This window comes from Thermostichus sp. MS-CIW-30, assembly GCF_054058015.1.
The window spans coordinates 17501-75171 of record NZ_JBSRZW010000003.1 but is presented as its reverse complement, the minus strand read 5'-3'; the positions used below and the strand labels follow the sequence as shown (position 1 = coordinate 75171).

General features: G+C 59.9%; 44 protein-coding genes (2 of these 44 running past the window's edge). 25 read left to right on the top strand and 19 right to left on the bottom strand.

Annotation, left to right across the window (positions count from 1 at the left end; genetic code table 11):
- Both ACVWXW_RS02160 and ACVWXW_RS02155 read right to left on the bottom strand, forming a co-directional pair.
- Positions 1-4099, bottom strand: partial view of an NINE protein gene (locus ACVWXW_RS02160; protein WP_457402537.1) — the 5' portion only. The gene continues 521 nt to the left of window position 1, outside the view; only the first 4099 of its 4620 coding nucleotides appear in the window; it begins with the start codon at positions 4097-4099; its stop codon lies off the left edge, out of view.
- Between the two features lie 131 nt (positions 4100-4230).
- Positions 4231-5754: an ABC transporter ATP-binding protein gene (locus ACVWXW_RS02155; protein ID WP_457402535.1), complete on the bottom strand. Its 1524-nt coding sequence runs from the start codon at positions 5752-5754 to the stop codon at positions 4231-4233.
- A 133-nt stretch (positions 5755-5887) separates the two neighbouring features.
- Here ACVWXW_RS02155 and ACVWXW_RS02150 point away from each other — a divergent pair, with 133 nt between their 5' ends.
- The 3 genes from ACVWXW_RS02150 to ACVWXW_RS02140 all read left to right on the top strand — a co-directional run bounded on the left by ACVWXW_RS02150 (position 5888) and on the right by ACVWXW_RS02140 (position 11120).
- The gene (locus ACVWXW_RS02150) at positions 5888-6886 is read left to right on the top strand and encodes a ribose-phosphate pyrophosphokinase (RefSeq protein ID WP_011433256.1); all 999 of its coding nucleotides are present in this window, start codon (positions 5888-5890) and stop codon (positions 6884-6886) included.
- Between the two features lie 158 nt (positions 6887-7044).
- Positions 7045-10113, top strand: coding sequence for a PAS domain S-box protein (locus tag ACVWXW_RS02145; RefSeq protein WP_457402533.1), 3069 nt, complete (start codon positions 7045-7047; stop codon positions 10111-10113).
- Complete coding sequence (locus tag ACVWXW_RS02140; protein ID WP_414350654.1) at positions 10110-11120, top strand: response regulator; 1011 nt, start codon at positions 10110-10112, stop codon at positions 11118-11120. The genes ACVWXW_RS02145 and ACVWXW_RS02140 overlap by 4 nt, the downstream gene beginning before the upstream one ends.
- On the opposite strand, the gene ACVWXW_RS02135 is transcribed toward ACVWXW_RS02140, so the two are convergent.
- Entirely contained in the window at positions 11121-12299 is a 1179-nt protein-coding gene (locus ACVWXW_RS02135; RefSeq protein WP_457402531.1) for a septal ring lytic transglycosylase RlpA family protein, read from the bottom strand.
- 144 nt (positions 12300-12443) lie between these two features.
- Here ACVWXW_RS02135 and purM point away from each other — a divergent pair, with 144 nt between their 5' ends.
- From purM to ACVWXW_RS02110, 5 genes are all read left to right on the top strand, one after another.
- A complete protein-coding gene (gene purM / locus ACVWXW_RS02130) occupies positions 12444-13508 on the top strand; it encodes a phosphoribosylformylglycinamidine cyclo-ligase (protein WP_457402529.1) in 1065 nt (354 codons plus the stop codon).
- Between the two features lie 215 nt (positions 13509-13723).
- A complete protein-coding gene (locus ACVWXW_RS02125; protein WP_457402528.1) occupies positions 13724-14758 on the top strand; it encodes an ABC transporter ATP-binding protein in 1035 nt (344 codons plus the stop codon).
- Positions 14759-14998: 240 nt separating this feature from the next.
- Positions 14999-15784, top strand: a complete 786-nt coding sequence (locus tag ACVWXW_RS02120; protein ID WP_011433262.1) for an ABC transporter permease — start codon at positions 14999-15001, stop codon at positions 15782-15784.
- Between the two features lie 47 nt (positions 15785-15831).
- Positions 15832-17391: a GldG family protein gene (locus ACVWXW_RS02115; RefSeq protein ID WP_457402526.1), complete on the top strand. Its 1560-nt coding sequence runs from the start codon at positions 15832-15834 to the stop codon at positions 17389-17391.
- A gap of 18 nt (positions 17392-17409) precedes the next feature.
- Positions 17410-18885: a DUF4340 domain-containing protein gene (locus ACVWXW_RS02110; protein WP_457402524.1), complete on the top strand. Its 1476-nt coding sequence runs from the start codon at positions 17410-17412 to the stop codon at positions 18883-18885.
- Positions 18886-18898: 13 nt separating this feature from the next.
- On the opposite strand, the gene ACVWXW_RS02105 is transcribed toward ACVWXW_RS02110, so the two are convergent.
- From ACVWXW_RS02105 to rpsF, 4 genes are all read right to left on the bottom strand, one after another.
- Positions 18899-19432, bottom strand: a complete 534-nt coding sequence (locus ACVWXW_RS02105; RefSeq protein ID WP_457402522.1) for a universal stress protein — start codon at positions 19430-19432, stop codon at positions 18899-18901.
- 209 nt (positions 19433-19641) lie between these two features.
- Positions 19642-20346: a M14 family zinc carboxypeptidase gene (locus ACVWXW_RS02100; protein WP_457402521.1), complete on the bottom strand. Its 705-nt coding sequence runs from the start codon at positions 20344-20346 to the stop codon at positions 19642-19644.
- 27 nt (positions 20347-20373) lie between these two features.
- On the bottom strand, positions 20374-20772 hold the full coding sequence (locus tag ACVWXW_RS02095; protein ID WP_414399054.1) for a single-stranded DNA-binding protein: 399 nt from the start codon (positions 20770-20772) through the stop codon (positions 20374-20376).
- Positions 20773-20845: 73 nt separating this feature from the next.
- Positions 20846-21136: a 30S ribosomal protein S6 gene (gene rpsF, locus ACVWXW_RS02090; RefSeq protein WP_011433268.1), complete on the bottom strand. Its 291-nt coding sequence runs from the start codon at positions 21134-21136 to the stop codon at positions 20846-20848.
- Between the two features lie 231 nt (positions 21137-21367).
- Between rpsF and ACVWXW_RS02085 the strand changes: the two genes are divergently transcribed.
- The 4 genes from ACVWXW_RS02085 to ACVWXW_RS02070 all read left to right on the top strand — a co-directional run bounded on the left by ACVWXW_RS02085 (position 21368) and on the right by ACVWXW_RS02070 (position 24104).
- Positions 21368-21613: an acyl carrier protein gene (locus ACVWXW_RS02085; RefSeq protein ID WP_041436540.1), complete on the top strand. Its 246-nt coding sequence runs from the start codon at positions 21368-21370 to the stop codon at positions 21611-21613.
- 45 nt (positions 21614-21658) lie between these two features.
- Positions 21659-22939: a beta-ketoacyl-ACP synthase II gene (gene fabF / locus ACVWXW_RS02080; RefSeq protein WP_414419164.1), complete on the top strand. Its 1281-nt coding sequence runs from the start codon at positions 21659-21661 to the stop codon at positions 22937-22939.
- A gap of 12 nt (positions 22940-22951) precedes the next feature.
- Positions 22952-23221, top strand: coding sequence for a hypothetical protein (locus tag ACVWXW_RS02075; protein WP_414350639.1), 270 nt, complete (start codon positions 22952-22954; stop codon positions 23219-23221).
- A 61-nt stretch (positions 23222-23282) separates the two neighbouring features.
- Positions 23283-24104 carry an HAD family hydrolase gene (locus tag ACVWXW_RS02070; RefSeq protein ID WP_457402519.1) on the top strand — a complete coding sequence of 274 codons (822 nt, stop codon included), beginning with the start codon at positions 23283-23285 and terminating at the stop codon, positions 24102-24104.
- On the opposite strand, the gene queA is transcribed toward ACVWXW_RS02070, so the two are convergent.
- From queA to ACVWXW_RS02050, 4 genes are all read right to left on the bottom strand, one after another.
- Positions 24101-25264, bottom strand: a complete 1164-nt coding sequence (queA, locus tag ACVWXW_RS02065) for a tRNA preQ1(34) S-adenosylmethionine ribosyltransferase-isomerase QueA (protein ID WP_457402517.1) — start codon at positions 25262-25264, stop codon at positions 24101-24103. The genes ACVWXW_RS02070 and queA overlap by 4 nt on opposite strands.
- Positions 25265-25347: 83 nt before the next feature.
- Positions 25348-25929, bottom strand: coding sequence for a dCTP deaminase (gene dcd, locus ACVWXW_RS02060; protein ID WP_011433274.1), 582 nt, complete (start codon positions 25927-25929; stop codon positions 25348-25350).
- A 123-nt stretch (positions 25930-26052) separates the two neighbouring features.
- On the bottom strand, positions 26053-26760 hold the full coding sequence (locus tag ACVWXW_RS02055) for a cob(I)yrinic acid a,c-diamide adenosyltransferase (RefSeq protein WP_457402515.1): 708 nt from the start codon (positions 26758-26760) through the stop codon (positions 26053-26055).
- Positions 26761-27834: 1074 nt separating this feature from the next.
- Positions 27835-29046: a phosphodiester glycosidase family protein gene (locus ACVWXW_RS02050; RefSeq protein WP_457402513.1), complete on the bottom strand. Its 1212-nt coding sequence runs from the start codon at positions 29044-29046 to the stop codon at positions 27835-27837.
- A 336-nt stretch (positions 29047-29382) separates the two neighbouring features.
- Here ACVWXW_RS02050 and ACVWXW_RS02045 point away from each other — a divergent pair, with 336 nt between their 5' ends.
- Positions 29383-30309: a D-isomer specific 2-hydroxyacid dehydrogenase family protein gene (locus ACVWXW_RS02045; RefSeq protein WP_457402511.1), complete on the top strand. Its 927-nt coding sequence runs from the start codon at positions 29383-29385 to the stop codon at positions 30307-30309.
- A 56-nt stretch (positions 30310-30365) separates the two neighbouring features.
- Here the strand turns inward: ACVWXW_RS02045 and ACVWXW_RS02040 are convergent, their stop codons facing one another.
- The 3 genes from ACVWXW_RS02040 to gltX all read right to left on the bottom strand — a co-directional run bounded on the left by ACVWXW_RS02040 (position 30366) and on the right by gltX (position 36392).
- The gene (locus ACVWXW_RS02040) at positions 30366-31448 is read right to left on the bottom strand and encodes an isocitrate/isopropylmalate dehydrogenase family protein (protein WP_457402509.1); all 1083 of its coding nucleotides are present in this window, start codon (positions 31446-31448) and stop codon (positions 30366-30368) included.
- A 167-nt stretch (positions 31449-31615) separates the two neighbouring features.
- Entirely contained in the window at positions 31616-34873 is a 3258-nt protein-coding gene (locus ACVWXW_RS02035) for a GAF domain-containing sensor histidine kinase (RefSeq protein WP_457402507.1), read from the bottom strand.
- Between the two features lie 79 nt (positions 34874-34952).
- Entirely contained in the window at positions 34953-36392 is a 1440-nt protein-coding gene (gene gltX / locus ACVWXW_RS02030) for a glutamate--tRNA ligase (protein WP_457402505.1), read from the bottom strand.
- A 234-nt stretch (positions 36393-36626) separates the two neighbouring features.
- On the opposite strand from gltX, the gene ACVWXW_RS02025 reads away from it, so the two are divergent.
- Positions 36627-36977: a hypothetical protein gene (locus tag ACVWXW_RS02025; RefSeq protein ID WP_011433285.1), complete on the top strand. Its 351-nt coding sequence runs from the start codon at positions 36627-36629 to the stop codon at positions 36975-36977.
- A 286-nt stretch (positions 36978-37263) separates the two neighbouring features.
- On the opposite strand, the gene miaB is transcribed toward ACVWXW_RS02025, so the two are convergent.
- Complete coding sequence (gene miaB, locus ACVWXW_RS02020) at positions 37264-38598, bottom strand: tRNA (N6-isopentenyl adenosine(37)-C2)-methylthiotransferase MiaB (RefSeq protein WP_457402502.1); 1335 nt, start codon at positions 38596-38598, stop codon at positions 37264-37266.
- A gap of 121 nt (positions 38599-38719) precedes the next feature.
- Between miaB and ACVWXW_RS02015 the strand changes: the two genes are divergently transcribed.
- Genes ACVWXW_RS02015 through argB form a run of 3 tightly spaced genes read left to right on the top strand, consistent with a single transcriptional unit; the run spans position 38720 to position 41030 of the window.
- On the top strand, positions 38720-39154 hold the full coding sequence (locus ACVWXW_RS02015) for a BlaI/MecI/CopY family transcriptional regulator (RefSeq protein WP_414423600.1): 435 nt from the start codon (positions 38720-38722) through the stop codon (positions 39152-39154).
- Entirely contained in the window at positions 39151-40032 is an 882-nt protein-coding gene (locus tag ACVWXW_RS02010; protein ID WP_457402500.1) for a M56 family metallopeptidase, read from the top strand. Before ACVWXW_RS02015 ends, ACVWXW_RS02010 begins: the two co-directional genes overlap by 4 nt.
- 59 nt (positions 40033-40091) lie before the next feature.
- Positions 40092-41030 (top strand): acetylglutamate kinase, encoded by a 939-nt coding sequence (gene argB, locus ACVWXW_RS02005; protein ID WP_457402498.1) that lies wholly within the window; start codon positions 40092-40094, stop codon positions 41028-41030.
- Here argB and ACVWXW_RS02000 read toward each other — a convergent pair.
- Positions 41027-41836 carry a hypothetical protein gene (locus ACVWXW_RS02000; protein ID WP_457402496.1) on the bottom strand — a complete coding sequence of 270 codons (810 nt, stop codon included), beginning with the start codon at positions 41834-41836 and terminating at the stop codon, positions 41027-41029. The genes argB and ACVWXW_RS02000 overlap by 4 nt on opposite strands.
- A 262-nt stretch (positions 41837-42098) precedes the next feature.
- On the opposite strand from ACVWXW_RS02000, the gene ACVWXW_RS01995 reads away from it, so the two are divergent.
- Together ACVWXW_RS01995 and ACVWXW_RS01990 are read left to right on the top strand one after the other, a co-directional pair.
- A complete protein-coding gene (locus tag ACVWXW_RS01995; protein ID WP_457402494.1) occupies positions 42099-43334 on the top strand; it encodes an RNA-guided endonuclease InsQ/TnpB family protein in 1236 nt (411 codons plus the stop codon).
- A gap of 30 nt (positions 43335-43364) precedes the next feature.
- Positions 43365-45233 (top strand): ABC transporter ATP-binding protein, encoded by a 1869-nt coding sequence (locus tag ACVWXW_RS01990; RefSeq protein WP_457402492.1) that lies wholly within the window; start codon positions 43365-43367, stop codon positions 45231-45233.
- 21 nt (positions 45234-45254) lie between these two features.
- On the opposite strand, the gene ACVWXW_RS01985 is transcribed toward ACVWXW_RS01990, so the two are convergent.
- Entirely contained in the window at positions 45255-45461 is a 207-nt protein-coding gene (locus ACVWXW_RS01985) for a hypothetical protein (RefSeq protein ID WP_041436551.1), read from the bottom strand.
- A gap of 178 nt (positions 45462-45639) precedes the next feature.
- On the opposite strand from ACVWXW_RS01985, the gene ACVWXW_RS01980 reads away from it, so the two are divergent.
- The 3 genes from ACVWXW_RS01980 to ACVWXW_RS01970 all read left to right on the top strand — a co-directional run bounded on the left by ACVWXW_RS01980 (position 45640) and on the right by ACVWXW_RS01970 (position 48196).
- Positions 45640-46011, top strand: a complete 372-nt coding sequence (locus ACVWXW_RS01980; protein ID WP_041436554.1) for a hypothetical protein — start codon at positions 45640-45642, stop codon at positions 46009-46011.
- 198 nt (positions 46012-46209) lie between these two features.
- On the top strand, positions 46210-47721 hold the full coding sequence (gene ycf46, locus ACVWXW_RS01975; protein ID WP_457402490.1) for a stress-responsive protein Ycf46: 1512 nt from the start codon (positions 46210-46212) through the stop codon (positions 47719-47721).
- Between the two features lie 124 nt (positions 47722-47845).
- Positions 47846-48196, top strand: coding sequence for a DUF1257 domain-containing protein (locus tag ACVWXW_RS01970; RefSeq protein ID WP_414355711.1), 351 nt, complete (start codon positions 47846-47848; stop codon positions 48194-48196).
- 123 nt (positions 48197-48319) lie between these two features.
- Here ACVWXW_RS01970 and ACVWXW_RS01965 read toward each other — a convergent pair whose 3' ends face one another.
- A complete protein-coding gene (locus ACVWXW_RS01965) occupies positions 48320-49558 on the bottom strand; it encodes a phosphoglycerate kinase (RefSeq protein WP_457402488.1) in 1239 nt (412 codons plus the stop codon).
- 209 nt (positions 49559-49767) lie between these two features.
- Here ACVWXW_RS01965 and pds point away from each other — a divergent pair, with 209 nt between their 5' ends.
- From pds to ACVWXW_RS01950, 3 genes are all read left to right on the top strand, one after another.
- A complete protein-coding gene (pds, locus tag ACVWXW_RS01960) occupies positions 49768-51186 on the top strand; it encodes a 15-cis-phytoene desaturase (protein WP_457402486.1) in 1419 nt (472 codons plus the stop codon).
- 156 nt (positions 51187-51342) lie between these two features.
- Positions 51343-52230 (top strand): phytoene synthase, encoded by an 888-nt coding sequence (locus tag ACVWXW_RS01955; protein ID WP_414388869.1) that lies wholly within the window; start codon positions 51343-51345, stop codon positions 52228-52230.
- Positions 52231-52305: 75 nt separating this feature from the next.
- Positions 52306-53121 (top strand): ABC transporter permease, encoded by an 816-nt coding sequence (locus ACVWXW_RS01950; protein WP_457402485.1) that lies wholly within the window; start codon positions 52306-52308, stop codon positions 53119-53121.
- Here ACVWXW_RS01950 and ACVWXW_RS01945 read toward each other — a convergent pair.
- Positions 53118-57671, bottom strand: the 3' portion of a protein-coding gene (locus tag ACVWXW_RS01945) for a DEAD/DEAH box helicase (RefSeq protein WP_457402484.1). 498 nt of this gene lie beyond the right edge of the window; the window shows 4554 of its 5052 coding nt (coding positions 499-5052); its start codon lies beyond the right edge, outside the window — the gene reads right to left on this strand; it ends in the stop codon at positions 53118-53120. The two genes, ACVWXW_RS01950 and ACVWXW_RS01945, sit on opposite strands and share 4 nt — an antisense overlap.

Genomic DNA, 57671 nt, shown 5'->3' with positions numbered 1-57671 from the left:
GGGATCTCCAGATAGCCAGCAGGGCATAGTAGGTTGCCCCCAGCAGCAGATTAAGGGTGTTATTTCCTCCCGCGGTTACCGGAAAAGCGGCCAGGGGCAGCACCAAGGCTGTATTCTGCCAAGGAGCCGCCGGCCAGCCCCACCGTCGCCAGGGCAAGCCATGGTAAACCAGCCCCAGCCCACAGAGCAGGGATCCGGCCCACCGCGCTATGGATAGCTGCGGCAGCCCCAGGAACACACCGCCCAGCAGAACCCCAGCCCCCTGCCATGCGCTGAGGTAACCCCAGACCGTTGGCGCCCAATTTCGCTCTGTTGGAGATTCTAGAGTTGAGGTTCTCCCCTGTCCGGCGGCATAGGCCACCAGGCCGGATCCCGTCAGCACCCAGAGCCACTTCCCCCAAGGGCTGAGACCGAGATCCCAAAAGGCGAACAGAAGGAGTAGGCTGGCCAAGCCCCAGTTGCCGGCGCCTATCCGCTGCAGCCAGGCCGCTTTCAGCCGCAGGGTCGCCACCAGCCAAGGGGGACAAAAGCCGTAGCCCCAGGCCAAGCTCAGCCCTAACAGAGCGATCAACACCAACCCATTTGCCAGGGATCCCCCAGTTCGCTGGCTGAGGAAGTAAACCCAGCTCTCGTAGGCGGCCACAGACACGCCCCAAGCGCCCAGGAGCCCTTTCCAGTTGGCAGGACGGAGGTCTTCCCGGCCTTGCTCTTGCGCCCGTTGGACCGCCTGTCGACGCCCCAGGCCCAGCAGCACGATGGAGAGACCTAAGCTGCCCAAGCCCGTTACCTCACTCCACTGGGCATGGGATCCCAGCCAGCCCAACCCTGCATAGATCAAAGGCCCCGTCCGCCAGAAGCTCAGGGCCCTGACCTGTTGCAGGAGCTGCCCCCCCAAAGACTTTGTCCCGCCAGCGCGAGCGGCCCCCTCAAGCAAGAGTTTTTCCGGCCCAATCCAAAAGAGGATCCCCAGGCTCAGATTGATGACGGCAAGCAGAGGGGCAACAGGACGGGATCCCTGTACAGCCCACAACACGCCGCTTGCCGCCAGTAGCTCCAAAGCCCAGCCCAGCCCGTACAACAACCCATCCATCTGACCCTTGATCTGGCCAGATGAAAGGGCTTGGGCAATTTCAGGGGCATCCCCTGTCGGAGAGGACTCCGTCCCGCTAGCGCTAGGGGGGAGGGTCGGAGAGGATCCCGTCTCGGCAATGGGAGCAGAGAAGACCGGAGCAACCTCTACCCAAAGTCGGAGACCAATGGCCAGCCAGGTAACCCCAGAGGCCAGCGGTATGGCTGCCGAGAAAGCAGGGGGCGAGGAAGGGGTGAAGAGGGCCGCCGCGGTGGGCAACGTTAGGGAGAGCAAGAGCACCAACCCCAAGGGTATACCCCAGCCATCCAGGGCTGGCCGGTAAGCGGCTTGCAGGCGAGAAGAGAGGTGCCGGATGCCGTAGCGACAGCCGCTCAAGAGCAACAGCAGCGCTGCCAAGACCAGCAGCCATTCCGCTTCCGTAAGTGTCGGCAAGAGCCGGCTGATCCCCACCAGGCCGAACCCTGAGCCGAAGGCCACCGCCAGCAGGGCTTCCCCCTCTGCTCCAGGAGTAGGGGAACTTGGCAAGGGACAAGCCCATAGCCACACCTGGGTAGCTAGCAGCAGCAACCCCAGCCCTAGCCCGAGCAGATCCGGGCCCGGCCTGCCCAAGGTGAGCAACTGCGCCATCACCAGCGAGAGCACGGCCCAAAGACGCAGGGATCCCCGCACTGGGATCCCCTGCTGCCAGGAAAGGGATCCCAATCCCCCTTGCTCTGGGATCTGCAGCCAGCGGGGCATGAACTCCAGGGGGGGCAGGGCCAATACCTGAGCTGCCGTTAAAGCAAGAGGCACCAGCAGCCACAGCCAGCCCATGGATTGTTCACCAGTCGCAGACGAATCAAGGAACCGTTGCAGCAAAAACGCCAAGTAGCTGGATCCCACCAGCACCAGCCCTATGCCATCTGCACTTCGCTGCCACAGCTCCGCAGGCACTCCCCAAAAAAAGCGCTCTGACCCACCCAGAGCTACCCGCCCTGCCCATTGCAATAGGCCCACCAGCAGCAGAACCACTCCCCAACTGGACAGGCTAGTGCTCCGCACCGCTGGCGCGAACAAGTCGGGCAAAAGCCAGCGGATCCCGGCTAGCAGTGCCCCCACTCCGTAGGCGTGGGTCAGGAGTACCCAAAGAAAGTTGGGAGTTTCTCCTGATCTGGACTTTTGTTGTAGCCACCAGGCCAGGATCCCGGCGCTCAAAAGCAAGTGCCAAAAGCGAATGGCCGGATAGGGAAGGCTCAAGAGCAGCAGGGATCCCCCTAGCCCCAAAACCAAGCGCTCTGTTGGTTCCACCAGCCCAGAAAAGTCTGTCTCGCCGGCTTCTGGAGTGCTCCTCTGCCAGCGGGCCGCCAACCCCAACCACAGCACCTCGTAGGGCAGTAGCACCAACCCCAGCAAGCCCCAAGGGGAATCAAGGGGCTGAAACCAGTTGGTTACTGTAGCTACAACCTCTTGCCGCCAGCTTGCTGGCCACACCTGCCAAAAAGCCCAGCAAGTTTCCAGGCCCAGCAAGAACAGCAACGTCAAATGCACCCTAAGGACTTCGTCCCGCTGGGGCGACTGGGTGTGTCGGCGCAGACGCCCGGTTAGAACATGGATCCCCAGCAGGCTAATGCCCGGCAACTGCCAGCCGCTGAAACGGCTCTCCGCCAAGCCAATGGCGGCCAGCAGCCAGCCCACCACCAACAGCACCCAGCTTCCATCCCACCAGCGGGAGAGCATCCCCTCCTGAGCGCCTTCTGCTACGATGTACGGGGATCCCTGGGGCCATTCCGCTGCTAGCCAACCCAACAGGGCCACCGCCAACCCCAACTGCGGCACTTGGACATGCCCAGACAGCAGCCCCCGTAGGATTAACAGGGATCCGGCAGCCCCGATTAGCCAGATCTTGGAGCCCCGTAATTCCCGAGACCGGCGGCTCCAGGTGTAAATCACGGTGCTGAGGATCCCCAGATACAGGATCCCCAGGACAAAAGCAGGGCGAAGCTCCTGCGGCCCCAAGCTCCAGAAAGCGTGCAAGCCAGAGAGGGCCAAAAAGTTCACCAAGGTTCCGTAAAAGGCATTGGAAAAGGCATTGGGCTCCACACCGCTGTCGCGAAAGCCGGCACCTGAACCCAGCGAGCGCACCCGACCCTCAGCCGTCAACGGGATCCCCAGCAGCAAGCCCAGCGCCAGGATGCGGATCCCCCAAGGGATCCCCAGCCCATCCAGGGCCCACACGTTCACCGGCACCAGCAGCAGGGCAATAGCCTCCAAGGTTTGACCGGTTAGACGCAGCCCTTCCTGCCGTTGGATCCATCCAGCACCTACCCCAAAAGCCGCCGTATAGGCCAAGAGCACCCCATACTGAGCAGTTGGAGAAAATTGCTCCCAGTGGCTGGCCGCCAGCACCCCCGAGGACACCACCACCAAAAACAGGCCCAGCAGCAACAGCCAAGCCACGCTCAGCTCTGACAGCAAGTTCCGCAGCAAAACAGCCAGCGCCGGGGTAGGGGGGGGCAAGGACTCCGTCCGAGTAGCGCGAGTGGATTGAGGGGCAGCTTGGGGCTCTTCTCCCGCCTCAACTCCAGATCCAGCCAGGCGAGCATTTCTTTCTCGCACCATCCCCGGGATCCAAATCAAATCCAGGAGCTGACCGATCCCCAGCAGCCCAAAGGTCAACAGCCAGAGCAAACCCGTCCGCCAGCGGCCCAGATAAAAACGGTGCAGGCCACAGATGCCAAACAAACCCAAAATCCAGAGCACGTAGGCCGAGCCAAGACGAGCCGGGATCTCGTCGCTGGGGGAAACTGCCGCTGACCTTGGTTCCTCCCCCTCTAGCCGATACTGCTCCACCAGCAAGCGAAAGTGCTCTGGAGTCAGCAAGCTCAGCTCCAGCCAGGCCCGCAAACCCTGCAAGACTTGCTGCCGGGATCCCCGAACGGTGAGCTGCAAAAGGACGTCGTCCGAGGAGCGCGAACGGTCAGATTGCGGCTCCTCTGTTCCTGAGGGCGGAGCGCGATCCTGGGATCCCATGGCCAGATTCCTTGAGCAAAAGGCTTGGGGCTACTGCTACTCTAAGCCTTGCTCTGTCCGGTTGCCATGCTGTTCTCAAATCCTTCTCCTGCTGCGGCAGAGTGTCAGTTCCTGCTGATGCGACCAGCCCTCTAAACCTCAGTCGGGATCCCTGGGATCTCGCTGCTGTGAGTGCTGCGCAAGACGGGAAGTGTCATCATCTGCCCCAGCCGCGAAACGGTGAGCTCCGCCGCCGGAATGGGTTCCGAGACCTGTCCGCCGCTGAACACCATCACCCGGTCGCTGTACTGCAGGATCTCGTCCAAATCCGCCGAGGCAAAAAGAATAGCCGTACCCGCTTGGGTGCGTTCCAGCAATTGCCCCCAGACCCACAGCGCCGACTCGATGTCCAACCCTCGCGTTGGGTGCTCCATCAGCAAAAGACTCAGGGGTGTGGGCAAGAGAGCCAACTGACTGCGCTGTTGGTTGCCCCCCGAGAGTTGCTCCACCCGGCTGTAGGGGTGACCCCGAATGCTGAAGTGTTCGATGGCCGCTTGGGTCTGCTGACGGGCCAGAGCCCAGTTGATCCAGGGATCCTGCTGCTGGAGGGCAAAATGCTCCTGCAAGGTTAAGCCGGGGATCAGCCCTTCCCGCAGCCGATCCGCCGGAGAAAACCCCACCCCACAGCGCAGATAGTCGCCGTAAGGACGGCCTGTCATCTCCTGCCCCCCCAACAGAATCCGGCCACGCCTGGGCGGCAACAACCCTGCACAGGTGAGCAGGAAAGAGCGTTGCCCACTGCCTTCCAAACCGGCCAACCCAATCACTTCCCCCGGCTGCACCGCCAGATCTGGCAAAGCCAAGGCAAACGGCTCATGCCGCACCACCAGAGAGCGCAACTCCAACAGGGGATCCGCCCTCCTTTGCGGAGAATGGGGCCGAGCCGGGGGTGCCAACTCCCGCCCGAACATCCAATCGATCAACCGCTGTTCCAGCAGGGCAATGTCCTCACCTCTAACAGGCAGCTCCCCCACCACCTCCCCCTGCCGCATCACCGTCACCCGATCGCAAAGGCACTCCACATCGGCCAGCTTGTGGGAGACGAAGATCACCGATTTGCCCTGCTCCGCCAACCTTCTCAGAGCCGCGAACAGAAGATCTTTTTGCGCTGCAGAAATGCCCGTCGTTGGCTCATCCAAAATCAAGGTGTTGATCCCCAGGGAAAGCAACCGCAGCATTTCCAGTTGTTGCCGTTCCCCCACCGTCAAACTGCCGATGGCTCCATCGGGGTTGAGATTAAAACCAAACTCTTCACAGGCTTTCTCGAGACGTCTTCGGCTTTCCCGCAGCCCCAAGCCCAAGCGCCCTCGTTGCCCGGCAATAAAGTTTTCTAGTACCGTCAGAGAAGGAAAATCCAAGGGATCCTGGTGCAACATGCCAATGCCCAGGCGAATGGCTGCTGCAGGGCTGTCGATGCGAACCGGTTGCCCATCGATCCAAATCTCCCCCTGATCGCAGCGCAGAAAGCCGCTCAGGATCTTAACTAAGGTACTTTTGCCGGCCCCATTCTCCCCAAGCAGGCCGTGGATTGTGCCCGCCTCCACCCGCAAGGACACATCGCGGTTCGCCTGTACCGCCCCAAAACGCTTGTGGATGTGCAGCAGCTCGACCTTCATCTTGACTATGGTAACTTGCTCCCCCCAAACTCAAAATCCGGAAGAATACACTTGCTGAGGTTGCAAGCGCCAGTGCTACGATAGCGGCAGCTCGCCGTTAGGCGTTGGCTACGGACGAGTTCAGCATCGATCTGTGGTTCGCCCTGCACCCCTTCTTCGCCCTTCTCCCCTGCCACCCATCTCGGATAGCAACCGCCTCAAAATCTTCTCAGGCAGCGCCAACCCGGCTCTGGCTCAGGAGGTGGCGCGTTACTTGGGCATGGATCTGGGCCCGATGTTGCGCAAGCGCTTTGCCGATGGCGAGCTGTACATCCAAATCCAAGAGTCGATCCGGGGTGCTGATGTCTACTTGGTGCAGCCCACTTGCCGCCCCGTCAACGACCACCTGATGGAACTGCTGGTGATCATCGATGCCTGTCGCCGCGCCTCTGCCCGGCAGATCACCGCTGTCTTGCCCTACTACGGCTACGCTCGCGCCGACCGCAAAACGGCAGGCCGAGAAGCGATCACCGCCAAGCTGGTGGCCAACATGATTACCCAGGCGGGAGCTCACCGCGTGCTGGCTATGGATCTGCACTCGGCCCAGATTCAAGGCTACTTCGACATTCCCCTCGACCACGTCTACGCCCAGCCGGTATTACAGGCTTACCTCAAGGAAAAGGGCTTGCTCGACGAAGACATTGTGGTCGTCTCTCCCGATGTGGGGGGTGTGGCTCGTGCCCGTGCCTTTGCCAAAAAGCTCAAGGAAGCCCCTCTGGCAATCATCGACAAGCGCCGTCAAGCCCACAACGATGTGGAAGTCATGAATCTGATTGGGGATGTGCGGGGGAAAACTGCCATCCTTGTGGATGACATGATCGATACCGCAGGCACCATCTCGGAAGGGGCAAAATTGCTGCGCAAGCTGGGAGCCAAAGCGGTTTATGCCTGCGCCATTCATCCTGTTTTTTCTGAGCCGGCCATTCAACGCCTGCGGGGTGGTCTATTTGAAGAGGTGATCGTCACCAACACCATCCCTATCCCTCCAGAGCAGCACTTTCCCGAGTTAACCGTTCTCTCGGTAGCCAATGTGCTGGGGGAAGCGATCTGGCGCATCCATGAAGATAGCTCCGTCAGCAGCATGTTTCACTAAAGTAAGTTTCAAAGTAAGTTTCTCCAGAGTATCGCTAGAGTAGAGTGGGTGCAGAATGGGTGCGCCTGCTCCTTTTCCCTGTGGAGATCAGCCCAACCAGGCACCCCCGATCTGTCGTGATGGACTGGGTTGAGCCAGCTCCTCGGCCAGGTTTTCCCATGTCACCTCCCATTTCTCGCTCGCCAAGATCCGTTGTGCACGGTTTTGCTTTCCCGCGGACTGCTCCCAGGGAAGGGCAGTCCCTTCAAACCGAACTGGGTACAGCGCTGTACCCGCTGTTGCAATTACTGGGTCAACTGCTGAAAGTGCCCTTGGTCTATCTGGAACTGGATCAGCCGGGATCGGATCCCCACTCGTCTTCAAAAGGGATCCTCTACCGGGATCCGCAAGGGATCCCAGCCGGCGAACCCTTCAACCTCAATGCCAGTCCTGGGGCTGAGCAATGGCCTTTTCATGAATCCTTCCTCTTGCAGACTGAGCAGGGGATCCGGTTGGCCGATCTGCACCTGCTTGACTGCCATCCTCGCCAACTGAGTTCCTTTGAACGGGAACAGATTGACCTCGTTGCCCTCAGCCTGAAGCACATTCTTCTCCAAGCCCAGGAGCATCGGCAAACCCTCGAGCAGCTCCAATCCCAACTGCAGGACAGCCGCAGCACTGCTGCCCGCTACCAGCAGATCTTCGAGAACGCCGTCGAAGGCATTTTTCAAACCACCCTAGAGGGCAAATATCTGGTTGCCAACCCGGCCTTGGCCCATATTTTCGGCTACGAATCCCCTGAGGATTTGATGCACAACGTCTCCGATATCGGCACCCAAATCTATAGCGATCCGGAGCAGCGAGCCGAATTCATTCAGCGCATGCTAAAAGAAGGTCAAGTTGTGGATTTTGAGCACCAAGTTTGCCGCAAAGATGGCAGACTGATTTGGATTTCTTTAAATGCCCGCACCATCTACAACGACCAAGGGGATCCCCTCTATTTTGAAGGATTTGTTACCGACATCACAGCATCCCGTCAACTGAAAGAACGACAACAACAATTGGAAGAGGCCCGCCGAGAGAGCGAGCATCGTTTTCTGCAACTGGCAGAGAATACGCAGCAACTGTTTTGGATCACAACACTCTACAGCAAAGAGCTGATCTACGTCAGCCCAGCCTGCGAAGCCCTTTGGGGCCTTTCCGCCGAAGAGGCTTACGCCAACCCCCAAGCCTGGATGCGCCAAATCCACCCCGACGATCGCTGGTTGTTCCCCACCATCCTCAAAGCCCAATCGGAGGGCAAATCCACCGATGTCGTCTTCCGCATTTATCGCACCGATGGCCGCCTGATTTGGTTGCGGGAACGCACTTTTCCCATCGCCGACAAAGAGGGCAAAATCTATCGGGTAGCAGGGATCGTCGAAGACATCACCGAGTCCAAGCAACTGGAGGCCGAACGGCGTCGTATAGAGCAAGCCTGGCAACAAAGCGCCAACCATTTTCGGCAGATTTTTGAGCTGGCCCCCAATGGAATTGCCCTTGTGGACTTGCAGGGGCGATTTATCCAGGTCAACGATGCCTTTGCCCAGATTGTCGGCTACACCCCCGAAGAATTGAAGCATCGGCAACAACTGGACATTCTCCACCCCGAAGATGTCAACCCACTGCTGGGGGCCAATGAGGCTTTGCTGGCAGGGAAGGTCTCTGTCAGCCAGCGCCAGATTCGCTACACCCACCGTTCCGGCCAGGTTGTTCATGTGCTGTTTCAGGCCACCCTGCTCACCGACGAGGAAGGACAGCCCACCCAGTTTCTCAACCAGGTGATCGACATCAGCGCCCGCGTGGAGGCAGAAATTGCCCTCAAAGAAAGTGAAGAACGCTTCCGCCAATCCTTTGAATGGGCCCCCATTGCCAAGGCCATGACCCACGTGGATGGCACCTATTTGCAAATCAACGCCGCTTTTACCGAAACCCTGGGCTACACCCTGGAGGATCTCAAAGGGAAAACCGTCCTCGACATCACCCATCCCGACGACATCGCCACCACTCTGGAAAACAGCAACCGCCTGCTGGCCGGCCAGGTGCATCAGTGGGAACAGGAACAACGCTACATCCACAAGAACGGCCAAATAGTCTATGCCATTCTTCGCATCACCCTGGTGCGCACGGCCCAAGGGGATCCCAGCTACTTTCTAAGCCAGATTTTGGACATTACCGAGCGCAAGCAAGCCGAGGCAGCCCTTCGCCAAAGTGAGCTGAGTTTACGGGGCATCTTCCAGCAGTCAGCCCTGGGCATTTCCATCGTCGATCATCGGGGCCATTACCTAAAAGTGAACCCCGCTCTGGAAGAGATCTTGGGCTATAGCGCTGCCGAACTGACCCACATGAGCTTCTGCGACCTCACCCATCCCGAGGACATTCAGGAAGATTGGCAACTCTTCCAGGAGGTTTTGAACGGCCAACGGGATCGCTACCACCTGGAAAAACGCTACATCCACCGCAGCGGAAAGGTGGTTTGGTGCCGCCTGGCAGTCTCTGCAGTCCGGGATCCCAAGGGCAAAAACCTCTTCATCATCGGCATTTGCGAAGACATTACCGAAGAAAAACGGGCAAAGCTGCAGATCCAAGCTGCCCTTCAGGAAAAAGAAGTCCTGCTGCGGGAGATTCACCACCGCGTCAAAAACAACCTGCAAATCATCTCCAGCCTGCTGCGGCTCCAAGCTGACCAAATCAAAAGCCGCAAGTACGCCCGCGTTTTTAAGGATGCCGGCAGCCGTATTCAAGCCATGTCTTTGATCCACGAAGGTTTGTACCAATCCAACAATCTGGCCGCTGTGGATCTCAAGCAGTACCTACACAATTTGATCTCCAACCTCTTTCACTCTTACGGGGTAAACCCCGAGAGCATTCGCGCCAACATCCGCGCCGAAGGGATCCGCCTCAACCTGGACGATGCGGTCTTGTGTGGCCTGATCATCAACGAGTTGGTGACCAACAGCCTCAAGTATGCCTTCCCGAAGGGCCGCAGCGGGGAGATAGAGATTCATTTCAGCCAAACCCGCAAATATACTCAGTTGCGAGTCTCCGACAATGGCGTTGGCTTGCCCCCGAACTTTGACTTCAAGGAAACTCAATCTCTGGGTTTACAACTGGTTGCAACCCTCACCGATCAGCTACAGGGCAAGATACAATTGAGGAGCAAACCGGGTACCACCTTCATCATTACCTTTCCGAGGAGCGAGCCTTGAAGAGAGTTCCACCCCTTGTCAAAGGCAGTATCCTGGTCGTCGAAGACGAGAAGATCATCGCCAAGGACATTGCCAACGTTCTGAAAAAATTTGGCTACGCTGTGCCCGCCATTGCTTCTTCCGGGGAAGAAGCGATCCGAAGGCTGGAAGAGATGCCGGTGGACTTGGTCTTGATGGATATCGTCCTAAAAGGCGATATCGATGGCATAGAAGCCGCCAAGCGGATCACCGAGCGCTTCAACATTCCGGTGGTGCATCTGACGGCCTACGCCGACGAAGACACCCTCTCCCGCGTCAAGGAGACCCGGCCCTTCGGCTACATCATCAAGCCTTTCAAAGAGCGGGAACTCTACACCACCATTGAAATTGCCCTGCACAACCACCGCCAGAGCCTTGAGAACCGCAAGCTGGAAGAGAAAAGAATCGAGGAGCTGCGGCAAAAACTGCAGCAGTTGCAGCAGTTCACGGACGTGAAGGGCACTCTGTTCAAGAAATTCTTGCAGGATCTGAGCGAGCCCCTCTCGAACCTCAGCTTTGCCTTGGGGCTGCTCAAAGATGCCGAGTCGGAGCAGAAGCGGGAGCACTATCTGCAGGTGCTGGAGGATGAGTTTCGCCGTGAGCTGGAGCTGATCCACCAAACCTCTAACCTGGAAAATCTCCTGAACCTGGAAAATGTCGGCCTGTTGAGCCAGTTCAGCCTGCTGCGTCCCCAGGAGCCCAGCCGTAGTCACCGGTTGGAGGAGGAAGCGCCCACCCCTGCAGCCACGGCCCCCCAAGAGTCGGCAGGCTCTGCCCCCACACCCAGCCCCACCGCCGTTACGGCGCCACGGGCACCGCTGCGCCCCCTCAACCAGACTCAGTTGGCGGAACGTTTGGGGGTGGTGGTTTCCGCCATTACCTATTGGAAATTCAAAACCGGGTTTCCGGAGTGGAGCCGCAGCCGGGATCCCGAGGGCATTTCTTGGCGCTATTCCCCCGATTCCAAGCGCTTTTCACCCGTGCCCTAGCTAGCGTTGCACCACTTCCACCCGCACAGGTGCCAGCCCCGAGCGCACCATCCCCAACACCTCTGCCGCCCGCAGGGAGAGGTCGATGATCCGACCGGGGATAAAAGGGCCGCGATCGTTGATGCGCACGACAGCCTGGCGTCCGTTTTTCAGGTTGGTCACCCGTACCTCGGTGCCAAAGGGCAGGGTGGGGTGGGCAGCCGTCATCTCATGGCGGGTTGGGTGCAGGTCATACCAAGAAGCAATGCCCTCTTGCACAGGCCCAACCACGCGGACAGGGGCGGGTTCCTGTTGAGGGGCTGTTTTCGGCTTGGAACCTGCAACAGCGGCTTTGGCGGTCAGAGCAGCCGGTTGAGGCAGGGCCGGAGCTGAAATGGGCGGGGCATCGAGCAGCAGACGGCGGAGACGGTTGGCGGCCAAAACAGCCACATCCACCGGGCGCTGGTTGTCGATCAACAGCACTCCATCGTCGATGCGCAGCAATTCCTTGTTGTTGACCTGAATGGTGTAGAGAGGAACACCCAAGCCTTGTTCGGCCAATTCCAAACCTGCCCAACCTAAGGTGATGGTGGTGTCTTTCAGGGATCCCTGGGCCATTTGGTTGAGCTGGGCCACAAGGGTGCTGGCCCGCATCAGCGGTGGTTCTAGCCCAGGGTGCTCGACAAAACTGACAATGGGCAGATCCCGCACATAGACAGTAACCACCTGTTGCCCGTCCATCTGATAGTCGTAGAGGGTGGAGATGGGCTGGCTGGTGTGCTGCTGTTGTTCGCCGATCTTGAGAATGGGTTCTTCTGCTCGACGGGGCAGGATCGCCTGGCGAGTTCGGTTCAAAGAATGATCCAAGTTCAGGGTACCCAGTTTGGCAGGGGCAAGACCTTTGTGGTCGGAGATAGGGGTTTGGGGGGTTCTCGGCAGCGTTCTGACTGGGGCTGCGGCAGCAGTGGCGGGTTGGGAAGGGGGAACGAGGTCGGTGGCCGGGGAGGGCAATTTGGATGCAGGTGACAGCTCCGCTGCTCGGGTGCTCAGGGATCCGGTTCGCGTCGAGGCTTGTGCTCGCGAAGTCAAGCCGCCCAACATGCCTACCGGCAAGCCCAAAGCCGTGACACAGAGACAGCTGACCAAGCCCATTTTGCGGGCGGGATCCAGTCCCTGTCCAAGCTGTTTCCAATTTCGCATGAGGCCGCGCTCCTCTCCAATCCTGTACAACTTCCAAGGCGACGGTTAAAACAGAAGTTAATGTACCATAGGTTTCTGAGTTGACCCGTTTGCACAGTCGGGCACAAAAGCCCAAGTCTTGATAGCATAAGGAGTTTCGGCATCTTGGACTACCGCTCAGCAGGGGTTGACATCGATCTGGGCCAGGCCTTTGTCAGGGGGATCCGCGAGCGCGTTGAACGGATTCAAGTTCCGTCTTCAGGTTCTTCAGAAACCTTGGGTGGCATCGGCGGCTTTGCCGGCCTGTTTGAGCTGCCGACAGGGTATCAAGCGCCGGTGTTGGTGGCGGGCACCGATGGGGTGGGGACAAAGCTGGACATTGCCCAGCAGTGGGGTCAGCACCGGGGGGTGGGCGTCGATCTGGTGGCGATGTGTGCCAACGATGTGCTGACGGTGGGGGCCCGGCCGCTGTTTTTCTTGGACTATGTGGCCACTGGCAAGCTGGAGCCGGAAGCCCTGTGGCAGGTGATCGATGGCATCTTGGCGGGCTGCCAGGAAGCGGGCTGCCAACTGCTGGGCGGGGAAACGGCGGAGATGCCGGGGTTTTATCCCCCTGGGAAGTACGACCTGGCCGGGTTTTGTGTGGGAATTGTGGAGAAGGCGGCCATTCTGGATGGGTCGCGGGTACAGCTTGGGGATCGGCTGTTGGCTTTGCCCAGCAGCGGCCTGCACAGCAACGGCTACAGCTTGGTGCGGCGGATTGTGGCCGACCGGGGTTGGCGCTGGGATCACCGGCCTCCCGGCTGGGATCGGCCTTTGGCGGAAGTATTCCTCACCCCCACCCGCATCTACGTGCAGGCGGTGCAGCGGCTGCAGGCAGCAGGGATCGCCATCCACGGCATGGCCCACATCACTGGCGGCGGGATCCCGGAAAACTTGCCCCGCTGTTTGGCCCCCAACCAGGCGGCGCGGCTGCAGCCCCATAGCTGGCCCATCCCACAGGAGTTTCTCTGGCTCCAAGAACAGGGCCAGGTGGAGACCTTGGAGATGTTCCGCACCTTCAACCTGGGGGTGGGCTATGTGCTGGTGATCCCCCCTGAGGCGGAAAATCAGGTGAGATCCCTGCTCCCCGAAGCCTTCCCCATTGGGGAGGTGGTGGCGGCCTGTCCAGGGGAAAGCCGCGTTCTGGGACTGGAACAGTGGGGATCCCTCACAAGCCCTGCCGACTAGCCAACCGATGGATCCCCACCAAAAGGGGGAAAGGGATCCCAGTTCCCTCGACTCATCCTCGCCGTCGCTATGCTAAGTTGGCATGTGGCCTCAGCGCTGTTGCCCGCCTTCTTGCCCGAGCCTGCTTCCCGACATTTGTCCTCTTTGGGAATAGGGGTAACTCGGCCTTGGACCGTTTGCTAATCGCTGCTGACCCTCTAGGTTAGGAGTTGCTGATGACAGGTTTACCCACTGCTCGTGCAACCGCGGGTGCCATCGAAGTTGAGCATCTGAGCAAAACCTACGGCAGCTTTACTGCCATTCGCGATGTTTCCTTCCAGGTGAACGCCGGCGAGATCATGGGTTTTTTGGGGCCGAATGGGGCTGGCAAGACCACTTCCATGCGCATTTTGGCGGGGTATCTGCCTGCCAGCGAGGGGACGGCGCGGGTGGCCGGGTTTGATGTTCACGAAAACTCGATGGCGGTGCGGCAGCGCATTGGCTATCTGCCGGAAAACCCACCCCTCTACCCCGACATGACGGTGGAGGCGTACCTGCACTTTGTGGCCCAGATCAAGCGGGTCAGCGCTGGCGATCGGCCCAGGCGGGTGGACGAGGCGATCCGGCGGTGCAGCCTGGAAGAAAAGCGCCACACCCTCATCCGCAAGCTCTCCAAGGGGTTTAAGCAGCGGGTGGGCATCGCCCAAGCTCTGGTTCACGACCCGCCGGTGATCATCCTGGATGAGCCCACCATTGGGCTGGATCCCAAGCAGATTATCGAGGTGCGCAAGCTCATCAAGAGCCTGGCGGGGGAGCACACCATCATCCTCTCCACCCACATCCTGCCCGAGGTGAGCATGACCTGCGACCGAGTGGTGATCATCAACCGCGGCCAGGTGGCGGCCATTGGCACGCCTGCCGAGCTGACAGCCCAGCTCCAGGATCGGCAGCAGGCAAAGCTGGTGGTGGGGGCAACCGAGGCAATGGCCATCCGGACGGCCCTGCAGCCTTTGCCCCAAGTGGAGGTGGTGAGCCTACAGCCCTTGGCGGCGGATCCCTCCCGCTGGCAGGTGCAGCTCAAGAGCAACGCTGCCGCGGACGGCTGGATCCCGGAGGTGGCCAGGGTGCTGGTGCAGGCGGGGATCGACCTCTACGAGATAGGCCGCCCGCAGGCTTCTTTGGAAGAGATTTTCCTGCAGCTCACTACGCAAGAGGGATCTGAGGGCGCATTGGAGCATGCCTCTAACCCCCAAAACCCTGAACTTTGCTGAATTTACTGAGCTTTAGGCGGTTTGGCAAAAGTCATTGAGAGGGATATAGTAGACCAAGTTTCCCCCTGATCCTTGAGTCCACCGCAACGGTTGCCGGGAAGTGAAGGGGGAAAGCGCTCGGGGGGTATTCCTCAGGGCTTTGCGGGATACCGCCTTCCTGCTCAGAGATAGGCAGGATGCGATCGCTTCTTTCCTGAACCATGTTCAGGAGAGTTCAGCGTGAATGTATCAGGAAGCGGCATGAACGGAGTGGTTGCCATTTTTCGCAAAGAGCTGCGCGGCTACTTCACCTCCCCCATTGCCTATGTGGTGGCCGCGGTGTTTTGGGGACTGGCGGGGTTTTTCTTCTTTAATATTCTGGTGCGGGTGATCAGCTTTTCTCAGCAGGTGGATCTTTTCGCCCAGTTCGGCCAGGAGAACAATTTCGACGCCGCCACCATCCTGTCGCAGCAGTTTCTCAACCTCTTGGGCACCCTCTCCTTATTTCTATTGCCCATCTTCACCATGAGTTCCTATGCCGAGGAGCGGCGGCGAGGCACGATGGAGCTGCTGGCTACTTCTCCCATCACCAACTTGGAGGTGGCCCTGGGCAAATGGTTGGCGGTCTGGGTGTTTTTCATCACGCTGCTGCTGCCGCCGCTGGTCTACCATGTGCTGGTGCTGAGCAGCGCCAACCCGGCAGTGGACTACCGCCTGACCTTGATGGGCTATGTGGGCCTAACCCTGCTGGCGGGCAGTGTCATGGCCTTGGGGTTGTTTATCTCTTCTCTGACAGACAGCACCCTCATCGCAGCAGTGGCCACCTTTGGCCTGATCCTGCTGCTCTGGGTGATCGACGCGGCAGCCGGCCAGGAGGAAAACTGGATTGCTGCAACGCTGCGGCACGTATCTTTGCTGCAGCAATACAGCAACTGGGTGCAAGGGATCCTCAGCAGCAGCAGCCTCATTCTTTTCTTGAGCATCATCGTCCTGGGGCTGTTTGCCACGGTGCAATCGGTGGAAAGCCTGCGCTGGCAACAGAGCTGAGGTCAGATGGGAGGAGTGTGGTGTTTGCGGCAGCGGTGCGGAGCATTATGAAGGACTGGCGCGCGTTATTGGACTGGACAGGGATCCTGGGCATTGGCGTCATCGCCATCGGCCTGGTGGTGGGATCCGCCTTTACCGGTTGGACGGCTGTGCCCCTGAGCATGCTGGCAACGGGCCTGGCCCTGCTGGTGGTTTGGGGCATCACCCACCGGCAGGAGGTGGGGGTCTTCCTCGGTTTGCGTTCCACCCAGACCAACGCCAACATCCTGGTGGCGGTGGCGGCGATGGCCGTCATTCTAGTGCTGGTGAATGTGGTGGCGGTGCGCTACGACCTGCGGCTGGATCTCACCGAGGAGGGTCTGTTTACCCTCTCGCCCCAAACCCGGCAATTGGTGCAGGGATTGGTGCAACCGGTCAAAGTTTGGGTGGTCACCACTGCGCCGGATCCCAATCTGCGGGAACAACTGGAGCGCTATCGCCGCCTCAACCCCAACCGCTTCCAGTTTGAGTTTGTGGATCCCAACCGGGATCCCTTGACCATTCAACGGCTGCAGGTGACGCAAAACAACACCCTGGTGGTGGAGGCCGGAGAAAGCCGACAACAACTGCCCCAGCCCCCTGCTCCTGACCTGGAGAGCAGACTGACCCCTGTCTTGTCCAAAGTGGTCAACCGAGGGGAGTTAGTGGCCTATTTCGTGCAAGGGCATGGGGAAGTGGGGCTGCAAGCGAGGGAAGGCGCCCCAACTCTGGCTCAGGCGGCGGCAGCCCTGGGCCAGGAAGGCTATCGGGTAGAGCCCCTCAACTTGGTGCAAGCGGAGATCCCAGAGGATGCGAATGTCCTGGTGCTGGCGGGGCCACAGCGGGCTTTGTTCCCCGGCGAGGTGGAGAAACTGCAGGATTACCTGGCCGGGGGAGGACGGCTGCTGTTGTTGATTGGGCCACGGGTGGATGCCGGCCTGGATCCCTTGCTGGAAGAGTGGGGCGTGGTCTTGGGGGATGACATCATCCTGGAGGCGAGCAGCATCAGCCAGCTTCTGGGGACAGGGCCAGCCGTAGCTTTGGTTACTGACTACGGGGATCACCCCATTACCGCCCCCTTGGCCGCCCAGCGGCTGATGACCCTCTTTCCCTTAGCTCGTTCGGTAGAAACCCAAGCTCGGGAAGGGATCCAAGCCACGCCCTTGCTGCGCACCGGCCCGCAAAGTTGGGGGGAGACCAGTCCTGAGCTGGAACGTGGCCCCTTGCAATTCGATCCGGATCAGGACAAGCCCGGCCCCCTCACCTTGGGTGTTGCTTTAACCCGCCGTTTGGACGCCGACCAGGCCGACACAGGATCCCCGCAGGAGGCCCGCCTGGTGGTGATCGGCAATGTCAACTTTGCCCTCAACGGCAACTTGCGGCAGCAGGGCAACCGGGATCTCTTCTTGAACACCCTCAACTGGCTGACTGAGCAAACGGAGCAGATCTCCATCCGCCCCAAATCCATCACGGATCGCCGTCTCACCCTGACCGGTCAAAACTTCCGCTGGCTGGTGCTGGGATCGACGGTCCTTTTGCCCTTGGCGGCCCTGGGTTCCGGAGCTGCCCTGTGGTGGCAAAGACGGTAGAGCTGGAGGAAAGCAGGCATGTTCAAGCGAACCACCTGGATTCTCCTGGGTTTGGCGGTGGCCTGTTTGCTGGGCTACTTCCTCTTGGACAACATCCGGCAACTGCGTCAGGAGCAACAGGCGGAGCGAGCGCGGCTGTTCCACTTTGCCACCGACACCATCGCCCGCATTGAAATCCGCCAACAGAAAGAGGGGGAACCCGTTCGCGGCAGCGGTGCGGAGTACTTGGAAATCCTTTTGGAGCGCAATCCAGAAGAAGAGGGATCCCGCTGGCGGATTGTCAGTCCCATTCAGTCAGCGGCGCTGGACTTCCCCATTGAGCAGTTGCTCAACACCTTCTCCCGCCTCACCCCCCAAATCACCCTAGAGGGGGCCACCGACCTAGCCGCTTTTGGCCTGGATCAGCCGCGACACCAAATTGCCCTTTTCCCCAAGGAAGGGGATCCCTACCGCCTAGCCATCGGCAACGACAACTTCGATGGCTCCGGCTTCTACGCCCAGCCCGAAGGGGGACAGGTGGTGCTTCTAAGCAGTGCCCAGAAGGGATCCCTGTTGCCCTCCCTACTGGCTTTGCGGGACAAAACCTTGCTTCGGTTTGACACTGCCGAGGTGAAGGCCCTGCAAGTGCAGTTGGCAGAGGCGGAGCCGGAAGTTGTTCGCCTGCAGCTGCAAGACGTTCGCGCCAGCGGTGCGGAGCACTTTACTTGGCAGATTGTCCAGCCCCGCGAGCTGCCTGCCGATGACCTCAACGTCGATCGTCTGCTCAATACTTTGTCTCGCCTGCAGGCCGTGGAGTTCCCCGCCGAGACCAAAGACGAGCTCGCCCCCTATGGCTTGGAGCAGCCTTCCGCCCGCCTAACGGTGGAGCTGGAGGGCGGCAAAACCCTGAACGTCGCTTTGGGATCGGAGAAAGATGGCCAGGTGTACGTCATCACCTCTGAGCACCCGGCAGTAGCCACCCTGCTCACCTCCACCGCCGATATTCTCCGCTCCGACTTGGAAGAGCTGCGGGATCACCGCATTGCCCGCCTCAACGCCAACCAAGTGGGCCAAGTCACCTTAGAATCCCAAGGGGAAAAGGTCACCCTCACCCCTCGGCCTTCAGAGAAGGGATCCCTGGAGCTGCGCTGGGAAAACCCGGAGCGACCGGGCCAGCCTGTGGATCTCAGCTCTCTGTTCTCCAGCCTGAATGCTGCCCGCGCCAAGGAGTTTGTGGAACAGGCCGACGCGGAAGCCCAAAGGGTGTTGTCTGAGCCCGACCTACGGCTGACCTTTGAGCCTAAGCCTGACGCCGAGCAGGATCCCTTAACCCTGACCTTGGCCTCCTCTGGCTTGCGGGCCTACGTGCAAAGCAGCCGCCAGCCGGACATTGCCGTGATCGAGCTGAGCACCTTCAACAGCCTGGAAACCGAAGTGAATCGCCTCTTGGAAGGCCAGCCGGAGAGCAAGGACTCTGCCCCACTCACGCGACCAGATCCCACTCCCTCGCCCTAGAGTCCCTAGAGCCTTAGCCAGCAGAGGTAGCTGTCTTCTCCTCCGCGGTTTGGGTTGCTTTTTTCAGGGCTTCCCCTTGTATCGTCAACACCGAGCAGGGGGCGCGGTGCAGCACGTAGTTGCTGACGCTGCCCAGAAACAGCTCGCTCAGGCCGGAGTGGCCGCGGCGGCCCACCACCACCAAGTCCGCATCCCAAGAGCGGGCCAGATCGCAGATGACCCGACCGGGGTTGCCGTAGTTGAGGCTGTACTCAGCGCGGATCCCGTGCTCAGCCGCTTTCTCCACCAGCGAGCGCAGGTAGTCCATCTGGTTTTGCTCGAAGATGGCACATTGCTCCCGGTAGGACTGCCACAGCTCGGCGCTGATGGTGGAGCTGTAATCTACCCCCAGGATCATCGGCGGCTCTGGGGCGCCCGGCTCTTCCTGAGACAGAACATGGAGAATCATCATCTGCGCCTGCATGGCCTTGGCCACTTGGACGGCCTTTTGAAATACTCCCTGGCTCAGCTCCGACCGATCCACTGCCACCAAAATCCTGCTGAACATATTGGCTTCCTCCAGATGGCTAACAGCGGGGCACAAGGCAGAAGCAGCGTGACTTCGGGGTTGACCTCTGACCCCTTTTCCCTCGACTCCAAGCTCCCCTCTGCTCTGCCCCACCTATCTGTGTTGTAGAAGATTTGGGCGAGAAAACCCCAGATATCTTGAACGAACTAGGCAGATTGGCAACGAAAGTTCAGAGATCTTGACACCGGTCAGAAGGCATCGCCTTGGGCTGCCCACTCCAACACCGCCTGCAGCGCCTCGGCCTGCTCTTGCCAGACTTGATCGAGGGGAGTGCCCCGCAGGATTTCCAGCGTTAGGGTTGGGATCCGCCGTTCCTGCCCTGCCCAAGTGCCCAGAGAACCAGGGGTAGGGTAGCCAATGTCGGCGGTAATGGGCAAGCCGTTGCGAGCAGCCATCACCTGGGCCAGCTCAAGGGCAGGGCCGTTGTAGTTCACGCAGGGGTGTGCCTGACAGGAGTGGGCAGAAAGGATAAATTGGGGCCGCATCTGGGCCAAGCCCCCCAACAACACTTGCGTTTCGGGCTCGGAGCCTGGGGCCGATCCGGGCGGATAACGAGCTTCCAGAGAGGCCGGGATCCAATCTTGGGTGGGCAGATTGCGGTTGAGATCCACACCGTTGGCATTGAGACGTTGCCCCAGGGCACAGCCATCCGGGTTCAAGCGAGGGATTGCCCATAGGGTCGCTTTCCCGGCCAGGGATCCCCATCTCCCCGAGGCCACATAGCGCTCGATCAGAGTGTATCCTTCCACCTCGTCCCCGTGTACTCCGCCGATCAGCAGCAAGGAGCGGATCCCTTGGGTGAGCTGCCAAAGGTGAATGGGACGCCCCTGCACCGAGTAGCCGATGACCCGCAGGGATCTCAAAGGTTCACCCGCAGCAAGTTCCTGAGACATGGGGGATCCCGGCAAGTCTCGCAACCGTTAGAACGGGAGATCGTCCGGCTCCGGTGGGGAAACCACATCCCCCTCAGAGGATTCCACAATCGCCGGTTCACCCATCCCCGTCAGAGAGAGGACGCGAGCGGATCCCAGTTGATGGACACGGCGCGCGGTGATCTCGGCCAGCTTTTCCTTGCGCCCATCTCGCTCCACCACATTCATGTGCAGTTGGCCTTCCACTGTGATTTGGTCGCCCACATGGCAGGTGTCCACCACCCTTTTGGCCAGTTCTCCAAAAGAGGAAACGCGCACCCGGTAGGGCGGCTCATCCGGGCGCAAGCTGGGAAAGCCAATCACCAAGGACGCAACAGCTAAGTTATCAAGGGTGTAGCGCAGCTCTGGCTCAGACAGAACCTCGCCCATCAACACAATCGAGTTCATAACGGAGCCATCCAGGGATAAGGGGCAGCTCAGCGCACTTCCATCATGCCCGCAGGCCAGGATGCCGTCAAACCTAGCCGACGCGGAGAGTCATGTGGCGCAGCACACTCTCGTTGATGCGCAGGTTTTTCTCCCAGGCAGCCACCGCATTGGGTTCGGCTTCGTAGTTGAACTGGATGTACAGACCTTCCTTAAACTTTTTCATCTCAAACCCGGCAAAGCGGCGCTTGCCCCTATTGGTAATCTCCACGTGGGTTACTCCGTTCTCTCGCAGGATTGCCTCCTGACTGCTGAGCAGTTGTTCGAGGGGTTCATCTGACAGATCAGGACGCACAATCAGCATCGTTTCGTAAGCGCGGGGCATGGAAGCGAGTTCTCCTTAGAATCCAGTGGTAGAGACGCAGTGGACTATACTAGCTTTTCTTTCCTGCAACCGAAAAGGCTGCCGCCCAATTCCCATACCCTGGCCGCAGCAGCCAATGCAGGTGAGGCTGCTCACAAGAGGGGATCCATTGTCCGATACAATAGGGATTGCTTCATTGGCCGCCGGTTGGCCCGGCCAAGACACGCTGAATCGAGAGTTGGGATTCCAAGCATGAGCGCAGACGAAGTTTATAGCCGTGTTCGTAAGATCGTGTCCGATCAACTGGGCGTGGAAGATGACAAAGTGACCCCGGAAGCCAATTTCCAGAACGACCTGGGGGCCGACAGCCTCGATACGGTGGAGCTGGTCATGGCTTTTGAAGAGGAATTCGACCTGGAGATCCCCGATGAAGATGCAGAGGGGATCGCCACCGTGCAAGACGCTGTTAACTACATCCTCTCGAAGAAAGCTGCCTAGTCTGCCCCCAGTTCTGACTCTATACCCCCGGGCTAACACCGGACGATGGCTACCACAGATCCCGCCACTGCTTACAGACCAACCCGCCGCGTTGTGATTACGGGCCTGGGTGCGGTCACCCCTATCGGCAACTCTCCTGCCGAGTTTTGGCAGAGCTTGCTGGCAGGGCGCTCCGGCATTGGGCCGATTACCCATTTCGATGCCTCCCGCCACGACTGCCGTATTGCCGGAGAGGTGAAGGGATTTGATCCCCTCGACTACTTGGATCGCAAGGATGTCAAGCGCACCGACCGCTTTGTGCACCTGGCGATGGCGGCCACCCGGCAAGCCTTGGAGGACGCTGACTTTCGCATCACCGCTCTCAACGCCGAGCAAGTGGGGGTGATCTTGGGCACCGGCATCGGCGGCATCCGCGTCTTGGAAGAGCAGCAGACCATCTATCTGCAGAAAGGGCCGGATCGCTGTAGCCCCTTCATGGTGCCCATGATGATTGCCAATATGGCTGCGGGTCACCTGGCCATTCATTTTGGCGCCAAAGGCCCCAATTCCTGCACAGTTACGGCCTGTGCCTCTGGCTCCAACGCCATTGGCGATGCCTTTCGGCTCATCCAGAGGGGAGAGGTGCAAGCGGCGATTACAGGTGGCACGGAAGCGGCGGTTACCCCTTTGTCCATGGCGGGGTTTAGTGCCATGAAGGCCCTTTCCACCCGCAACGACACCCCGGAGCAAGCCTGTAGGCCCTTCGATCGGGATCGGGATGGCTTTGTCATGGGGGAAGGAGCAGGGATCCTGGTGCTGGAGGAGTTGGAGCACGCCCGCGCCCGCGGGGCCAAGATCTATGCGGAGATAGTCGGCTATGGCCTCACCTGCGATGCCCACCACATGACCAACCCTGCCCCCGGCGGCGAGGGAGCGGCCCGGGCGATGCGGCTGGCCCTCAAGGATGCCGGGCTTCAGCCTGGGGATGTGCAACACATCAATGCCCATGCCACCAGCACCCCTGTAGGGGATATCGCCGAGGTCCAGGCCATCAAGTCGGTCTTTGGCGAGCATGCCCCCCGTTTGGCCATCAGCGCCACCAAGTCCATGACCGGCCACCTGTTGGGGGGAGCGGGCGGCATTGCCACGGTGGCCACAGCTTTGGCCATCCACCACGGCTGGGTTCCTCCCACCCTCAACTTGGACAACCCCGATCCCGAGTGCGAAGGGCTGGATTTTGTCCCCCACAAGGGGCGGCAGATGGCTGTCGAGGCCGCTTTGGTGAATGCCTTTGGGTTTGGTGGGCACAACGTCACGCTGGCCTTGCGCCGCTACTCTCCCGCTTGAAGGGCTTGGCCTATGTCTTCTCCCGAAAGTTCACTGCCCTCAGTTCGCCAACAAGCCTTGGCCGCTTTGACGGCGGAGCTGGCGCAGCAGGGTCACCCGCCCGAATATGCTCAGCACATGGCGGCGGCGGTTATTTTTCAAGCGGATTTGGATCTGTGTGCAGCTCAATTGGCGCGGGTGCTCAGTTGGCTGAAGCAAAACCATCCTCAGCTCTATCCAGAGGCAGTGCAATTGGTGGACACCACTCGGGAAGAGTTCGAGCGTCGCGTCCAAAATGGATAGACAAGCCATCTGCTTTGATGCAGTTGGGTTGCGGTCGTTAGCAGAGGGTGATGTCCCCCCTATGGGACTGCAAGGGGTGATCTTGAGCTGGAGTGGAGTGGTGGCCGATGACGAGAACTTGCACCTGCAGGCCATCAACCAACTGCTGGTGGAAGAGAACCTGCGCCCCTGGAACCTCTGCTGGCCTCAGTCGGGATCCCCTGGGCAGCGGGAGCTCTATCGGCTGCAATACCTGGGCCGACCGGATCGAGAGCGCCTGCCGGCTCTGTGGGGGGATCAAGGGCGGGTGCTCAGCCCCAAACAACTGGAAGAGCTGCTGAAACGCAAGGCCCTATACTACCGACAGGCTTTGCAGGGGCAGAGGGAATTGCCTCTCATTCCCGGTTTGGCGGAAACTTTGGAGACGCTGGAGCGGCTGCAACTGAAGGTCGGCCTGCTGTGCGGCCAATCGGCAGCCGAGGTGACCGCTTTTCTGGAGCGTTTCCAGTCCTGTTGCCCGGCCCTGATACGGTTGACCGATGTGGGCTCCTATCGAGTGACGGGGGATGATGCAGGCCCAATATTTTCCCCAGGACACTTGCACCGCCTGCTTTTGCAGCGGATGGAATTGCCTGCCCAGGCGTGTTTGAGCATTGAAGCCACCTACTCCGGCATTCAGGCAGCCCGTTCGGCAGGGATCCCGGTGCTGGCTCTGGCCACCTTCTTTCCTCTGCACATGCTGCAGCGGCGGGCCAATTGGGCGGTGGACGGCTACCATCAGGTGGAATGGGATCGCATCCGGAACTGGTTTGCCGGCGGGCAAAACCGTCCTTCGACCCCAGTTGAAGCAGAAGCGGAGGCCGGTTCCTTCAAGGGATCCCAGGGAGGTCAGCCCCAGCCCTAGGGCAGGATCAGCATGCCATCCCCAAAGGAATAGAAGCGATACCCCTGGTCGACGGCCTCTCGGTAGAGATCCAGCAGCCTTTGCCGCCCGATCAGCGCAGCCACCAGCATCATCAGGCTGGAGCGGGGCAGATGAAAATTGGTGACCAGTCCTTGAATCACCCGCCAGGAGTAGCCGGGGTAGATGAAGAGATCGCTTTTCCCCTGCCAAGGCTGCAAGGTGCCAGAGGCTGCCGCGGTTTCCAAAGAGCGCACCACAGTCGTTCCCACCGCGATCACCTGCCCCCCGCGGGCTTGGGCTTTTTGGATGGCTGCCACCGTTTCTGCCGGCACCTTGAGCCACTCGCTGTGGAGACGATGCTCGGTTACCCGCTCCGCTTCCACCGGTCGGAAGGTACCCAGGCCGATGTTCAGGGTGATGTAGGCGGTTTGGATCCCTTTTTGGGCCAGCCGCTCCAGCAGCTCCTGGGTAAAATGCAGCCCTGCCGTGGGAGCAGCCACCGAGCCGGGGTGTTTGGCCCAGAGGGTTTGGTAGTCTTGAGGGCGAACCTGTCCGGAAGCCTTGATGTAGGGAGGAAGCGGGATCCGGCCCACCTGTTCCAGGATTTCCTCAAAAGGTTGCGCCCCTTCCCACTCAAACTGCACCACTCGCCCGCCGGTTTCCAGATCCAAAGCCAGAACAGTGGCCCTCAGCCCAGAGGGGGATCCCTCCTTGCTCCAAAAACCAATCCGATCCCCCACCTTCACCCGTTTGCCCGGCCTGACCAAAACCCGCCAGCTCCACGCCTGATCCGGCAGAGGTTGCGCAGCGGCAGGGATCCCTTCCAGGCAAGGCTCCAGCAGCAACACTTCGACCCGCGCCCCGGAGGGTTCCTTAGCCCCGAACAGGCGGGCCGGGATCACCTTGGTATCGTTGAGAACCAGCAGATCCCCTTCCTGCAGGTAGTCAGGCAGATGGCAGAAGCGGCGATGCTCGTGCCTATCCGGGTACACCACCAGCATCCGCGCCTGATCCCTGGGCTCCACCGGCGTTTGCGCAATCCGATCTGGAGGGAGGGTGTAGTCGTAGGAAGCTGTGAGCAGATCCGGATTGGGCTCCCTATCGCCCAAAGGCTCAGCCTCACCGGGGGGAGCGGCAGCAGGCGAAAAAGAGTCAGGCATGGAGATGAATCAAGATGGGGTTCTACGTGGATCCAGCATAGCCAACCGGATCCCGCCAACCCTCTCCCTTTTGAGGGAAGCAGCTAAACCTTGGCCACCACCACCTGCTGCGGCTGATCCTGATACTTGCCGGCGCGGTCGGCGTAGGTCACTTGGCAGGGATCCCCTTCCAGAAAAAGAAGCTGGACCACCCCTTCGTTGGCGTACACACGGCAGTCGGCGCTGGAGGCGTTGGAAAACTCCAGGGTGAGATAGCCCCGCCATCCCGCTTCAGCCGGCGTCAGGTTGGCAATCAGACCCACCCTGGCATAGGAAGATTTGCCAATGCAGATCACGGTAATGTTATCCGGGACTTGCAGCCGTTCCAAGGACACCCCCAACCCATAGGAGTGGGCCGGGATGATAAAGTAATCCCCCATCTCGTCGTGGTGCAGCTCCACCGCTTCCAGATTCTTGGGGTTAAACCGCTTGGGATCCACCACCGTGCCGGGCACATGGCGAAAGATCTTGAACTCCACCGGCGACAGGCGGATGTCGTAGCCATAGGAGGACAGCCCGTAACTCAAAACAGGCCGAGATTCAACAGCGCGCACCAGCTCAGGGCAGAACGGCTCGATCATCCCTCGCCGCGCTTGCTCACAGATCCAGCGGTCGTTTTTTAACATGGATGCAGCCGGCTTCCTGGAGAGTGAGGGCACATCTGGTGGACAAGCTCCAGTCTTATTGGGACTCCGCCCCCCTGACGCGACCCGTGTTGCCTAGGTCTTTCGGAGCGGAAACTGTTTGCGCTAGCGGTGCGGAGCAACATGGGCTGCTGTAGGCATAGCACCTGTGCCGCTGACTTGAGGGGGATCCAGAGAACAGGCAACATTCCCATCGGCAGTGCGGAGCCCTGGGCCTGGGATGCCACGTAGGCGCAGCTGCGTGATCAAGTCCGCCCGCTCCAGAAACGAATCCGGCATCTCCGGCCCGGTGATCACCATGTCCATGGAGATGGGGCGTTGGTCGATTAAGCTCAGCACTTCCGCTTCTGGGATCAGGCCCAACTTCACAGCCAAGCTCAGCTCATCCAACACCACCAAGTCGTAGCGGCCACTCCTGACGGCCTCCTGGGTGAATTGCCACAGCTCATCCAATGCCACCCGCTCCTCAGGCTCTAGGTGAGGTGTATCGATGCACCGGTGCAGGCGACAGCGAACCCACTCCAAGGATCTGCCCAGGGAGAGACGATTTTCGGGCCCCTGGTTGATCCCACCCTTGAGAAATTGCACGATCAGCACCCGCGTTCCCTGGCCGGCCAAGCGCAGCGCCTGGGCCATGACAGGCGTAAACATGCCTCGGCTGGGGTGGGTGTAAAGCTGCAGGGATCCCTGGGGAACCAACTGGGCGGAGAGGGCTCCATTCTGCTGAAGGAAAAGCTCGCCGGCAGCAGGGCTGGCTTGAGCCGCAGGCTGTTTGGCGCGGGCTACAGGAGCGGCATCCTTGGAGGAAGGCATAGGATTTGGAGAAGCAGTGCAAACCACGTTCTATCTCGCGAGCAGGCTAGAGAACACGGCCCTAGGTTATAGGGCCTACAAGTGGTGGAGAGCGTCGGCTATGGATTCCATGAAACACCACCTGTGCGTATCCGTCAATGAGTCGGTTCTGCTTCTAGCTGGCATACAAATCATCCCCAATAGAGTAATAGAAAATACAATCCTTGCCCATCCTAGCCTTTTGGCACAAGAGGCAATACCTGAAAAGCTTTGACAGGGGATCTCAATAAAATTTCAGGCCTAGCCCAGAAGCTTGTGTGTGGGGCTATCTCACTTGAGTATAGAGGTGCTCTATAAAAATTTGAGAAAAAGATCAATTTCTTCCAAATAAGATTAACTCTCACAAACAGGAATGCCAGTACCAGCAGCCCACCCACGAGAGAGGAGCAAGGGTCAACCTACCCCAAAAGCCTTGTCCACCAGGAGAGATAGTCATTTTTAAAATAACTATACATTTGGTCGGGAGCCGGGTAGGCCTACACATTAGCGAACATTCGTAGTAGAGAGAATTGTAACCAAAAGTCCAAGGAGTTAATTTCTAACCTCGAGAGTGAAGAAATATAAATTCGTCAATCATCTTCGTCAAAAAATGGATTATTGACAATACTTTTTTGAAAACCAGCATCTGATTTAGCAGAAGCGTAAAGAATTGCGTGCCTTTTATACTCTGAGGTCGTCTTCTTCAAGAGATCGCCTCTTTGATCATTTTTCTTACCGGTCTCAAGGCCAATGTTTTCTACTTAATTTAATCTCTATTTCTGTTATGAGAAATGAGCATTGGGCGTTCAGTTTGGATCCCACTTAAAATTGACCTGAAAAAGCTCTGGGGCTTTGGGTGCTGAGATTGCCGGGATCCCATTGCGCAATCAAAGCCGAGTCCTTCCTCTGGCGAGGAGAGATTTTTGTTGAGAAGGTAGATCCAATCCTGGAGAATACTTGACCCCTCATCCAATCAGCCAGAAAGTCCGGGGATCCCACCCTCGATCCCTGGATCAAAGGGAAAAGACTCCATCCCGCCGGCACAAAAGTTTTCTGTCACCGACTTGGGCTTGGGAAAAACCCTAGGCCATTGTGAACTCGGGGTGTACGCCGCCGGGAGGGACTGGGATCCGTCTCGCTGTTGAGTGGGCTGGCTTCTGGGTGTCGGTGTTCCAAATTGACGGCTTCTCCCCCCAGCACCAAGGTGGAAGCATTGCCCCCATCCAAGTTCAGGGCATGGCGACAGCCCAATTGCTGCATCAACTGTGCCATCTCCAGCAGGGTGAGCCCTTGATTTTCCTGGGCATTGCCGGCGGTCACCAGCAGCAAATGTCCGCTGTCCAGTTGGCCGATGGCACTGCGGGCGGCTCGCTGCCGGCGAAAGAGAGGCTGAAATCCCTCCAATCGGGCATCCAAAACCACCTGTCCATCCAAGAGCAAGAGCGGCCCTGCCCCTAGGATGTGGGGATAAGCTTCCAGCTCGGGCGGATCCAAGCGCAGATGAAGGCTGAGGCGATCCCCGGGAACCAGCTTGCGGGCTTCTAGGGCACCTTCTAGCCCCCGCCCTGCCAATACATACCCCTCGCTGGGAATCTGTACCGTCAAACTGCCGGCCAGGCCCGCCACCAGAATTTCTTGCACCTGATCCTGCCGCACCATCACGAGCATTTCGTCGTCCGTTTGGGTGGTGTAGGTGGATCCCCAGTCGGGGGTGAACTGGGAGATGCCAGGCAGGATATAGCCTGTATTGATGCCCACCACCGGGATCCGGTCCCCAATGTCATTGCGCAGCTCTGCTTGCATCCGCAGACGGGCAAAGCGCACGGATCCCCCTTCTTGCCCTACCGTCCCATCCGACCAAGCGATGACCCCACGACCCAAAATGGGGCTGGAGATCCAGCGGCCATCCCGACGAATTGCCCCCAGCGGCTGACGGGTGTTGCGGTTGAAAAACCCACCGTTAATGGCGGCCACTGCCCCCTGTTCGGGGCCAAAGGAAGACAGCTCCCCCAGACCCACCAGCCCCGCAGGTGCAGCCCAGATAGGCCGCAGTTGGCCCGCTGCGAGAGAAATGACCACGATAGAAACGGGGATCCGATTGTCTCCAACCCAAACCTCCTTCTGGTACAAAGGGATCCCTTGCACCACCCGCACCGGCTGCACACCGAGGGTCACCTGAGCTTGAGCAGCCACGCTGGGCAAAAAGAGAGCAGCAGTGCAGGCTAACCCCCAGCCCATGACCCAGGCGCTCAGCTTGGTTTTGGACATGTCTTCACGTCTTTAGGGCTTCACCATTGTCATTGGGAGATGATTATCCCCCTGCGGCAAAGGTTCCCATCACAATGAGCGACAACAGGATCCCGGGAAAGAGCAGCGTCACCAAGATCAGCAGTTCGGATAGGGTCATTGGGGAATGCTACCTACTTAAGGATTGAGCCAACACAGCAGCCCTAATTTTCACCCTAGCGATCCTATGGAAGTGGCCCAGGATCCCTTTGGGATCCCTTAACACTCGATCACCGGTTTTTGCGGCTGCCCGTGCATGCCATCTCTCGCTCTGCCGACAGTATCCTGGCAAGGGGAAAGCCTTATCCAACGGTTCCTATGGGCATCCAAGGCAAACGCATTGCCGTCGAACCCGGCCATCTTCGCCCCTGGCTCAAAGAGGCTGTTTTGGCGGGGGGCGGCGAAATTGTGCCCCTGGCAGAAGCAGAAGCCTTGGTCTGGGCCGATGCCTTTGATGTGCCTGGCCTGAAGCGTTGTCTGGCGGAAGGGAAAGGGATCCGCTGGGTGCAGTTGCCCTGGGCGGGGGTAGAGCCTTTTGTCCGGGCAGGGGTTTTGCATCCTGCCTATGTGTGGACTTGTGGCAAGGGAGTCTATGCTCAACCGGTGGCAGAACATGCCTTGGCCTTGACCTTGGCCGGCTTGCGCGACTTGAAGATCCGCGCCTTGGCCCAAACGTGGCAGGAAGGCTCCGGTACCAGCCTCTGGGGCAGCCGCGTGGTCATTTTTGGGGCCGGGGGCATCGCCCAAGAGTTGATCAAGCTGTTGCAGCCTTTTCAATGCTCCATCGACGTGGTGCGTCGCAAGGCGGATCCCTTGCCGGGGGCCACGCGGGTGGTGACGCTCGCGGAACGGCAAACGGTGTTGGCAGAGGCAGACGTGGTGATCCTGGCTTTGGCTCTCACGCCGGAAACTGAGGGGATCATCGCCCAAGCTGAGTTGGAGCAGATGGGATCCCAGTGCTGGCTGGTGAATGTGGCGCGAGGCAAGCACATCGTGACCTCCGACTTGGTGGCCGCCCTGCAGCAGGGGGTCATTCGCGGGGCCGCCTTGGATGTCACGGATCCCGAGCCCCTACCGGATGGGCATCCCCTCTGGAGCTTGCCCAACTGCCTGATTACCCCCCACACTGCTCTTACCGATGCCATGATTGTCCCAGCCCTCTCTAAGCGGGTGCGAGAAAATGTGCGGCGCTTCCGGGCCGGGGATCCCTTGCTAGGGGTGGTGGATCCGGTTTTGGGGTATTGAGTCCTCTAGCCCCCCTCCCTTGGGGAGCCTGGGATCAGAACATTTGACGCCAAACCCTACTGCGGAGCCATCTCCTGCACGCGGGCAGCAATGGCCTCTGCCATCTCCTGAGTGCCGACGGGATCCCCTGTGGCCAGGTCATAGGTGACCTGCTTGCCCTCGGCGATCACCGCCTGCACCGCCGCCTCCACCCTTGCGGCAGCCTCCCGCTCTCCTAGGTAGCGCAGCATCATCGCCCCGGAGAGGATCAGAGCGCAGGGGTTGACTTTGTTTTGGCCGGCATATTTGGGAGCAGAGCCGTGAATGGCCTCAAAAACCGCAATGCCGTCGCCGATGTTGGCCCCCGGCGCCACCCCCAGCCCGCCGATCATCCCCGCGCACAAGTCGGAAATGATGTCCCCGTAGAGGTTGGTGAGCACCAGCACATCGTAGAGCTGCGGCTTTTGCATCAGTTGCATGCACATGTTGTCCACGATGCGATCTTCAAACTCGATGTCGGGGTACTCCTGGGCCACCTCCCGTGCCACCTGCAAAAACAAGCCATCGGTGAACTTCATGATGTTGGCTTTGTGCACTGCCGTCACCTTCTTGCGGCCATTCTGGCGGGCGTACTCAAAGGCAAATTTGACAATGCGGCGGCTGCCGAAGTCCGAAATGGGCTTGATGCCGATGGCGGATCCCTCGCGGATGGGTTTGCCGGAGAGGCGCATCATTTCCTCCCGCGCTTGGATGGCTTCCGGCGTGCCCCGTTCAAACTCGATCCCGGCATAGAGATCTTCAGTATTTTCCCGCACCACCACTAGGTCAATGTCTTGAAAAGGGCTTTTGACACCGAGCATGGATTTGGCCGGGCGCAGATTGGCGTAGAGATCCAGCTCCTTGCGAATGGCCACGTTGACCGAACGAAAGCCAGTACCTACGGGAGTGCCAATCGGCCCTTTGATCGCCACTTTGGTTTCCCGAATGGACTCCAACACCTGGGGTGGCAAGGGGGTGCCGTATTTTTCAATCACCTCCACCCCTGCCTCTACCGGGATCCATTCCAACCCAACCCCGGTAGCCTCCAGGACCGTGGTCATCGCCTTGGCCACTTCCGGGCCAATGCCATCCCCAGGGATCAAAGTCACACGATAGGCCACAGATGCTTCTCCTCGCAGTGTTAACGACAGCGCAAAAACTCCGCCTTGCCAGCGTGAGAGGATCCCTCCACCAGACAGGTTAGAGAACCGGGAACCCTTGAGCTTAAACGACTATAGAACAGGTTGAGACCGAAAATGCTGCGTCTGCTACCTCAGAAAAGGGGGGGCTAGCCGCAAGATCGGGGACTCGGCGGCAGAGGGACTCGCAGCTCTACAACTGTGCCACTGCCAAAGCGGCGATTACGCCAAGCAATGCTTGCCCCGATCAACTCGGCTCGGTAGCGCATGTTGAGCAACCCGTGTCCATGGCCAGACGGCTGGGCGGGATCCACCCCACTCTTGGACGCCGGCATACCGCAGCCATCGTCGATGATCTTCAGCTCCAAGTGGGTGTAGGGAGCCTGAGGGTTGGTAGAGGAACCCGCGTCCTGTTGCGCCTTGGGCTGAATGATGAGATCGATGCGCCGTGCCCCTGCGTGTTTGACGATGTTGTTCAGAGCCTCCTGCACGATGCGGAAAATGTTGCTCTGGCAGGTGGGGCTGAGACGGGAGAGCAGGCCATCGGCTTGGTTGTCGAAACGGGTGAGGAGAGGATGGGGGGAACGTTGGGCGGCCCGTTCCAGGAGACTGCGCAGAGCCGGGCCAAGGTTAAAGGCCCGCATGGCCGTCGGCTGCAAATCTTCCACGATCCCGCGCAATTCGGCCATGGTCTCTCGCAGTTGGGCGCTCATGGCCCGCAACTGAGCCTGTCCGGCTGGGCCAATGGTCGGATCGCCGGATAGCTCTTGGATCTGGCGAGACAAAGCTCCCAGATCTGCCAAGGTTTGGTCGTGCAAATCGGCGGCCAACCGACGACTTTCCGCCTCTCGCCCCTCGGTTAGGCCCCGCAAAGCTGCTGCCGTCGCCTCCTGACGGCGAACCTGCTCGTAGAAAGAGGCCCGCTGCAAGGCTACTGCCGCAATGTCCGCCAGCGCGTTCACCAAGTCCGTATCTCTGGGGGAAAATCCGGCGGCTTCTGAGGCGATATCGGCGGTTTTGCTTCCCCGAACTGCCGGCTCAAACGGCGGCATGAAGGCGCAAAGCACCCCGGCCACCTGGCGAGCATCGGTGACTATCGGCACACCCAACAGGGAGCGGATGCCCTTTTGCAGCAGATGGCGGCGGGCGTGGGCAGACAATGGGAAGGTGTTGACATCTGGAATCAGCAGCGTGTTCAGGTGGCTGTAGCAATTGACCCAGAGGAGCTGGCTTAGCTCAGGGGGCAGCGTCTGTCCCCTTTGGGAAGGGATCCCCGGCTGACGGCAATACTCTTGGATGATGGCCAGAGGTTCTGCAGGAGCGCCGGCCAAGGGTTGCTGAGCCAAAGGACTCCGTCCCGCCTCTGGTGGGGCTGTTGCTCTGCCTACGGCAGGGGAAGGGGAACCGCAAGGCTGTCGCGACGAGGCTGCGAACGGCTCATGGCCACTGCAGGGCGCCACAAAACTGCACCGCTCAACCTGCAAAGCCTCTGCCATGCCCTCGAGGGCAATCTGCACCACCTCCTGGGGATTGTAGGTGCCGCTGAGGCGCTGGGCAATCTGGCGCAAAAGGCTTTCCCGCTGGGCAGAGCTACGGGTTTGCTCGTAAAGCCGCGCTTGCTTGAGGGCGATCCCCGCCTGCTCGGCCACGGCTTCTGCCAACTCCAGATCCTCCGGCTGCCAAGGACGAGGGGTCAGGGAATCGCTACCAGGGTAGCGGATTAGGGCAATGCCCCCCAACAGTTCTTGGGGCCTGTCCGGATGCTCAGAAGCAAATAGGGGCACCAACAACAGCCCACTCCCCTGGCTCTGAGGCTTTAGATCGGCCCAGGACTGAGCCGTCTGCGGCTCCGGCACCACCACAGGCCCCCTCAAGGTGGCGAGCAAACTGGCCCCCAAGCGCAACTTGGCTCGAATCGTCTCCGGCAAGTCCGGCGGGATCCCAGGCTCAACCCAGGGGCAATCTGGGGATCCCACCAACGGCCCCCTTGTCGGCAACAGAGTGTCCAGCAACGACTCCGTCCCGCCCACGCGAACGGTGGGGGAAAGCTGCGGCGCATAAAGGCCAACAGGGTGTAGCAGCTCCTGCTCCGGCTGCCAGAGGGCCAAGATACACACATCTGCCTGAAAAGCCGCCCCGATCTGCTGGGTGATCGCATGGAAGAGGGTGGTGGGCTCCAGGCTGGAGCGAATCGCCGCCGTGATCGAGTGCAACAGAGCCAGCCGTTCCGTCTGCTGATGGGCATGCTCGAACAGGCTGGAACGGGTGAGGGCAATGGCCAGTTGAGAGGCCACCGAGCGCAACAGCTCGATCTCCTCCGGCTGCCAAAGGTGGGGTGTGGTGACGTACACTCCCAACAACCCAATCATCTCCCCTGGCTCTGCAGCCAAACCGGGCCGTCCCCCATCCTTCCCGCCAACCTCCGAAAGCCCTACTCCTGCCGAGCCCACCGACTGCACCGGGATCAGCACCGCCGAGCAAGCCTGCAGCGCCTGGAGAGCGGCCAACCCCTCTGGGGTCAGGAGATCTCGATCCGGCAGCAGAGGCAAGGCTATTTGCACCACCTGCCCCGTCCGCAGGCGCTCGCACAGCGAGCCAAAGTCCTGGATCCGGTACACCTCTCCTAGGGAGGGGGTTAGCCCAGGGCTCAGGGCCTCATGGCTGACCCGAACCGTCTGCTGATCCGGGCTGAGACTGTAAAAACAGCAGCGGCTCAGCCCCTTCACCCCTTTCGAGAGAAAGGCCTGCTGCAGCTCCTTCAGGGCAGTGCTGACGATTTGATCCCACTGCAAAAAGCGGTGAACAGTGCTGGTGATGCGGTTGAGCAGCGCCTCCCGCACCGCCTGCCGTCGGCTGCGCTCCAGCAGCTTGGCATTGATGATGGCGCTGGCGATATAGGAACAGAGGAACTTCACCACTTCCAGAAAGCTGGCTTCCAGAGGTGTCCGGCTCAACAGAGCCAAAGCCCCCAGCCGCTCCTCCCCCCGGTTAATCGGGTAGGCAACAAAGCCTCGCAAGCCATTGGCCTTCACCCACTCCGGGGCGGGCATCCAGGCTTCTTGGGCGGGATTGTTGCTCAAAAGCGGCAGCCCCTCCTGGGCCACCCGTCCCAAAGGGCTGTCGTCAGGATAGATCCGCTGAATTTGGTCGTGAGCAGGACTGAGCAGGCCGGCATGGGCCACCGACTGAAAACATCCTTCCTGCGGGTCGAAAAACCAAAGGCGAGCTGAGGCTGCACCCAGACGATCCACCATCTGCCGTACCAAGGTCTGGGCCAACTTGAGCACACACTGCTCCAGCTCCCTCGTCTCTACAGAGTCCGAAGAGGATGGGGAAGATAACTGAGAAGAGAGCAGCACCAGTTCTTGGACAATTTGGTTTGCAGCCTGTAGCTGGCGTGACAGCATGGGATCCCGATTGCGGCAGCGGTGCGGAGCACTTTCAACAGAGGCAACCGAAGGCATGACAGCAAGAGATGGGCTTCCATCAACAAGGAACCAACTTCTGCACAGCCTCTAACCGCCCCAAAGCCCAGCCCCGCCGCTGGAGAAGGGCAAAAGATTCCAGCAAATCCGGCCCCTGCAGATCCCCTGTCAGGGCAGCCCGCAAACTCTTCATCAGCAGGCCCTTTTTCATGTTCTGGCCCTTGGCCACCTGATCCACCAGCGGTTTTAAGCTGTCCGCCGAAACCTGGGGCAGCTCGGCAGCAGCCAACGTGGTGGCCATTGCAGCCATAGCCTCTGCCACCCCAGGCAGGCGCAACTGTTCCAGAGCTGGCAACGTGTAGCTGAGGGGCTCCTGAAACAAAAAGCGGCTGAGCGGAGGAGCCTCTGCCAGGCGGTCGATACCATCGGCAATCAGGCGGGCCACATCTTCCAACCAGGTGGGATCCGGCACTCCGGAAAGGTCAAACCCTGCCGCCTGCCAAAAGGGGGTGAGCCGTTCTACCAGTTCTGGCGGAGAAAGCCGCTTGATGTACTGGCTGTTGATCCAGTTGAGCTTGTCCCAGTCAAAGCGGGCAGCCGCACGGTTAACCCGGTCAAAGTCGAACAGCGCAGCCGCCTTTTCCAAAGAGAAAAGCTCTTCCCCATCCGGGGGCGACCAACTGAGCAAAGCCAAATAGTTCTTGAGAGCTTCCGGCAAAAAGCCCAGCTGCTGGAACTCCGTCACCGAAGTTGCCCCATCCCGTTTGGAGAGCTTTTTCCCTTCCGGGTTCAGGATTAAAGGAGAATGGGCGAACTGGGGAGGTTCGTGACCAAGAGCACGGTAGAGCAAAATCTGCTTGGGGGTATTGCCGATGTGATCTTCGCCGCGAATCACATGGGTGATGCCCATGTCGATGTCATCCACCACCACCGCCAAGTTGTAGAGAGGGCAGCCATCCGCCCGGGCAATGACCATGTCTCCTCCCAAATCCTGGGTGTTCCAGGTAATGGGGCCGCGAATGAGATCCACCCAAGACACCTCTAGGGGCTCCTCGATTTTGAAGCGGATCACTGGCTGCCGACCCTCGGCTTCGTAGGCCCGTCGCTGGGCTTCGGTGAGAAAGCGGTGGCGGTTGTCGTAGCGGGGGGCTTTGCCGGCGGCCTTCTGGGCAGCGCGCATCTCCTCCAGCTCCGCCTCGCTGACGTAGCAGCGGTAGGCCAACCCTCGATCCAGAAGCTGCTGCACCACTGCTTGGTAGCGCTCGATGCGCTTGGATTGGTAGATCGGCCCTTCATCCCAGTCCAGACCCAACCAGGCCAGGCCTGCCAAAATATTGCGGGTGTAACGGGGCAAAGAGCGATCGCGATCGGTGTCCTCAATGCGCAAAATGAACCGGCCACCGTGGCGACGGGCATACAGCCAGTTGAACACTGCCGTCCGGGCGGTGCCGATGTGCAGATTTCCGGTTGGGCTGGGGGCAAGGCGAACACAAACACTCACAGGTCTAAGGATCCCAAGCAGAGCATCCTGATCCTAGTCGGCGGCGAGATCCTTTGTCATGTTGGCCCTCCATTGGGTTGCAGGCGGTTGCCAATTGAGGCATTTCGAGTAGAATCCGCTCTAGCCGCCGGTCAAAAGGTAGGCTGCACGGGGATCAAGGTTGACTGGCAATGTCCAACCCCCCCTTTTTTCCGGTGTTGAGGAAAAGCTGTAGCGCAGGAGGAATCCCAGCACATGCGTCTGACTTTGGCCATTCTTCTGGGTTGTCTGTCCGCCGGGATCCCGATTGGATCCGCCTTGGCCCAAATTGCCTATCCTTCCTATCCGGTGGGAGATGCCCTGGATAGGATCCTGTTGGATACAGGTAGGAATGTGGATCCGGTCATTTTCCCTGAGGAGGTGGTGCGCTCCCAGGCCCGGCAGACCACCGCCTTCTTCACCACGCTGCTGAACCAACGCACCAACATCCCACCCCTGCGCTCGCTAGATTTGCCCAGTCCCTATCAGGCTTCGGTTCGTACCCAGGCCGGGTACTACCGCGTGACCCAGACAGAGCCCGTTTTGGATTTTGAAATCTTGCGCTAGGCAGGGCAGGTATTCGGGGCCTGTTCCAGCGCCGGCCTGTTGCTGTTGCCAAAACGTTGTGTATGAAGCTCCGTTCTACTGCTGCGCGGAAGAAAGCTAGCTAGGGCGGTGGTTGTGCCCTGGTCGGCGTGGCGGAAAGGGCAGTGACTGCCTGGCGGTTGCCTTAAAGCTGTTCACCCAGGAGGGCATGGTTTTTCTCAGCGAAACAGCTCCCTGGAGAGGCGCTCCGCCGGCGCAATCGGACAAGAGGGAACTGGGGAAAGTTGTGTTTGTGAGAGCCTTCATCCTATGGCCCGCTCGCGCGGACGGTAACTGCCTCTCCGGTCAGCGAAAAAGCTCGCGTGGCGGTAATGCGCACCGGCACCAGGGATCCCTTCAGTTGCTCCGGATTCCCTTCAAAGAACACCAAGCGATTGCCGCGGGTACGCCCCATCGCCTGGCGGGGGTTTTTCGGGTTGGGGCCTTCCACCAGCACCTCTTGCACCTGGCCTAAGAGTCGGGCGCTGCGAGCGGCAGCCACCTCGGCCACCAGTCGGTTCAGCCGTTGCAGGCGGTCGCTTTTTTCCTCTTCAGGCACCTGGTCGGGCCACTCAGCGGCGGGGGTGCCGGGACGAGGGGAGTAGGCGGCGGTGTTCACTTGGTCAAAGCCAATGTCCTGCACCAGTTGCAGGGTTTCTTGGAACTGAGCTTCGGTCTCTCCCGGAAAGCCGACAATGGCATCGGCGCTGATGGCGGCTTCGGGCATGTATTGGCGGATGAGCTGGATGATCTGGCGATAGCGCTCGTGGGTGTAGCCGCGCCGCATCCGCTTGAGCACTTCGTTGCTGCCCGCCTGGAAGGGAATGTGGAAGTGCTCGCAGACTTTGGGCAGCTCGGCGCAGTTGGCGATCAGCTCCTCGGTAAAGTAGCGCGGGTGGCTGGTGGCAAAGCGAATCCGTTCAATACCTTCCACCGAATGGACGAAGCGCAACAAGCTGGCCAGGTTGGTTTTCGGATCCAGATCCCGTCCGTAGGCGTCGATGTTCTGCCCCAGCAACGTCACCTCGCGGTAGCCCGCTCTGGCCACGTCTTCGATTTCGGCGCGAATGGCCTGGGGCTGTCGGGACTGCTCTTGCCCTCGCACCCGCGGCACGATGCAGTAGGTGCAGCGCTCGTTGCAACCGTAGATGACATTGATCCAAGCAGTGACCTGGCTGTCGCGGCGGGGCTTGGTGATGTCTTCTGGGATCTCAACCGGCTCGGTGGCCACCACCTGGTTTCCAGCTTCCACCTGCGCCAACAGATCCCCAAGGCGGTTCACGTACTGGGGGCCCATGACCAGATCCAGCTCAGGGACGCGGCGCAACAATTTTTCCCCTTCCTGCTGGGCCACACAGCCGGCCACAATGAGCTTGATGGCTGGGTTTTTGCGCTTGCGCTGCGCCTGGATGCCCAGGTAGGAATAGACCTTTTGCTCAGCATTGTCGCGGATGGTGCAGGTGTTGTAGAGAACTAAGTCCGCCTGCAACTCATCTTCGGTGGCCACATACCCCAGGGACTCCAGGATCCCGGCCATGCGCTCGGTATCGGCGCGGTTCATTTGGCAGCCGAAGGTGATGGTGTGGTAGGTGGGAGCAGCCATGGGAAGTAACAGCACAAAGAACCACCATCTTCGAGCTTAGCGGATCCTTAAAATGGCTGCGGGGCTTGAGACTCCAACAGTTAATCTAGCTAGATAGAAATTCCTACACCGGCAAAGGCTCATGTTGCCCAAGCATCGTCCCAAGCAACTATCGCTGGGCCCTCTGGAATCGGAAATCTTGGAGATCCTCTGGGATCTGGGCAGCGCCAGCACCCGTCAAATCCACGAGCGCATCTTGGCCGATCCGGATCGGGAGCTGGCCTATGCCTCTGTGACTACAGTTTTGCAGCGCTTGAGCCAGAAGGGCTGGGTGAGCTGTGAGCGCCGCACCGATCCCCAAGGGCGGCATTTGCCCATGCTGTGGCGGCCTCGTCTTTCGCGTCAGGAAGCGGCCAGCCTCAGGGCCTTCACCCACCTGCAGCAGTTTTTGGCTGTAGGGGATCCCGATACGGTGGCAGCCTTTGCCGATAGCCTGGATCAGGCCAGTGTGTCCCAGTTGCAGGCGATTGCCGAACGGCTGCGGGCAGCCCGTCAAGCCAGGAGGGATCCGCGATGAGCCACTTGGGCATGTTATTGCTGGGCTTGGGCCTCAGTTGGCTGTGGCGGGTGCAAGTGCGCCTGGATAAGGGGGGCGGGTGGAGCCGACGTTGGCAGCGGGCTTGGATCCACTTCTTGCTGCCCCCGCTGCTGTTGCTGACCACTGCTCTGGCCTTGGCCTGGATGGGGCCGTGGGGACAAATGGCCGGAGCAGGGGGCTGGTTCTGCTACGGCTGTGCCCTGCTGTTGCTGGCCGTGGCCGGCGGCGTGGCCTTGCACTGGATTTGGGAATACTGGCGCTCCTATCGACGTGCCCATCTGCAAGCTCTGGCCCAGGTGGATTTGCATGGCTCTCCGGCCTACGTGCTGGATTTGGAGATTCCTTTTGCTGCCCAAGTGGGGGTGTGGAATGCCCAGTTGGTGGTCAGCCGCGGCCTGCTGGAGCAGTTGGATGATGAGCACTTGCGGGCCGTAATCGCCCACGAAGAGGCCCATCGCCACTACCGCGATACCCTCTGGATGTTTGGAGTGGGCTGGCTGCGACGCCTCACCGGCTGGCTGCCCAACACCGAGGCCCTGTGGGAGGAATTGCTCACCCTACGGGAGCTGCGGGCGGATCGCTGGGCGGCCCAACGGGTGGATCCCTTGTTGTTGGGAGAGGCCCTGCTGCAGGTGGTGGGCTATGGCGTGGTGGAGCAACCGGCGGCAGCTTGGGTTGGCTTTGCAATGGCCGTGAGTTCAGACCCAAGGCAGCGGCTGCAAGAGCGTATCGATGCCCTGCTGCAGCAGGCAGAGTCAGGGCCCGTCGATCCCCTACCCCATTCTTCTTCCATTCGGGGTTGGGCCTGGTTGGGGTTGTCCCTATTGCCTTTGCTGGCGATCCCGTTCCATACCTGAGGATCTGCAGGATGCGATACTCTGGGTCAGGTTTTCTGGACTTCTAGGGACTTACAGCAGTGCAAACCAACTCTTCCCTTTCTGAGGCGACCGGGTCGGCGTGTGATCCCCTTACGCGGGCGCAGATCCTCATCGAGGCTTTACCCTACATTCAGCAGTACCAGGGCCGCGTTATTGTCATCAAATACGGCGGCGCAGCCATGGTGCACCAAGAGCGACGGGCCGAGGTGCTCCGAGACATCGTCTTTCTGGCCTGTGTGGGGATCCGCCCGGTGTTGGTGCATGGGGGGGGGCCGGAGATCAACAGTTGGCTACAAAAACTGGACATTCCCTTCAAGTTTGTGGATGGCTTGCGGGTTACCGATGCCGCCACCATGGAAGTAGTGGAGATGGTGTTGGTGGGCAAGGTCAACAAGCAGATCGTGCAGCTCATCAGCTTGGCCGGCGGATCGGCGGTGGGGCTGTGCGGGCGAGATGGCAACTTGATCAAGGCGCGATCCCAGGGCCGGGCGGAGATTGGCTTTGTTGGGGAAGTGAGCAGTATCAACCCCCAGTTGCTGCAAACCCTATTGGAAGGTGGACAGATTCCGGTGATCTCCAGTGTGGCTGCCGATGAGACGGGCCAAGCCTACAACATCAACGCCGATACGGTGGCGGGAGAACTGGCGGCCTCTCTGGGGGCAGAAAAGCTGATTTTGCTCACCGACACCCCTGGCATTCTCAAAGATCCTCAGGATCGCAGCTCTCTGATTACGTTGCTGGATATCGAGACGGCTCGCCAGTTGATCCAAGCCGGTGTCGTCAAGGGCGGCATGATCCCGAAGGTGCAGTGTTGCATTCGCGCCTTGGCACAAGGGGTGCGGGCAGCCCACATTCTGGATGGGGGATCCCCTCACTCTCTGCTGCTGGAGATTTTGACCGATGCCGGGGTGGGCACCAAGCTGGTTCCTTCTCAGTTTTCCGCTCAGTTGGAAGGACTGAACAACGGATCCCGCTAAGCTTCCTTGATAAAGCGCAGGATCTCCCGCACATGGCCGAGAAACTGGCTATCCACACTGAGCTGAGCCACAGCTTGGTGGGTCTCCTGGCGCAATTGCCTGTGCTCCAGCTCGTTGCTGGCCCGCAACTGTTCCAGTTGGGCTTTGAGCGCGGCCAGCTCCTGCCGCAGGTAGCGCCGGGTTTCTTCCTCTTGTTGGGCCCAAGAACCGGGCTTGCCGGGATCCCATTGCTCCTGCAACTGCTCGACTTGGCGCTGCAACTGCTCTAGTCGTTCCGCCAGCTCGAGGGCATCTTCGCGAGGGATCTGGATTTGCCCTTGCAACTGGGCCAAGCGGTCGGCCAAATACTCGTAGCCCCGGATGGCCGGGCGCAGAGCCGTTAACAACACCGCAGCCACGGCGCTGGGGTAGCCAATGGGGGTGACTTGCCCAACGGCCAAGCCATAGAAAGCTAGAGCCGACAGCCCATGCAGGGCAATGGCCACGCGCAACGACCAGCGGCTGAGCTTTTGTAGGAAAGCCAAGGTTGAATCTTCCACCGGGATCCCTCGTTCCTGAGACACGACCGCCTCCTGCTGAACGGCCTTGGCCTGAAAGTAGAGGTTCCAGGGAAGGGTGACGATCACCACCAGCCACCAAAAGCTGGCGATCCCAATGGCCCAATCGGCCAGCTCCCCAATAGGTAGCCCAAAAGCCCGCAGCAGGACAAACAGGATCCCACCGCCAATCAACAACACCAGCCCCGCCACCCAAACTGGGAAAAAGATTTTCGAGTAAGACACGGAGTAAGAGGTTGAGTAAGACATTGCCGGTTTCTCCTCATCAAGCTGCCTACAGCCTGCCCGAACCGAGCGGCCAGAAGCTCCTGAAGCGGCCAGTTTTCCGTCCGTCCCAGAGCCATTAGGGGTGCAGCTATAGCCATTCCCAATGGCGAGGAAACCCTTGCGGATCCCAAACTCCCTCTCCCTCAGGGAGAGCGCTTAGAGTAGATCAGCTAGAAATCGCAGGAGCCCCGCACTGTACCCGTAGGGTCAGTGCCGGGAGGAATGCGGAAGTCACAATAGAACCATGACCCAAGTCCTGACCGTCTCCTGCAAGCTCAAGGTGTCCCAGTCGCAAGCCGCCAAATTGGACGCGACTTTGGAGGCTTTTGGCCAAGCCTTGAATTGGGTCAACCAGAACACGCCGGAGAAAGTCGCCAACGCCGTTAAGCTCCAGTCTCTGTGCTACCGCGAAATCCGTGCCCGGTTCGGCTTGTCCAGTAACTTGGCAAGGACTACGTCCCGCTTACGCGACCAGCAGGTCTGCAGACGGCTGGCCGGCGCCCGTAAAGTTGCCCAACAGAAAAACCGCCCCGTCAAAGCGTTCAAAGGGGGCTTCGCTACCTACGATGCACGTATCTTTTCGTTCCGCGAGAAAGACTGGACGGTGTCGCTGACCACGGTGGAGGGTCGAGAGCGCTTTGAGCTGGCGATTGGCCGTTACCAGAGAGAACAGTTGGCAGGCTCCAATCCCAAATCTGCCACTCTGGTCAAGCGCAAAGACGGCTCCTACTCTATTCAGATCCGCGTGGAAGCGGAGCCATCCCCGCCGCAACGCACGGGCAGAGTGCTGGGGGTGGACTTGGGAAGGACGGATATTGCTCATACATCGGAAGGAGATAACTGGAATGGACAGCAGTTGAACAAAGTCCGAGACCATCACTCGCGGTTGAGGGCGGTACTTCAACGCAAAGCCAGTAAGGGCACCCGCAGTTCGCGGCGCAGATGCAGAGAACTGTTGCAACGGCTGTCTGGCAAGGAGAGACGCTTTCAGGCGTGGGTCAATCATCGCATCTCCAAAGCTATTGTCTCTAGGGCAAAGGCGACAAACAGCGCTATCGCCCTGGAAGACCTGACAGGGATCCGGGAGCGCATCAACCAACAACCCCGCAGTAAAACTGAACGGCGCAGGGCCAACAGTTGGGCGTTTTATCAACTCCGTCAATTTTTGGAGTACAAGGCTCTGCGTGCAGGGGTTGCTTTGATTCTGGTGCCGCCTGCCTACACGTCGCAGACCTGCCACCGGTGTTTGCACATTCATCCCGACCCTGCGCAATCCTACCGCAGTGGAAAGAAGTTTAAGTGTGGACACTGTGGATGGGAAGGGGATGCGGATTTGAATGGTGCGAATGTGATTGCGCTTTTGGGGGCTGTCGTAAACCAGCCTAGAGGTTCGTGGTTGGCTTGCCAACTGCAGGGCTACCGAAAGCCCGCTCCGTACCGCTTTAGCGGTCGGAGTCGGGTAGTTTACTGCTCTCTATGAGTTGTCTTTGTTGTTCTCGGGTGTAAGCCTGTGAGCCTTGCCGCCTCTCCCCCCGATACCGATTTAAGTAGGGATCCCCGCCCGCGGCGAGAAAGCGATTGGCGGCTGCTGCGGCTGCTCTGGCCCTATGCCCGTCGGCACCTCAGGCTGGTGTTGGCGGCCTTGGCCTTTCTGCCCCCTTTGGCCTTGGCGGATGCGGTGCAGCCTCTGATCCTACAGCGGGCTCTGGATGGCCCCATTGCCCGAGCGCTGGAACGAGGTGAGGCCGGGATCCTCTCCGACCTTTGGCTCTATGTGGGGCTGTTGATCCTGACGGTGCTGGTTCGCTGGCTCTTCCAAGCCCTGGAAGGGTATGTCAGCCAAAAGCTGGGGCAGTTGATGACCCGCGACATCCGCGACGATCTCTTCGCCCACATTCTGGCCTTGCCGGCTCAGTTTTTCGACCGCACCCCGGTGGGCAAGTTGATCACCCGCATCACCAACGATGTGGAAGCCCTGGGAGATGTCTTTTCCACCGGTGCCGTCGGCATTGTCAGCGACCTGTTTACTCTGGGGGTGATCGCGGTGGTCATGCTCAGCCAACGCTGGGATCTGGGCTTGCTGCTAATCCTCATCGTCCTGCCCATCAGCGCTGTTGTCCTCGAGTTGCAGCGCCGCTTTCGGGATGCCAACTTTCGCGTGCGCGAAGAACTCTCCAAGCTGAACTCCTGGATCCAGGAGAACATCTTGGGCATTACCGTGGTGCAACTGTTTCGGCGGGAGCGGCTCAATAGCGAGATTTTTCAAACCATGAACCGCCGCTACATCCGGGAAGTGGATCAAACCATCCTTTATGATTCTGCCCTTTCTGCCGTTTTGGAGTGGGTGTCTTGGCTGGCCGTGGCGGCCCTGCTCTGGGTGGGCGGGCAGCAGGTGATGTCAACCGGTAGGGGCTCACTTGGAGGGGGATGGACGGGATCCCTGCCCCTGCCCGGGGAACCCCTCACCTTTGGCAGCCTCTACGCCTTTATTCTCTTTTCGCAACGGTTTTTCAACCCGCTGCGGCAGTTGGCGGAAAAGTTCACCGCCCTGCAGGCGGGGTTCACCGCCGTCGAGCGCATCGACGCCATCCTCAGCCTGCCGGTCGCCATCCGGGATCCCGCTCAGCCCCGCCACCTACCCCCCGATGCTAAGGGAGAGGTGCAGTTTGAGCACGTTTGGTTTGCCTACAACCCCGGGGAGTGGGTGCTGAAAGACCTCACCTTCACCATCCGCCCCGGAGAAAAAGTGGCCCTGGTGGGGCCCACGGGAGCCGGGAAAAGCTCCATCATCCGCTTGCTCTGCCGCCTCTATGACGTAACCCACGGCTCCATTCGCATTGACGGCGTTGATATTCGGGATCTCCCCCAGGCTGAGCTGCACCGCCACCTAGGGGTAATCCTGCAGGATGGATTTTTGTTTTCCGGGGATATCCAGCAAAACATCACCCTAGGAGAGAAGGCAGATCTAGCGGCAGTGGAGCAGGTCGCCCGCCAACTCAACCTGCATGACTTCCTCCGCGATTTGCCCCAAGGCTACGCCACCCCCGTGCGAGAGCGGGGCAGCAACCTCTCCAGCGGCCAGAAACAGCTTATCAGCTTTGTGCGGGCCATGTGGCGGGATCCCAAAATCTTGGTTTTGGATGAGGCCACGGCCAGCCTGGATGTGGGCACCGAAGCCCTCCTGCAATCGGCTCTAGACACCCTGCTGCGGGATCGCACCGCCCTGATCATCGCCCACCGCCTTTCCACCATCCGCGATGTGGATCGCATCTTGGTTCTGCAGCGGGGGGAACTCAAAGAGCAGGGATCCCATGCCGAGCTCATGGCCCTCAGCGGGCTCTATGCCAGCCTCTATCGGCTGCAAGATCTGGGCGGCTAGCAGGGTGCTTCTGCCCAACCGTCAGCGACTGGCGCCAAAGCGAGACCGAATTGCCTTTAGGGTGGTGAAGCTGGCATCCGCGAACGCGATGCGAGCCTTGCAGAGTAACAGATTGCCGTTATCCACGGCAGTGTCTCTCAAGCTGGCCAAACCATCGCTGGCCTGCACCAGGGCACGGCGGCCCCAGCTAGAGAAATTTTTGCTGAGGGTGTTGATCAAGCGTTCCATAGGGACTGGACATTCCGCTCCTTGTCTTCCACCTAGCCTACTCCCCCAGCCGCAGGTATCCACAGAGGGCCATCAAGAAAATTGTTTGTTACAGATTGTTAAAAACTTGCCGTCAAGCCGGCAGACTGGCTATGATAGGCCCCAAGTTTGGCAAGCAATTCAAAGAAAGCGGTTAGCCATGAATCATCGGCCAGAGGTAGTGGAAGGCACAGAGTCCAAGCAGAAGGTGACCCTGTATCTCTCACCTGAGCTGCACCGGAATCTGAAGATTCGGGCTGCCGTGGAGCGGGAGCCGATGTCGGCAGTGGCAGAGAAGGCCATTACCTTCTATCTGCTTCACCCAGAGGTCATTGAAGGGGTACAAGGTAGCGCCTATCGTGTCCATCAATGTCCCAAGTGTAGTCACCCATTTGTTATCCGCGATGGAGAGGTGGTTTCCCTGCACCAGACATCGGCTGCCGAAGCCATCCTTGAAGAGGTGGAGCCAGAATACTGGGGATCGGCTGCTGGCTCGGAAGAGCAACGGCAGGATGCTCTGGTACCCTGCTAGAACGCTCCCAAGCAGGCCCCCTTCAGGAACTTGAGCTGATAGGAGCAGACAGCAACACAGAAAGCTTCTAAAATCCTCTCAAAATCCATCCAACAAGGGCGTACTCCCAAGTGCGATCCAATACCTAGGCAACTCGAACCCCATTTTTCAACCGTTCTGGCGGCTCCTGAAATTTCCCCTCTGCAGTTGGTGTTTCCCATGCAAGAGCTAGGCATCCTCATTCAAGCTCAATACCCACTGCTGTACCTGCTGACTCCAGAGGAGGAACGGGCAGAAGCGGCTCTGGCAGCAATTGCCCGCACCCTTAAGCCTCAGCGTCGCCTATTCATTTGGACAGTTACCCACGGCATCGTCGAATACGGCAACCCCCGCAGCCTCACCCAGCACAACACCCAATCCCCCCAGCCCGCCATCCAGTGGGTAATGGAGCAAAAGGATCCCGCCATCTGCGTCTTCAAAGACCTACATGACTTCTTGGACAACACCGAGGTGAAGCGCTGGCTGCGGGATGCTATTGCCAGCCTGAAGGGATCCCACAAAACCATCCTGCTCATGTCGCCGGTGCAGGTGATCCCGGTCGAGCTGGAGAAAGACATTTGCGTAGTGGACTTCCCCCTGCCGGACATGGCCACATTGGAGCGCGCCCTCAACCGCCAGCTGGAGCAGATCCCGCGCTCCCTGCCTTTGGCTCCTGATACCCGCGAAAAGTTGCTCAAGGCGGCCCTGGGCCTAACGCAGGACGAGGCAGAAAAAGTCTACCGCAAGGCTGTGGTGATGCATGGTCGCCTCACCGAGGCAGAAGTAGACATCATCCTCTCTGAGAAGAAGCAACTGATCCGGCGCAACGGCATTCTCGAGTTTATCGAAGAGGACGAGACCATCGACGCCGTTGGCGGTCTGGAAGAGCTGAAGCGCTGGCTGCTGCAACGTTCTGAGGCCTTCACTGAGCGGGCCCGCGCCTATGGACTGCCCCAACCCAAGGGTATGCTGATCCTGGGCGTGCCTGGCTGCGGTAAGTCGCTGATCGCCAAGACCACTGCCCGTCTCTGGGGCCTGCCCCTGCTGCGTCTGGACATGGGCCGCGTTTATGATGGCTCCATGGTGGGCAAATCGGAAGCGAATCTGCGCAGTGCCCTGCGAACTGCTGAATCTCTCGCCCCTGCCATCCTTTTCATCGACGAGCTGGACAAAGCCTTTGCTGGATCAGCAGGCTCCAGCGATTCTGACGGGGGCACCTCCAGCCGCATCTTTGGCTCTTTCCTAACCTGGATGCAGGAGAAGCGCTCGCCGGTCTTTGTCATGGCCACCGCCAACCGTGTGGACCGTCTGCCGGGCGAATTCTTGCGCAAGGGCCGTTTTGACGAAATCTTCTTCGTGGACTTGCCCAACATCAACGAGCGCATCGAGATCTTTCGGATCCACCTGCAGAAGCGGCGGCGCGATATCAGCCGCTTTAACCTGCGCCAGCTAGCTGCCGCCTGTGAGGGCTTCTCCGGCGCAGAGATCGAACAAGTTTTGATTGCTGCCATGTACGAAGCGTTTGCCCAGAACCGTGAGTTTACCCAGCTGGACATTCTGGCAGCAACGAAAGCAACTCAACCGCTATCTCGCACCATGACGGAGCAAGTGGTAGCGTTGAGGGAATGGGCCCAGCAGCGGGCTCGGCCTGCAGCGGCCTCTGTAGCCGAGTACCAGCGGCTGGAGTTCTAGGAGGAGGTGAGGATCCAAAGCTACCTTGACAGAAGCAGGGACGGCAGGGCCCAAACCTTCCCCAAAGAACAGTGCCCATTGTTTGTGTTGATGTTCCAACCCCTACACACAGGAGAGAAACACCATGTCTCATTTTAGCACCTTGCGTACCAAGATCACCGATAGCCAAATCCTGATCAACTCTCTGCGCGATCTCGGCTACACCGTTAAGCTGAACGCCGACGTGCGTGGCTACAACGGCCAGCGTGTTCGCGCTGACATCGTGGCTCAGTTGGAAGGCGACTACGATCTGGGCTGGTCGAAGAATCCCGACGGTTCCTACGACCTGATCGCCGATCTGTGGGGCGTGGCCAAGAAGCACAACCAGACCGAGTTGATCAACTCCATCAACCAGAAGTACGCCGTCAACAAGACCTTGGCCGAGGTGAAGCGTCCTGGCTTGAACAACGCCAACGTTAAAGTGGTGATGCACTAAGCCGGATCCTGTCTCGCCATCGCTGCAGCGATCTACACCGACTAAAGTTAGGAGGGGCTGAATCCAGCCCCTACTTTTTGGCTTGGTTTTTGGATTGGAGGGGCTGCGACCCGAAGGAGGAACCTACGCTTCTGTGAGAGCGGCAATGCCGGGCAGCACCTTCCCTTCCAATAGCTCCAGGCTGGCCCCGCCGCCGGTGGAGATATGGGTCATCTTGTCAGCGAGGCCAACTTTCTCGACAGCTGCCACCGAGTCGCCGCCGCCGATGATGGTGGTGGCTCCCGCTTGAGTGAGATCGGCCAGGGTGCGGGCGATGGCTTCTGTGCCCACGGCAAAGCGGTCAAACTCAAAGACGCCCATCGGCCCGTTCCAGACCACGGTTTGGCACCCCTGCAGGGCAGCCTGGAAGGCTTTGATCGATTCCGGGCCGATGTCCAAGCCCATCCAATCCTCGGGGATGGCGTGGATGGAAACGGTCTGGGCCTGGGCATCTTTGTCAAACCTATCGGCTACCACCACATCCACCGGCAGCAGCAGCTCCACCCCCCGCTCTTTGGCTTTTTCCATCAGGGAGCGGGCCAGATCCAGCTTGTCGGTTTCCACCAAAGACTTGCCGGTTTGGATCCCTTGGGCTTGGTAAAAGGTAAAGATCATACCGCCGCCCAGCAGGAGCTTGTCCACTTTTTCCAGGAGCCGCTCAATGACGCCGATTTTGCTGGACACTTTGGAGCCGCCGATGATGGCCGCCAAGGGCCGCCGGGGATCCTCAATGGCGCCGGAGAGGAATTGCAGCTCCCTTTCCACCAGGTAGCCAGCCACAGCAGGCTGGAGATAGGCGGTAACGCCGGCAGTAGAGGCGTGGGCGCGGTGGGCACTGCCAAAGGCGTCGTTGACAAACAGGTCGGCCAGTGAGGCCAGCTTGCGGGCAAATTCCGGGTCGTTGTCCTCCTCTTCTGGGTAGAAGCGGACGTTTTCCAGCAGGGCCACCTGGCCGTTTTCCAGGCGGTTCACTACCGCCTCGGCCTCAGGGCCGATGCAGTCGGGGGCAAAGGCAACCGGCTGGCCCAGCAATTGAGAAAGACGGGTGGCCACGGGGGCCAGGCTATTGCCCTCGCGGGCGACCTTAACCGCGCCTGTCTCTTTGTCTTTTTTGACGGGGCGGCCCAGGTGGCTGGCGAGGATCACTTTGGCGCCCGCTTGGATGAGGGCCTGGACGGTGGGCAGAGCAGCCCGAATGCGGGTGTCGTCGGTGATGTTGCCCTGGGCGTCCAAGGGGACATTGAAATCGGCGCGCACCAGCACGCGCTTGCCGTTTAAATCAAAGCCGGATGACAGCAGGGATCCCAGTGTTTGTTTGGCCATCGTTGTCTTTCCCCCCGGACTGCGGAAAATCTTTACTTTTTCTTCCGTATGTATCCTACCAGCGATTGGGATCCCGGCAGTGAGACAGATGGGCTTCGGGATCCCCTTGTTCCGCTGCTTTTGCTGGGTCGGCCTTCCGTCTGCCCCTTGGCCCCGGCAATTGTAACGGTTTGCAAATAGAATAAAAATGTTGCTTTGTCGTTACCCTCATGCGTGTTGCCATTGCTGGTGGCGGGCTGGCCGGGCTGGCCTGTGCCAAGTATCTCTGCGATGCCGGGCATCAACCGCTCCTCTTTGAGCGGCGGGATGTTTTGGGTGGCCTGGTGGCTGCCTGGAAAGATGCCGACGGCGACTGGATCGAGACGGGGCTGCACAACTTTTTTGGCGCCTACCCCAACACGTTGCAGCTGTTCCGGGAGCTGGGCATCTCCGATCGCCTGCAGTGGAAGGAACACAGCTTGATTTTCAACCAGCCGGACAAGCCGGGCACCTATTCCCGCTTTGACCTGCCGGATATTCCCGCTCCTTTCAACGCCATTGTCGGCATCTTGCGCAACAACGACATGCTCACCTGGGGGGAAAAGGTGAAGTTTGCCCTGGGGCTGGTGCCGGCCATGATTCGCGGCCAGCGCTATGTGGAGCAGATGGATCGCTATAGCCTCTTGGAATGGCTGCGGCGGCAGGGTATTGACGAGCGGGTCAACACCGATATTTTCATTGCCGTCTCCAAGGCCCTGGCCTTCATCAACCCGGAGGAGATCTCGGCCATGGTGCCCCTGACGGCCTTGAACCGCTTTTTGCAGCAAAAAGATGGCTCTAGGATTGCCTACCTAGACGGCGCTCCCCCAGAGCGGCTCTGCCAGCCGATGGTGGACTACATTGTCGCCCGTGGGGGGGAAGTGCATTTGAAGGCGGCGTTGCAGGACATTCGTCTCAACCTCGATAACAGCGTGGCCGGGTTTTGCTTAGCCACCCCCTCTGGGCCGGTGGAGGTGACTGCCGATGCCTATGTCTCGGCCCTTTCGGTGGACGCGCTCAAGGAGCTGCTGCCGCCCCAATGGCAAGGGATCCCCTTTTTCCAAAAGCTGCGTGAACTGGAGGGGGTGCCAGTAATTAGCCTGCAGATCTGGTTTGACCGCAAGATTACTCACATCGATCACTCCTTGTTTTCCCGCTCGCCGCTATTGAGCGTGTATGCCGACATGAGCAACACCTGCCGGGCCTATGCCGATCCGGAGCGGTCCATGTTGGAGCTGGTGCTGGCTCCGGCTGCCGAGTGGATTGATCGCGGCGATGAGGAGATCTTTGCCGCCACGCTGGAGGAGCTGAAAAAACTCTTCCCCCAGCACCTCACCGGCCCCAACCCCGCCCGCGTGCGCAAGTGGGTGGTGGTGAAAACGCCGCGCTCGGTCTACAAGGCTACCCCTGGCAGACAGCAGTATCGCCCCACTCAAGTTACCCCTATTCCCAACTTCTTCTTGGCGGGCAGCTACACCCTACAGCCCTTCCTGGGCAGCATGGAGGGGGCCATCCTCTCCGGCAAGTGGGCGGCGGAGGCCATCAACAAGGGGATCCCATTTCAACGCGCTTCTGTCTCGGCCTCAACTCTGGCAGCTGCGGGGGTCTAGCTCTCCGCCGTCCGCCTCCTATGCCTTTTGAATCTTTCTTTTCCCCACAACCTCTTCTAGGCTATCCGCGGCGTCCGCTTTCCCGTAGTGTTGATATGTGCCCTCGCCGTTCCTCTTCCTTCTCTATCCTGGCCCTGTGCTCCTGGAGATAGCCAGATGAGTCCACTTGAGCAATCTTTTGCCCTCTGTCGCCAGATTACGGCCAAGCACGCTAAGACTTTCTACCTGGGATCCCTGCTCTTGCCCCAGTCCAAACGGCGGGCCATCTGGGCCATCTACGCTTGGCTGCGGCAAACCGATGAGTTGCTGGATGGACTGGAAGCCAGCCAGGCAGAGGTGGAGGTCACCCGCAGCAAGCTGGAGCAGTGGGGATCCCATCTGGAGTCGCTCTTCCAGGGAGGCGAGCCGCAAGTCCCCACGGACCTTGCTTTGATCCACACCATCCGCACCTACCGCCTTTCCATCGAGCCGTTTCGCGAGATGCTGCGGGGGCAGAGCATGGACTTGGATACGCGGCGCTACGCCACCTGGGAAGATCTGCGGGTCTACTGCTACCGCGTGGCCGGGGTGGTGGGGCTGATGTGCTCGGAGATCATGGGGTTTGTGCCGGGCCGGGATGGCCGCGAGGAGGCGGTGGCGCTGGGGATCGCCATGCAGCTCACCAACATCTTGCGGGATGTGGGAGAGGACGCCCGCCGCGGGCGGATCTACATCCCCCTGGAAGATCTGCGCCGCTTCAACTACTCCGAGCGGGACCTGTTTAACTATGTTATTGACGAGCGCTGGATGGCTTTGATGGACTATGAGATCCGGCGGGCTAGAGAGCTCTATGCCCAAGCGGAACGGGGGATCCCTACCCTGCAGCCGGACTCCCGCTGGCCGGTAGCCGCTTCCTTGATGCTCTACCGGCAGATTCTCAACGCCATCGAGCGCAACCACTACCAGGTTTTTCGCACCCGCGCTTACGTGTCCACTCTCAGCAAGGCATTGGCGCTGCCGGTGGCCTGGTGGCGGTCGCGGCGCTCCAACTACTACGGTTACTAGTAGGGAGCAGCAAGCAGTTCCCCACGGCCGCGGCAGCAGAAAACAAGAAGGCCTCTAATACAGCGAAGAAAACCTATGGTAAGCCGTGCCCTGACCCTACCCTATCAGCGAATCTGGGAAGACAGTTTAACCATCTTCTGGCGCGACTGGCTGGATCTGCGGGGGCGAGTTTGGCAGGTGGTGGCCTCAGGTCTGGTGGCCCCCCTCATCTACATTGTCGCCTTTGGGGTGGGCTTGGGGGGATCCCTGCGTTCAGAGGCTCTGGCCGATGTGGTGGGATCCACGGCGGCAGGCTCCTACCTGCGCTTTATTTTGCCGGGGATGGTGGCCCTTTCCGCCATGACCATCAGCTTTGCCGGCACCACCTTCTCCATCTGTGGATCGCGGCTATTTACCAAGAGCTTTGAAGAGCTGCTGCTGTTGCCGGTGCACCCCTTGTCTTTGCATCTGGGCAAGGTGCTGGCGGGCATTGCCCGCGGCCTGCTGACGGCCTTGGGGGTGTTGGCGGTGGGGGTGCTGGGTACGGGGGCCTGGGGCCTGCTTCACCCCTTGTCGCTGTTGGTTCTACTTTTGGATTGCACCGTCTTTGCCGGCATTGGGGTAATTGCTGGCTTGAAGGTGCCCAGCCTGGAGAGTGTGGGCGTGCTAACCAACTTTTTGATTACGCCCATGTCTTTCCTAGGGGCCACCTTTTTCGATCCCGCCCAGTTGCCGACCTACCTGCAGGTGCTGGTCTATTGCCTGCCCCTTTCCTACGCCAGCATTGGCATGCGGGCAGCCGCCTACCAGCCGCTTGCGGAGTTTCCCTGGTACACGGTGGGAGTTTTGGGCGGCTTGGCGGTAATCCTGGCTTTTGTGGGAGCTTATCTGTTTTCCCACCAGCAGGACTAGCTGCCCTTGCCAAATACTTCTGGGTAGCGAGCCAGCTGCTCTTGCAAATCTTGGTTGTAGCGCAGAACAAGCACGCGGTAGCCCCGTCCCTGCAGCTGCGAGCGCAGTTGGCGATCCCGTTCCGCTTGGGCAGGCTGGTCGTGGACTGGGCCATCGCAGAAGATGCAGATGTTGGGGCTGTAGAAGAAGTCAACGACGCAGTCGGGATCGGCAATGGCTTTCTGGGCATCCTCAGGCAGCCGATACCCTCCTGCTGCCAGCGTTTCGAGAAAGCGGCGCTCCAGTTCAGAGCGAGGGTCCAGGAGCTGGCGCAGCCACTCCAGGTGCTCTTGGCGGGAGCGACCCAGGGAGCGCAGCTCGGTGCGGCTGTTGGCCAGCAGGCCCAAAAGATCCCGGATCTGATAGCGGTCAAGCTGCAGGGCCTCCCTTTGGTTGGCGTAGCTAAGCAGGCACTCGTAGCAGGCTGCCCGGCACTCCGGTCGCCGATCTTGGATCCCCTCTTCCGAAAGCTGGAAGTGGCAGATCTCCAGAGCCACTTGGGCCACCTCGGCAAGGGCATGGGGCTCTTCCACCAGCCGCCGCAGGACGCCAGCTCCCCCTTCGGCGGTCTCGTAGAGGAGGATGGCGCGATGGGATCCCTGGCCAATGGACTCGGCCGCCAGCTCCGTCTCCTCCAGCTCAAAGGTCTCCTCGATGCCCCGCTTGAGGGCATAGCGCAGGGTCGTTTCTAGGGCCTGCAGATTCCCCAGGCTGGGCTGAACCAGCCGCACCAGCAAGAGGTTTTGGGTAGCGCGCACTGCCAGGCGGATGGGCTGCAAGGACATCTGGCTAGACGAGCTAGCCCTATTGCCCCCAAGCTGATCTCGAGAAGGGACTTCGCCATTGTCAAAGTTGACCAGGAAACCTCGCCCCCCACTGCCCCGCCAGCCGGAGTTGATGCGCAGCAGCGTGGCGGCTGGGGCATAGCGCAACTGCAGCAGGGGAGTTTCGCCCCTTAGCACGTCGGCTTCCTGGACGCGGTAGCCTGAACTTTCGGGAGCAAACTGAAAGAAAGTCTGCAGCTCGTATCCCTGTCGCCGCCGCTCTTCTTCGTCGGCAGTAATGCGATCCCGCCGCCGCATGCGCACATTGGGCATTTCCAGAAGCTGGGTAAAGAGGCTGTTTTGCCCATCGAACTGGGTGCCGCAGACGGGGCAGCAATCCAGGTGGGGATCGGCAAAGGCCCCACAGCTAAAACAGAGCTTGTGGCTACTTTTGCGCTCCTCCAGGCCGCCGGGCGGAGCCTGAAACGCCACTGCTTCCCACTGGCAGCCCTCATGGTAGAGGAAGTTGTGGGGAGCAAACTCGCGGATAGCCAAAAAGCGAGGCCGGGCGATGAACTCGCCCTCGCTGCCGCGGGGCACCCAGGCCCGCACCGGCAAGGCAGGGAAGTTGTAGCCGGGCAAGAAGCCTTCGCTAGCCAAATAGCGGTAGGGATAGAAGTCGCTTTCCTCCCGCTGGGTTCCAATCTGCAGCAGCAAGTTGCGCTGGCGCAGGGCTTCTTGCTGGCGGCGCTCGGCTTCCTGTTGGTCTTTCTTTTGGCGAGTCGTCTGGAGCTGGCGGTTAGCGGCTTCCAACTGCTGCGTGGCAGCCCGATAGAGCTCTCGCCAGCGATCGAAAGCTCGGTCAAAAGCCTGGGGTGCCTCTTCAATGACCTGCTGAAGCCAGCGCTCGCTAAACCAGCCGCTTTTATCTAGGAGTTGGCGATCGGCGGCCAGCAGCTTCTGCACCTGCTCCTTCACTTGTTGGCGGGCAGACTCCTCAAGTTGGATTTGCTGGGCCACTGTCTCCCTGAGGGGCAGCTCTTCCCGATCCGCGTCGATGACGGTTTCAATGGAATTGCCTAGGGGCAGGCGCACCTGAGCCAACCAAACGGCGTGGATGTGAGCGCGCAGCAGCGATTCGTTGGCTAGATCCAGGCGGGGAGGGCGCACGCGACCGGCCACCATCTCGGGGCGGCGGCGGAAGTAGTACTGGTCGTGGCTATTGAAAGCCCCGCAATAGGTGATGATGAGTCCCGGCTGCCCCTGGCGGCCTGCCCGACCGCTGCGCTGGGCGTAGTTGGCGGGTGTGGGGGGCACGTTGCGCAGATGCACCAGATCCAAATCGGCAATATCGACCCCCAACTCCAGGGTTGGCGAGCACACCAAATAGGGAAGGCGTCGAGCTTGATCCTCCCCGCGAAAGCGCCTTTCTCGCTGCTCCCGCTCTCCTGGCCGAACCACTTGGGCAGTGTGCTCCCTAGCCTCCAGGGATCCCAGCCCTGCTGCCCCGGCCTGGTAGAGGCGCTGGAAAAAGAGATTAACGGGGCGGCGGGCAGAGGAGTAGCCGCTCTGCTCGGCCCGGCGGGAATACAGAGGATCTGGCGGCGGCGAGCCATCGCCCAGGCACCAGCGCAGACAGCCAGCGTTGAGCTGGTAGGCTTCCTGGCCATTCTCCGAGTGGCGCCGCAGCAGGTCGTAGCTAACTAGGAGAGAAAGCAGGGATCCCAGAAGCTCGTCGTAAGCTTCTCTGGTCAGCTCGAGATACTTGATGAGAAAGCGCCCAATAGCGCTGCGGTGGCCCAGGCTGAAAGTTGTTATGTCCTTTCCGTCGCAGCTTTGGCGGACAAAGCAGGTGGCCGTCCGCAGCTCGTTGTACTCTTCTAGGCCCCAAAACTCGTTGAGGTGTTGCTCGGCCCGTCGGCGCAGCGTTCTCTGGGACTCGGCTTTGAGCAGGCGTACATCGATGGCCAATTTGCGCCGAAACTGATCCAAAACAGCCCGCAGCAGGCGTTCCCGCTCCTCAACCTCGGCCTGGACAAACCAGGGGTGGAGAGGGGCCAGGGCCGAGCCTTGGCAAAGCTCCCTGAGGCTGCGGTATTCGATTTTCAACAAGCCCACCTGTTCCAGGTTGGGGTGGGTAACCCGCCAGCCGCGCCGCAGATCCTCGTAGAGCCGGTATTCGGTTAGCTCCGTAAAAGCCTGCCAGACCTCTTGGGCAGCCGGCGACTGGGGATCCAAATCGGGGTTTTGGGTAATGTCGGCAAGGCTCAAGCCTGAGGCCTGCACCACTGCCGGGGCTACCTCTGAGAAGTCCAGCTCTTTTTTCTCCTGCAGGGCAGCATAGAGCGCGGCCCGCAAAAGGGCCACGTGGACAAAGTCGTTGAAGTGGCCGGCCTGCAAGGAGGCATCCTGGCGGTTGTCGGTAAAGGTGAGCAGCTTGCCGCGGGCTGCACCCGTCTGAGCGGCATGGCGCAGCAGAGAAGTGGCCAGAATGGTGGTGGCGCTGGAGCGGCCTTCACTGGAGAGGGAAGCCAGCTTGGCGAACTCCCGCTCCCGCCCACTGTAGTACTCGCCGCAAGCCAGGCAAAGAGAAAAGGGCTGGGGCTGCCACCACAGCTTCTGGGCCTCTGCCTGAGGCACCTCGGAAAAGGAGCCGTCCGGGCGTACCCAAACTGCTTGGGGGACGCGCTTTTTCCAGTGGGGTTTGAGCCAGTTTTCAGGGGTGTACCAATCTTCCGGGATCTGCTCTGGCGACCACTCGTTGTCAATGGGATCCAAGCTGAGGTAGCCGGCCTGCTGGTCTTCGCCTTCCTCAACCTCTTCCCCCAGAGGATAGGGCAGGAAGTGAGTCTTTGACCTGAGGACGTGGTAGTAGTCCTGGCCACAGTGGCGGCAGAACTTGACGGGGAAAAACAGCTTTCCTTCCCCTGCTTGCACTTGTCCTTCCAGGGAAAACTGCCGCTTGTCCCGACTTTCCAGGGTGGCATAGAGGGTGCGGCCCTGGGAGATAAACTGGTGCAACTTCAAGGCCGGGCCGCGGCTAGAGCCCTCCCGCAGGCTGCTGGCGTGGGCCAGAAACTGGCGTAGGGACTCGGTGCAGCTCTCAGGGGTAGTGCTGGTCAGCTCTGCCAGTTGGGCAGCAACTGCGGAAAGCTTCCGGGGCACGCGGCGCCTGAAGCTGCCATTGGGACTTTGCTCCAGGCCCAGCTCATACTCTAGCCAGCGCATTAGGGGGTGGCGGCGCAGGGTGGCCAGGTCTGTTGGCCAGGGCGGATCGAGGGCGTTCTTTAGCTCTGCTGGGGTGGGGGGGCCGCCTTCGCTGAAGGGAGCCAGGGTTTCTTCAATAACATCCTCCAGCTCAAAGCAATGGCCGAAAAAGCGGCTGGCAAAGGCGGCTACAGTCTGGCGGCGCTCCTGGGAGTCGGCCTCTGGCCGAGCAATCATGGTGGCGCTGGTGCCAATATGCACCAAGTTCTTGGCCCCACAGCGTCCTTTTAGGCGGCGAACCAGCATGGCCACATCCGCCCCTTGCCGACCCCGGTAGGTGTGCAGCTCGTCAAAGACCAGAAAGCGCAGCCCGTTGGAACTTAAAAAGCGCTGATCTTCGGGGCGCACCAAAAGCAGCTCCGCCATCACGTAGTTAGTAAGCAGAATTTGGGGCGGATCCCGGCGCAGATCTTCCCGGTCGCTTTCTGCAGTTTCCCCGGTGTACTTGGCAAAGCGCAGCGGAAAAGGGCGATGGTAGGC

Bases quoted from the DNA above. Each gene is read 5' to 3' on its own strand.
- ACVWXW_RS02135 (WP_457402531.1), bottom strand. From the start codon at position 12,299: ATGCGAAATTGGAAACAGCTTGGACAGGGACTGGATCCCGCCCGCAAA.
- ACVWXW_RS02055 (WP_457402515.1), bottom strand. From the start codon at position 26,760: ATGCCTTCCTCCAAGGATGCCGCTCCTGTAGCCCGCGCCAAACAGCCT.
- ACVWXW_RS02050 (WP_457402513.1), bottom strand. From the start codon at position 29,046: ATGTCCAAAACCAAGCTGAGCGCCTGGGTCATGGGCTGGGGGTTAGCC.
- ACVWXW_RS01985 (WP_041436551.1), bottom strand. From the start codon at position 45,461: ATGGAACGCTTGATCAACACCCTCAGCAAAAATTTCTCTAGCTGGGGC.
- ACVWXW_RS02125 (WP_457402528.1), top strand. From the start codon at position 13,724: ATGACAGGTTTACCCACTGCTCGTGCAACCGCGGGTGCCATCGAAGTT.
- ACVWXW_RS02100 (WP_457402521.1), bottom strand. From the start codon at position 20,346: ATGTCTCAGGAACTTGCTGCGGGTGAACCTTTGAGATCCCTGCGGGTC.
- miaB (WP_457402502.1), bottom strand. From the start codon at position 38,598: ATGGCTGCTCCCACCTACCACACCATCACCTTCGGCTGCCAAATGAAC.
- ACVWXW_RS02095 (WP_414399054.1), bottom strand. From the start codon at position 20,772: ATGAACTCGATTGTGTTGATGGGCGAGGTTCTGTCTGAGCCAGAGCTG.
- ACVWXW_RS02115 (WP_457402526.1), top strand. From the start codon at position 15,832: ATGAAGGACTGGCGCGCGTTATTGGACTGGACAGGGATCCTGGGCATT.
- ACVWXW_RS02155 (WP_457402535.1), bottom strand. From the start codon at position 5,754: ATGAAGGTCGAGCTGCTGCACATCCACAAGCGTTTTGGGGCGGTACAG.
- ACVWXW_RS02110 (WP_457402524.1), top strand. From the start codon at position 17,410: ATGTTCAAGCGAACCACCTGGATTCTCCTGGGTTTGGCGGTGGCCTGT.
- ACVWXW_RS01980 (WP_041436554.1), top strand. From the start codon at position 45,640: ATGAATCATCGGCCAGAGGTAGTGGAAGGCACAGAGTCCAAGCAGAAG.
- ACVWXW_RS01950 (WP_457402485.1), top strand. From the start codon at position 52,306: ATGGTAAGCCGTGCCCTGACCCTACCCTATCAGCGAATCTGGGAAGAC.
- ACVWXW_RS02045 (WP_457402511.1), top strand. From the start codon at position 29,383: ATGGGCATCCAAGGCAAACGCATTGCCGTCGAACCCGGCCATCTTCGC.
- pds (WP_457402486.1), top strand. From the start codon at position 49,768: ATGCGTGTTGCCATTGCTGGTGGCGGGCTGGCCGGGCTGGCCTGTGCC.
- ACVWXW_RS02000 (WP_457402496.1), bottom strand. From the start codon at position 41,836: ATGTCTTACTCAACCTCTTACTCCGTGTCTTACTCGAAAATCTTTTTC.
- ycf46 (WP_457402490.1), top strand. From the start codon at position 46,210: ATGCAAGAGCTAGGCATCCTCATTCAAGCTCAATACCCACTGCTGTAC.
- dcd (WP_011433274.1), bottom strand. From the start codon at position 25,929: ATGTTAAAAAACGACCGCTGGATCTGTGAGCAAGCGCGGCGAGGGATG.
- ACVWXW_RS02120 (WP_011433262.1), top strand. From the start codon at position 14,999: ATGAACGGAGTGGTTGCCATTTTTCGCAAAGAGCTGCGCGGCTACTTC.
- ACVWXW_RS02075 (WP_414350639.1), top strand. From the start codon at position 22,952: ATGTCTTCTCCCGAAAGTTCACTGCCCTCAGTTCGCCAACAAGCCTTG.
- ACVWXW_RS02015 (WP_414423600.1), top strand. From the start codon at position 38,720: ATGTTGCCCAAGCATCGTCCCAAGCAACTATCGCTGGGCCCTCTGGAA.
- ACVWXW_RS01965 (WP_457402488.1), bottom strand. From the start codon at position 49,558: ATGGCCAAACAAACACTGGGATCCCTGCTGTCATCCGGCTTTGATTTA.
- ACVWXW_RS01955 (WP_414388869.1), top strand. From the start codon at position 51,343: ATGAGTCCACTTGAGCAATCTTTTGCCCTCTGTCGCCAGATTACGGCC.
- fabF (WP_414419164.1), top strand. From the start codon at position 21,659: ATGGCTACCACAGATCCCGCCACTGCTTACAGACCAACCCGCCGCGTT.
- ACVWXW_RS02085 (WP_041436540.1), top strand. From the start codon at position 21,368: ATGAGCGCAGACGAAGTTTATAGCCGTGTTCGTAAGATCGTGTCCGAT.
- ACVWXW_RS02025 (WP_011433285.1), top strand. From the start codon at position 36,627: ATGCGTCTGACTTTGGCCATTCTTCTGGGTTGTCTGTCCGCCGGGATC.
- ACVWXW_RS02010 (WP_457402500.1), top strand. From the start codon at position 39,151: ATGAGCCACTTGGGCATGTTATTGCTGGGCTTGGGCCTCAGTTGGCTG.
- ACVWXW_RS01970 (WP_414355711.1), top strand. From the start codon at position 47,846: ATGTCTCATTTTAGCACCTTGCGTACCAAGATCACCGATAGCCAAATC.
- ACVWXW_RS02035 (WP_457402507.1), bottom strand. From the start codon at position 34,873: ATGCTGTCACGCCAGCTACAGGCTGCAAACCAAATTGTCCAAGAACTG.
- ACVWXW_RS01995 (WP_457402494.1), top strand. From the start codon at position 42,099: ATGACCCAAGTCCTGACCGTCTCCTGCAAGCTCAAGGTGTCCCAGTCG.
- ACVWXW_RS02105 (WP_457402522.1), bottom strand. From the start codon at position 19,432: ATGTTCAGCAGGATTTTGGTGGCAGTGGATCGGTCGGAGCTGAGCCAG.
- rpsF (WP_011433268.1), bottom strand. From the start codon at position 21,136: ATGCCCCGCGCTTACGAAACGATGCTGATTGTGCGTCCTGATCTGTCA.
- ACVWXW_RS02145 (WP_457402533.1), top strand. From the start codon at position 7,045: ATGTCACCTCCCATTTCTCGCTCGCCAAGATCCGTTGTGCACGGTTTT.
- ACVWXW_RS02070 (WP_457402519.1), top strand. From the start codon at position 23,283: ATGGGACTGCAAGGGGTGATCTTGAGCTGGAGTGGAGTGGTGGCCGAT.
- queA (WP_457402517.1), bottom strand. From the start codon at position 25,264: ATGCCTGACTCTTTTTCGCCTGCTGCCGCTCCCCCCGGTGAGGCTGAG.